This window comes from Citrobacter sp. MGH104, from assembly GCF_001034485.1.
GTDB lineage: Bacteria > Pseudomonadota > Gammaproteobacteria > Enterobacterales > Enterobacteriaceae > Citrobacter > Citrobacter freundii.
In genome coordinates this window covers 1,437,486-1,495,156 of sequence record NZ_KQ089818.1, presented here as the reverse complement: position 1 = coordinate 1,495,156, position 57,671 = coordinate 1,437,486, and the positions used below count along the sequence as shown (strand labels likewise).

56 protein-coding genes (2 of these 56 cut by a window edge) are annotated in these 57,671 nt (G+C 50.3%); 34 read left to right on the top strand and 22 right to left on the bottom strand.

What is annotated here, in order from left to right; genetic code table 11:
• The 7 genes from relA to SK34_RS06965 form a co-directional block, all read left to right on the top strand.
• On the top strand, positions 1-44 hold the end of the coding sequence (gene relA / locus SK34_RS06995) for a GTP diphosphokinase (protein ID WP_003034123.1). Its footprint begins 2,191 nt before the window's first position; the window shows 44 of its 2,235 coding nt (coding positions 2,192-2,235); its start codon lies off the left edge, out of view; its stop codon occupies positions 42-44.
• A gap of 123 nt (positions 45-167) precedes the next feature.
• The gene (mazG, locus tag SK34_RS06990) at positions 168-959 is read left to right on the top strand and encodes a nucleoside triphosphate pyrophosphohydrolase (RefSeq protein ID WP_003840346.1); all 792 of its coding nucleotides are present in this window, start codon (positions 168-170) and stop codon (positions 957-959) included.
• 224 nt (positions 960-1,183) lie between these two features.
• Positions 1,184-2,821, top strand: a complete 1,638-nt coding sequence (pyrG, locus tag SK34_RS06985) for a glutamine hydrolyzing CTP synthase (protein ID WP_048232704.1) — start codon at positions 1,184-1,186, stop codon at positions 2,819-2,821.
• 87 nt (positions 2,822-2,908) lie between these two features.
• Positions 2,909-4,207 (top strand): phosphopyruvate hydratase, encoded by a 1,299-nt coding sequence (gene eno, locus SK34_RS06980; protein WP_003034129.1) that lies wholly within the window; start codon positions 2,909-2,911, stop codon positions 4,205-4,207.
• 196 nt (positions 4,208-4,403) lie between these two features.
• Positions 4,404-4,718, top strand: coding sequence for a hypothetical protein (locus SK34_RS06975; RefSeq protein WP_048232702.1), 315 nt, complete (start codon positions 4,404-4,406; stop codon positions 4,716-4,718).
• A 12-nt stretch (positions 4,719-4,730) separates the two neighbouring features.
• Positions 4,731-5,516: a DUF4225 domain-containing protein gene (locus SK34_RS06970; protein WP_048232701.1), complete on the top strand. Its 786-nt coding sequence runs from the start codon at positions 4,731-4,733 to the stop codon at positions 5,514-5,516.
• 4 nt (positions 5,517-5,520) lie between these two features.
• On the top strand, positions 5,521-5,868 hold the full coding sequence (locus SK34_RS06965) for a hypothetical protein (RefSeq protein ID WP_016150908.1): 348 nt from the start codon (positions 5,521-5,523) through the stop codon (positions 5,866-5,868).
• A 650-nt stretch (positions 5,869-6,518) separates the two neighbouring features.
• Here the strand turns inward: SK34_RS06965 and SK34_RS06955 are convergent.
• The gene (locus SK34_RS06955) at positions 6,519-7,343 is read right to left on the bottom strand and encodes a MurR/RpiR family transcriptional regulator (RefSeq protein WP_003034131.1); all 825 of its coding nucleotides are present in this window, start codon (positions 7,341-7,343) and stop codon (positions 6,519-6,521) included.
• Between the two features lie 165 nt (positions 7,344-7,508).
• On the opposite strand from SK34_RS06955, the gene SK34_RS06950 reads away from it, so the two are divergent.
• The 3 genes from SK34_RS06950 to queE all read left to right on the top strand — a co-directional run bounded on the left by SK34_RS06950 (position 7,509) and on the right by queE (position 10,497).
• On the top strand, positions 7,509-9,065 hold the full coding sequence (locus tag SK34_RS06950) for a maltose/glucose-specific PTS transporter subunit IIC (RefSeq protein ID WP_003034134.1): 1,557 nt from the start codon (positions 7,509-7,511) through the stop codon (positions 9,063-9,065).
• Positions 9,065-9,754 (top strand): N-acetylmannosamine-6-phosphate 2-epimerase, encoded by a 690-nt coding sequence (locus SK34_RS06945; protein WP_003840340.1) that lies wholly within the window; start codon positions 9,065-9,067, stop codon positions 9,752-9,754. Before SK34_RS06950 ends, SK34_RS06945 begins: the two co-directional genes overlap by 1 nt.
• A 71-nt stretch (positions 9,755-9,825) precedes the next feature.
• Positions 9,826-10,497: a 7-carboxy-7-deazaguanine synthase QueE gene (gene queE / locus SK34_RS06940; protein WP_048232698.1), complete on the top strand. Its 672-nt coding sequence runs from the start codon at positions 9,826-9,828 to the stop codon at positions 10,495-10,497.
• A 91-nt stretch (positions 10,498-10,588) separates the two neighbouring features.
• Here queE and queD read toward each other — a convergent pair whose 3' ends face one another.
• Positions 10,589-10,951, bottom strand: coding sequence for a 6-carboxytetrahydropterin synthase QueD (gene queD, locus SK34_RS06935; RefSeq protein ID WP_003034142.1), 363 nt, complete (start codon positions 10,949-10,951; stop codon positions 10,589-10,591).
• A gap of 305 nt (positions 10,952-11,256) precedes the next feature.
• Here queD and cysJ point away from each other — a divergent pair, with 305 nt between their 5' ends.
• The 3 genes from cysJ to cysH all read left to right on the top strand — a co-directional run bounded on the left by cysJ (position 11,257) and on the right by cysH (position 15,586).
• Positions 11,257-13,056, top strand: a complete 1,800-nt coding sequence (cysJ, locus tag SK34_RS06930) for an NADPH-dependent assimilatory sulfite reductase flavoprotein subunit (protein WP_048232696.1) — start codon at positions 11,257-11,259, stop codon at positions 13,054-13,056.
• Positions 13,056-14,768: an assimilatory sulfite reductase (NADPH) hemoprotein subunit gene (gene cysI, locus SK34_RS06925; RefSeq protein WP_048232694.1), complete on the top strand. Its 1,713-nt coding sequence runs from the start codon at positions 13,056-13,058 to the stop codon at positions 14,766-14,768. The genes cysJ and cysI overlap by 1 nt, the downstream gene beginning before the upstream one ends.
• Before the next feature lie 83 nt (positions 14,769-14,851).
• Positions 14,852-15,586 carry a phosphoadenosine phosphosulfate reductase gene (gene cysH / locus SK34_RS06920; protein WP_048232693.1) on the top strand — a complete coding sequence of 245 codons (735 nt, stop codon included), beginning with the start codon at positions 14,852-14,854 and terminating at the stop codon, positions 15,584-15,586.
• Between the two features lie 44 nt (positions 15,587-15,630).
• On the opposite strand, the gene SK34_RS06915 is transcribed toward cysH, so the two are convergent.
• Positions 15,631-16,674, bottom strand: a complete 1,044-nt coding sequence (locus tag SK34_RS06915; RefSeq protein WP_032938348.1) for an aminopeptidase — start codon at positions 16,672-16,674, stop codon at positions 15,631-15,633.
• A gap of 254 nt (positions 16,675-16,928) precedes the next feature.
• Between SK34_RS06915 and cysD the strand changes: the two genes are divergently transcribed.
• The 12 genes from cysD (at position 16,929) to rpoS (ending at position 26,756) form a co-directional block, all read left to right on the top strand.
• On the top strand, positions 16,929-17,837 hold the full coding sequence (gene cysD, locus SK34_RS06910; protein WP_003034152.1) for a sulfate adenylyltransferase subunit CysD: 909 nt from the start codon (positions 16,929-16,931) through the stop codon (positions 17,835-17,837).
• 9 nt (positions 17,838-17,846) lie between these two features.
• Complete coding sequence (gene cysN, locus SK34_RS06905; RefSeq protein ID WP_003840331.1) at positions 17,847-19,274, top strand: sulfate adenylyltransferase subunit CysN; 1,428 nt, start codon at positions 17,847-17,849, stop codon at positions 19,272-19,274.
• Entirely contained in the window at positions 19,274-19,879 is a 606-nt protein-coding gene (cysC, locus tag SK34_RS06900; RefSeq protein ID WP_003034157.1) for an adenylyl-sulfate kinase, read from the top strand. The genes cysN and cysC overlap by 1 nt, the downstream gene beginning before the upstream one ends.
• Positions 19,880-19,926: 47 nt before the next feature.
• Positions 19,927-20,250, top strand: a complete 324-nt coding sequence (locus tag SK34_RS06895; protein WP_003034160.1) for a DUF3561 family protein — start codon at positions 19,927-19,929, stop codon at positions 20,248-20,250.
• A gap of 215 nt (positions 20,251-20,465) precedes the next feature.
• The gene (ftsB, locus tag SK34_RS06885; protein ID WP_003034163.1) at positions 20,466-20,777 is read left to right on the top strand and encodes a cell division protein FtsB; all 312 of its coding nucleotides are present in this window, start codon (positions 20,466-20,468) and stop codon (positions 20,775-20,777) included.
• An 18-nt stretch (positions 20,778-20,795) separates the two neighbouring features.
• Positions 20,796-21,491 carry a 2-C-methyl-D-erythritol 4-phosphate cytidylyltransferase gene (ispD, locus tag SK34_RS06880; RefSeq protein WP_003034165.1) on the top strand — a complete coding sequence of 232 codons (696 nt, stop codon included), beginning with the start codon at positions 20,796-20,798 and terminating at the stop codon, positions 21,489-21,491.
• Between the two features lie 55 nt (positions 21,492-21,546).
• The gene (gene ispF / locus SK34_RS06875) at positions 21,547-22,026 is read left to right on the top strand and encodes a 2-C-methyl-D-erythritol 2,4-cyclodiphosphate synthase (protein WP_003034167.1); all 480 of its coding nucleotides are present in this window, start codon (positions 21,547-21,549) and stop codon (positions 22,024-22,026) included.
• The gene (gene truD / locus SK34_RS06870) at positions 22,023-23,072 is read left to right on the top strand and encodes a tRNA pseudouridine(13) synthase TruD (protein ID WP_048232691.1); all 1,050 of its coding nucleotides are present in this window, start codon (positions 22,023-22,025) and stop codon (positions 23,070-23,072) included. The genes ispF and truD overlap by 4 nt, the downstream gene beginning before the upstream one ends.
• Positions 23,053-23,814, top strand: a complete 762-nt coding sequence (gene surE / locus SK34_RS06865) for a 5'/3'-nucleotidase SurE (protein WP_003825728.1) — start codon at positions 23,053-23,055, stop codon at positions 23,812-23,814. Before truD ends, surE begins: the two co-directional genes overlap by 20 nt.
• Positions 23,808-24,434: a protein-L-isoaspartate(D-aspartate) O-methyltransferase gene (locus SK34_RS06860; protein ID WP_003034172.1), complete on the top strand. Its 627-nt coding sequence runs from the start codon at positions 23,808-23,810 to the stop codon at positions 24,432-24,434. Before surE ends, SK34_RS06860 begins: the two co-directional genes overlap by 7 nt.
• 184 nt (positions 24,435-24,618) lie before the next feature.
• Positions 24,619-25,701 carry a murein hydrolase activator NlpD gene (nlpD, locus tag SK34_RS06855; RefSeq protein ID WP_223232897.1) on the top strand — a complete coding sequence of 361 codons (1,083 nt, stop codon included), beginning with the start codon at positions 24,619-24,621 and terminating at the stop codon, positions 25,699-25,701.
• 62 nt (positions 25,702-25,763) lie between these two features.
• The gene (rpoS, locus tag SK34_RS06850) at positions 25,764-26,756 is read left to right on the top strand and encodes an RNA polymerase sigma factor RpoS (RefSeq protein ID WP_000081498.1); all 993 of its coding nucleotides are present in this window, start codon (positions 25,764-25,766) and stop codon (positions 26,754-26,756) included.
• Positions 26,757-26,898: 142 nt separating this feature from the next.
• Here rpoS and SK34_RS06845 read toward each other — a convergent pair whose 3' ends face one another.
• Positions 26,899-27,303 carry a MarR family winged helix-turn-helix transcriptional regulator gene (locus SK34_RS06845; protein WP_003840322.1) on the bottom strand — a complete coding sequence of 135 codons (405 nt, stop codon included), beginning with the start codon at positions 27,301-27,303 and terminating at the stop codon, positions 26,899-26,901.
• Between the two features lie 158 nt (positions 27,304-27,461).
• Here SK34_RS06845 and SK34_RS06840 point away from each other — a divergent pair, with 158 nt between their 5' ends.
• The 4 genes from SK34_RS06840 (at position 27,462) to SK34_RS23530 (ending at position 30,123) form a co-directional block, all read left to right on the top strand.
• Positions 27,462-28,055, top strand: coding sequence for a non-oxidative hydroxyarylic acid decarboxylases subunit B (locus SK34_RS06840; RefSeq protein ID WP_003034196.1), 594 nt, complete (start codon positions 27,462-27,464; stop codon positions 28,053-28,055).
• On the top strand, positions 28,055-29,482 hold the full coding sequence (locus SK34_RS06835) for a non-oxidative hydroxyarylic acid decarboxylases subunit C (RefSeq protein WP_048232690.1): 1,428 nt from the start codon (positions 28,055-28,057) through the stop codon (positions 29,480-29,482). The genes SK34_RS06840 and SK34_RS06835 overlap by 1 nt, the downstream gene beginning before the upstream one ends.
• A gap of 10 nt (positions 29,483-29,492) precedes the next feature.
• Positions 29,493-29,729, top strand: a complete 237-nt coding sequence (locus SK34_RS06830) for a non-oxidative hydroxyarylic acid decarboxylases subunit D (RefSeq protein ID WP_003840317.1) — start codon at positions 29,493-29,495, stop codon at positions 29,727-29,729.
• Positions 29,730-29,970: 241 nt separating this feature from the next.
• Complete coding sequence (locus tag SK34_RS23530) at positions 29,971-30,123, top strand: Hok/Gef family protein (protein WP_003034202.1); 153 nt, start codon at positions 29,971-29,973, stop codon at positions 30,121-30,123.
• A gap of 109 nt (positions 30,124-30,232) precedes the next feature.
• Here the strand turns inward: SK34_RS23530 and mutS are convergent, their stop codons facing one another.
• Positions 30,233-32,794 (bottom strand): DNA mismatch repair protein MutS, encoded by a 2,562-nt coding sequence (mutS, locus tag SK34_RS06820; RefSeq protein ID WP_048232688.1) that lies wholly within the window; start codon positions 32,792-32,794, stop codon positions 30,233-30,235.
• Between the two features lie 152 nt (positions 32,795-32,946).
• Here mutS and SK34_RS06815 point away from each other — a divergent pair, with 152 nt between their 5' ends.
• Complete coding sequence (locus tag SK34_RS06815) at positions 32,947-33,090, top strand: hypothetical protein (protein WP_048232687.1); 144 nt, start codon at positions 32,947-32,949, stop codon at positions 33,088-33,090.
• An 82-nt stretch (positions 33,091-33,172) separates the two neighbouring features.
• On the opposite strand, the gene SK34_RS06810 is transcribed toward SK34_RS06815, so the two are convergent.
• The 15 genes from SK34_RS06810 to SK34_RS06740 all read right to left on the bottom strand — a co-directional run bounded on the left by SK34_RS06810 (position 33,173) and on the right by SK34_RS06740 (position 50,625).
• Positions 33,173-34,174: an AI-2E family transporter gene (locus SK34_RS06810; protein WP_048232685.1), complete on the bottom strand. Its 1,002-nt coding sequence runs from the start codon at positions 34,172-34,174 to the stop codon at positions 33,173-33,175.
• Between the two features lie 64 nt (positions 34,175-34,238).
• Positions 34,239-37,292, bottom strand: a complete 3,054-nt coding sequence (locus SK34_RS06805) for an efflux RND transporter permease subunit (protein WP_003034209.1) — start codon at positions 37,290-37,292, stop codon at positions 34,239-34,241.
• Positions 37,292-38,377: an efflux RND transporter periplasmic adaptor subunit gene (locus SK34_RS06800; RefSeq protein WP_003034211.1), complete on the bottom strand. Its 1,086-nt coding sequence runs from the start codon at positions 38,375-38,377 to the stop codon at positions 37,292-37,294. Before SK34_RS06800 ends, SK34_RS06805 begins: the two co-directional genes overlap by 1 nt.
• 526 nt (positions 38,378-38,903) lie before the next feature.
• The gene (locus tag SK34_RS06795; protein WP_003034214.1) at positions 38,904-39,383 is read right to left on the bottom strand and encodes a hypothetical protein; all 480 of its coding nucleotides are present in this window, start codon (positions 39,381-39,383) and stop codon (positions 38,904-38,906) included.
• Entirely contained in the window at positions 39,380-40,147 is a 768-nt protein-coding gene (locus SK34_RS06790) for a winged helix-turn-helix domain-containing protein (protein ID WP_003840308.1), read from the bottom strand. Before SK34_RS06790 ends, SK34_RS06795 begins: the two co-directional genes overlap by 4 nt.
• Positions 40,148-40,431: 284 nt before the next feature.
• Positions 40,432-41,406: a glycyl-radical enzyme activating protein gene (locus tag SK34_RS06785; RefSeq protein ID WP_003037447.1), complete on the bottom strand. Its 975-nt coding sequence runs from the start codon at positions 41,404-41,406 to the stop codon at positions 40,432-40,434.
• Positions 41,369-43,747 (bottom strand): choline trimethylamine-lyase, encoded by a 2,379-nt coding sequence (gene cutC, locus SK34_RS06780; RefSeq protein WP_003840305.1) that lies wholly within the window; start codon positions 43,745-43,747, stop codon positions 41,369-41,371. Before cutC ends, SK34_RS06785 begins: the two co-directional genes overlap by 38 nt.
• 13 nt (positions 43,748-43,760) lie before the next feature.
• Positions 43,761-44,090 (bottom strand): DMT family transporter, encoded by a 330-nt coding sequence (locus SK34_RS06775; protein WP_008322725.1) that lies wholly within the window; start codon positions 44,088-44,090, stop codon positions 43,761-43,763.
• Complete coding sequence (locus SK34_RS06770; protein ID WP_225623509.1) at positions 44,087-44,416, bottom strand: DMT family transporter; 330 nt, start codon at positions 44,414-44,416, stop codon at positions 44,087-44,089. The genes SK34_RS06775 and SK34_RS06770 overlap by 4 nt, the downstream gene beginning before the upstream one ends.
• Positions 44,417-45,182: 766 nt before the next feature.
• Positions 45,183-46,034 carry an iron/manganese ABC transporter permease subunit SitD gene (sitD, locus tag SK34_RS06765; RefSeq protein ID WP_048232684.1) on the bottom strand — a complete coding sequence of 284 codons (852 nt, stop codon included), beginning with the start codon at positions 46,032-46,034 and terminating at the stop codon, positions 45,183-45,185.
• The gene (gene sitC / locus SK34_RS06760; RefSeq protein ID WP_003037433.1) at positions 46,031-46,888 is read right to left on the bottom strand and encodes an iron/manganese ABC transporter permease subunit SitC; all 858 of its coding nucleotides are present in this window, start codon (positions 46,886-46,888) and stop codon (positions 46,031-46,033) included. The genes sitD and sitC overlap by 4 nt, the downstream gene beginning before the upstream one ends.
• A 2-nt stretch (positions 46,889-46,890) precedes the next feature.
• A complete protein-coding gene (sitB, locus tag SK34_RS06755; protein ID WP_003840297.1) occupies positions 46,891-47,706 on the bottom strand; it encodes an iron/manganese ABC transporter ATP-binding protein SitB in 816 nt (271 codons plus the stop codon).
• Complete coding sequence (locus SK34_RS06750) at positions 47,703-48,620, bottom strand: metal ABC transporter substrate-binding protein (RefSeq protein ID WP_044699709.1); 918 nt, start codon at positions 48,618-48,620, stop codon at positions 47,703-47,705. Before SK34_RS06750 ends, sitB begins: the two co-directional genes overlap by 4 nt.
• Positions 48,621-48,800: 180 nt before the next feature.
• Entirely contained in the window at positions 48,801-49,574 is a 774-nt protein-coding gene (locus SK34_RS06745; protein ID WP_003840292.1) for an SGNH/GDSL hydrolase family protein, read from the bottom strand.
• Between the two features lie 10 nt (positions 49,575-49,584).
• Complete coding sequence (locus SK34_RS06740) at positions 49,585-50,625, bottom strand: porin (RefSeq protein ID WP_016150891.1); 1,041 nt, start codon at positions 50,623-50,625, stop codon at positions 49,585-49,587.
• Positions 50,626-51,030: 405 nt separating this feature from the next.
• On the opposite strand from SK34_RS06740, the gene SK34_RS06735 reads away from it, so the two are divergent.
• Positions 51,031-52,401, top strand: coding sequence for a class-II fumarase/aspartase family protein (locus SK34_RS06735; protein ID WP_003840287.1), 1,371 nt, complete (start codon positions 51,031-51,033; stop codon positions 52,399-52,401).
• Between the two features lie 46 nt (positions 52,402-52,447).
• On the opposite strand, the gene SK34_RS06730 is transcribed toward SK34_RS06735, so the two are convergent.
• Positions 52,448-53,341, bottom strand: a complete 894-nt coding sequence (locus SK34_RS06730) for a MurR/RpiR family transcriptional regulator (protein WP_003840284.1) — start codon at positions 53,339-53,341, stop codon at positions 52,448-52,450.
• Between the two features lie 353 nt (positions 53,342-53,694).
• On the opposite strand from SK34_RS06730, the gene dcuC reads away from it, so the two are divergent.
• The 3 genes from dcuC to SK34_RS06715 all read left to right on the top strand — a co-directional run bounded on the left by dcuC (position 53,695) and on the right by SK34_RS06715 (position 57,238).
• On the top strand, positions 53,695-55,062 hold the full coding sequence (gene dcuC / locus SK34_RS06725; protein ID WP_003846583.1) for a C4-dicarboxylate transporter DcuC: 1,368 nt from the start codon (positions 53,695-53,697) through the stop codon (positions 55,060-55,062).
• Positions 55,063-55,114: 52 nt separating this feature from the next.
• Entirely contained in the window at positions 55,115-56,809 is a 1,695-nt protein-coding gene (locus SK34_RS06720; RefSeq protein ID WP_003840279.1) for an NAD-dependent malic enzyme, read from the top strand.
• Positions 56,810-56,893: 84 nt separating this feature from the next.
• The gene (locus tag SK34_RS06715; protein WP_048232681.1) at positions 56,894-57,238 is read left to right on the top strand and encodes a nitrous oxide-stimulated promoter family protein; all 345 of its coding nucleotides are present in this window, start codon (positions 56,894-56,896) and stop codon (positions 57,236-57,238) included.
• Positions 57,239-57,277: 39 nt separating this feature from the next.
• Here the strand turns inward: SK34_RS06715 and flhA are convergent, their stop codons facing one another.
• Positions 57,278-57,671 carry the final stretch of a formate hydrogenlyase transcriptional activator FlhA gene (flhA, locus tag SK34_RS06710; protein ID WP_048232680.1) on the bottom strand. The gene runs 1,685 nt beyond the window's last position, so the window shows 394 of its 2,079 coding nt (coding positions 1,686-2,079); its start codon lies off the right edge, out of view; its stop codon occupies positions 57,278-57,280.

Genomic DNA, 57,671 nt, shown 5'->3' with positions numbered 1-57,671 from the left:
AGGTACCGGATGTGATCGACGCACGTCGTCTGCACGGTAATTAATCATTATGTAGGCCGGATAACCTTGTAGGCCTGATAAGACGCGTTAGCGTTGCCATCAGGCATTGCTATGTTGCCGGATGTCGCCTTATCCGGCCTACCGTATTGAAATTTCAGGATATTCCAATGAATCAAATCGACCGACTGCTCGGTATTATGCAGCGCCTGCGCGACCCGGAGAACGGCTGTCCGTGGGACAAAGAGCAGACATTCGCCACTATTGCTCCTTATACCCTCGAAGAAACTTATGAAGTGCTGGACGCGATTGCGCGAGAAGACTTCGACGACCTGCGTGGAGAGTTGGGGGATCTGCTGTTCCAGGTGGTGTTTTACGCCCAGATGGCTCAGGAAGAAGGGCGCTTCAACTTTGATGATATTTGCGCTGCGATAAGCGATAAGCTTGAACGCCGCCACCCGCATGTTTTTGCTGACGTTTCTGCCAGTAACAGCACCGAGGTGCTTACCCGTTGGGAGCAAATCAAAACCGAAGAACGTGCTGAGAAGGCACAGCATTCCGCGCTCGACGATATTCCCCGTAGTTTACCGGCATTAATGCGCGCCCAAAAAATCCAGAAACGCTGCTCAAATGTTGGCTTCGACTGGAAAACATTAGGACCGGTTGTCGACAAGGTTTACGAAGAGATCGACGAAGTCATGTTTGAGGCGAAGCAGGCTGTTGTCGACCAGGCTAAACTGGAGGAGGAAATGGGCGATCTGCTGTTTGCCACGGTCAATATGGCCCGGCATTTAGGCACTAAAGCAGAGACTGCTTTGCAAAAAGCGAACGAGAAATTTGAGCGACGTTTTCGTGAGGTTGAGCGAATTGTGGCTGCTCGCGGTCTGGAAATGACTGGTGTTGATCTGGAAACTATGGAAGAAGTCTGGCAACAGGTAAAACGGCAGGAAATTGATCTCTAAGGGATTTCGTCGGTCAAGGGCGATTTGTGTGATTTTTTAAATAACAAGCGCTTGATTTACGTCAAAAACATTTACCCCAAAGGGGCTATTTTCTCACTCCCGATGTTAATGTGAGCCTGGTGAAGAGGAGGAATAATGAAAGTTTGTGGCGCTCGTCATGTTCGGGTATACTACTTTCCCGTCTTGGTAATTCCATCGTTTCACCCTAACTTCTCAGGTCCAGCATGACAACGAACTATATTTTTGTGACCGGCGGGGTCGTATCCTCTCTGGGAAAAGGCATTGCCGCAGCCTCCCTGGCAGCCATTCTTGAAGCCCGTGGCCTCAATGTAACCATGATGAAACTGGATCCGTACATCAACGTCGATCCAGGTACTATGAGCCCAATCCAACACGGGGAAGTGTTCGTTACCGAAGACGGCGCTGAAACCGACCTGGACCTGGGTCACTATGAGCGCTTCATTCGTACCAAAATGAGCCGCCGCAACAACTTCACTACGGGTCGTATCTACTCCGACGTTCTGCGTAAAGAACGCCGTGGCGACTACCTGGGCGCGACCGTTCAGGTTATCCCGCATATCACGAATGCCATTAAAGAGCGTGTTCTGGAAGGCGGTGAAGGTCATGATGTTGTTCTGGTTGAAATCGGCGGAACCGTTGGGGATATCGAATCTCTGCCGTTCCTTGAAGCGATTCGCCAGATGGCTGTAGAAATTGGCCGCGAGCACACGCTGTTTATGCATCTGACGCTGGTTCCGTACATGGCGGCGGCAGGTGAAGTCAAAACTAAACCGACTCAGCACTCTGTAAAAGAGCTGCTTTCTATCGGTATTCAGCCAGATATCCTGATTTGCCGCTCCGATCGCGCAGTTCCGGCTAATGAACGTGCAAAAATTGCATTGTTCTGTAACGTTCCGGAAAAAGCGGTGATTTCTCTGAAAGATGTCGATTCCATCTATAAAATTCCGGGCCTGTTGAAATCTCAGGGCCTTGACGATTATATTTGTAAACGATTCAGCTTGAACTGTCCGGAAGCTAATCTGTCAGAATGGGAACAGGTTATCTACGAAGAAGCTAATCCGGCAGGCGAAGTGACTATCGGTATGGTCGGCAAGTACATTGAACTGCCGGATGCCTATAAATCAGTTATCGAAGCGCTGAAGCATGGCGGTCTGAAGAATCGTGTCACCGTCAATATCAAGCTGATCGATTCACAAGATGTCGAAACGCGTGGCGTTGAGATCCTGAAAGGTCTTGATGCAATCCTGATCCCTGGCGGCTTCGGCTACCGTGGTGTTGAAGGTAAAATCGCGACGGCGCGCTTTGCGCGTGAGAACAATATTCCTTATCTGGGCATTTGCCTGGGTATGCAGGTTGCGTTGATTGAGTTTGCACGTAACGTAGTGGGTATGGACAACGCCAACTCCACGGAATTTGTGCCAGACTGTAAGTACCCGGTGGTGGCCCTGATTACCGAATGGCGCGATGAAGACGGCAACGTCGAAGTCCGTACCGAGAAGAGCGATCTGGGCGGCACTATGCGTCTTGGTGCGCAGCAGTGTCAGTTGAGCGACGATAGCCTGGTTCGTCAACTGTACGGCGCGCAGACAATTGTTGAACGCCACCGCCACCGTTACGAAGTCAACAATATGCTGTTGAAACAGATTGAAGCTGCGGGTCTGCGTATTGCAGGCCGTTCCGGTGATGATCAGTTGGTCGAGATCATTGAGGTACCGAATCATCCGTGGTTCGTGGCCTGTCAGTTCCACCCGGAATTTACTTCCACGCCACGTGATGGGCACCCGCTGTTTGCCGGCTTTGTGAAAGCCGCCAGTGAACATCAGAAGCGTCAGGCGAAGTAAGAAGTAAATAAGTTAGAACGGCAATGCACCCATCAGGGTGCATTGTTTGTCTGGAGTTTTAGTTTAACTTGTACTGAGGAAAATCTAATGTCCAAAATCGTTAAAATCATCGGTCGTGAAATCATCGACTCCCGTGGTAACCCGACTGTTGAAGCCGAAGTACACCTGGAAGGTGGTTTCGTTGGTATGGCAGCAGCTCCGTCAGGTGCTTCTACTGGTTCCCGCGAAGCACTGGAACTGCGCGATGGCGACAAATCCCGTTTCATGGGTAAAGGCGTACTGAAAGCTGTTGCAGCTGTTAACGGCCCAATTGCTCAGGCTCTGCTGGGTAAAGATGCTAAAGATCAGGCTGGCATCGACAAGATCATGATCGATCTGGACGGTACTGAAAACAAATCCAACTTCGGTGCAAACGCCATCCTGGCTGTGTCCCTGGCGAACGCCAAAGCAGCAGCTGCTGCTAAAGGCCTGCCGCTGTATGCACACATCGCTGAACTGAACGGTACTCCGGGTAAATACTCCATGCCGGTTCCGATGATGAACATCATCAACGGTGGTGAGCACGCTGACAACAACGTCGACATCCAGGAATTCATGATTCAGCCGGTTGGCGCTAAGACTCTGAAAGAAGCCGTTCGTATGGGTTCTGAAGTGTTCCACAACCTGGCTAAAGTTCTGAAAGCTAAAGGTATGAACACTGCAGTTGGTGACGAAGGTGGCTACGCGCCGAACCTGGGTTCCAACGCTGAAGCTCTGGCTGTAATCGCTGAAGCGGTTAAAGCAGCTGGCTACGAGCTGGGCAAAGACATCACTCTGGCGATGGACTGTGCAGCTTCTGAATTCTACAAAGACGGTAAATACGTTCTGGCTGGCGAAGGCAACAAAGCATTCACCTCCGAAGAATTCACTCACTTCCTGGAAGAACTGACCAAACAGTACCCGATCGTGTCCATCGAAGATGGTCTGGACGAGTCTGACTGGGACGGTTTCGCATACCAGACTAAAGTACTGGGCGACAAAATCCAACTGGTTGGTGACGATCTGTTCGTAACCAACACCAAGATCCTGAAAGAAGGCATCGAAAAAGGCATCGTTAACTCCATCCTGATCAAATTCAACCAGATCGGTTCTCTGACCGAAACTCTGGCTGCGATCAAAATGGCGAAAGACGCTGGCTACACCGCTGTCATCTCTCACCGTTCTGGCGAAACTGAAGATGCTACCATCGCTGACCTGGCTGTTGGTACCGCTGCGGGCCAGATCAAAACTGGTTCTATGAGCCGTTCTGACCGCGTTGCTAAGTACAACCAGCTGATTCGTATCGAAGAAGCTCTGGGTGAACAAGCGCCGTACAACGGTCGTAAAGAGATCAAAGGCCAGGCATAATCCTGTTCTTTAGCTCTTAACGTAAAAACCCGCCTCGGCGGGTTTTTTTATGTCTTTAATTTATTCTTAATTGAAAATTTTGATGAACGATTTGATCTTTATCACTTTGTTATTATTTCACTAAGAGTAATTTAATTATGTGATTATTTTTTGTATATGTTTTTATATTTATCATTAACAATAATAGAAATATTGAATGAATAGCGAATTGGAAGACATACTGGCGAAAGCGGGCATGAAAAAAAAGGATGCTGCTATCCTGATAAAGTTGGCAAAACTGAAAAATATCAGCTTAAGTCGGGCATTTTTTCTCTATGCCTGGAAATATTACGCCTGGTGTACGGCTTTGCTATTGGCTGTAATTTTCTCATCACTTTCTGAGGGTATAGATTTCTTCATAGTAAACATTCTCTTCTGTATTGGTGTAGGTCTCATTTCACTCTTCTTTACACCCTTTGTCATAAATTTAATCTGGAGCATTAAGGTTCAATATAAATTGCTTGGGAAATAACAGGAGGTTATTTTGAGTAGTTATGGATTAATGAATTTGCAACGAGAAAAAGAAAAGATTGATCGACTTGTCTATGATATCAGTTTTCAATATCTTAATGATCTAGATATACGTTCAAAATATATGTTAGAAGAACGTAGGGTTACATCATATTTTCTTGATGAATATCGTTATGGGAAATTAGATTTTGGCAGAGCGATGGATAGATCACGTGAATATCATATGTCTTTAACTAACCATCATATGAATTTAAGAATGGGGAGTGTTAAATTATATGCAATAGCTGAGCGTGAAAGAGAACGGCACTCTACGCTTACAATAACATTAAAGCGAGTTGGATTCATTAGTGGATCAATGCAAGTTATCGGTGGGTTTGGTTTATGTAAAGCAAGCCTTGGTGCTGCATGTAAAAGTTATGGGGTCCCTTTAATGATGCAGGGAAGTGAGAATGTTTGGGGAAATGGTTATTATTTACTATATCATGAAGACCCCAAAAGAATGCCTTTGAGGTATGCCTACCGCCAGGTAGCTAAACTTTTGGGGAGTGATGATAAGGGTGGTGATATTGCTTTTTCAACGGGAGATCTTGTTCTTTCATTTGGTTCAGCCTCAACGCTGACCTTGAGAACAGATTCGTGGAAATTATTCCGCTATATACAGGAAGATTATATCCGCAGTTGGAGAACCTTGGGGGCAGTCGGGGTGGCTAGTGAGTTAACCGGTGATGTAGTTAGTGGATTCACTATTTATCAACTTTTTGGTGGAGAAAGTACTAACTGGGCTGAATTGAGGGAATAAGGATATGATCTTCAAAGCATATGATCAGAATGATAAGTCTTTAACTGAAAGTATTAAACTTGCGGGTTTGAGTGAGTATAAAGCACAGAAACTTATTCGTTTTGCTAATGAAAACAAAGTGAATATACAAAAAGCCTATTTATTAACAGATGCAAGTATCATTAAGGTTGATATTATCATGGCTTTTGTTATGTCATTTTTTATATTTTCAATTGGACAAGAAGATTACACTGAGTTATTGGTGCTCTTTTTAATATTCGGGTTGTTGTTTTTTGTTATTGAGTTAACTTGTCGGCTTCATAAAAATTACCTTAAGGTTTGGAAAGTTTATATCAAGTTACGAGGAATCTAAGTGATTAATCTGGTGTTATTTTAAAGGGGAGTCAAGTGATGTTTTATATATTGCAATGACTTTAACTGATGATTGTTATGAATAATGATATAAAATCTATACTCGTGAATGCTGGAATGAAAGAAAAAAATGTTCGTTTCTTGCTTAAATTAGCGAGAAAGAAAAACATCAGCGTAAGCCGAGCTTTCTTTCTCTACGCCTGGAAATACTATGCCTGGGGTGGCGCGTTATTCTTCTCTATGCTTTTTCCTGCATCAATGGGAGGGTTTGAGCTATTTATAATGTGTATACTTTGTTGCCTCATCTTAGCCTTGATTTCAGTCTTCTTTAACCCTTTCTTTATCAATCTGGTTTGGAGTATCAAGTTACAGATCAAACTAATGGGTAAGCGGTAGAAAAACTAAACTCGATATACTTTCTGGTGAACAGGGGAGTCTTACCTTAAACAAGCGCAGCGTATGACCCGTTTTCGGAATCTGGGAAAATTATTGCTTATCTTCATACTGAGAACGCTAACAGTCCCCATTCACGAGATGTTACAGACCCTGCCAGATGAGGGTTACTTTGTCGGTATCCCCACTATTTTTATTCGTCATCCTGTTCTTTAGCTCTTAACGTAAAAACCCGCCTCGGCGGGTTTTTTTATGCTTTTAAAGCAGTAGAGGAAGTGTTGCGCTGGCGGTTTGCTGGCTCACATCACTATACTTTTCATCCAGCGCAATCAGCGACGTGGTGAGAAGTTCTACCAACAGCATCACACCCACCTTGGCGTTTAGCGCACCAGCACTCAACGGACCTTCTGGTTTGGCTGCGACCAGTTGAATATCGCTCAGCGAAGCCAGCGGACTGCGCGGCGTATTACTCAGCGCCAGTACGCGCACGCCTTGCTTACGCGCCAGTTTCACGACATGCAGCAGATCGCGCGTGGAGCCTGAACTGGAGATCGCTACCACGAGCGTATTTTTGCTAAGCGTAGTGGCATTCATGGCTGCGCGGTGCATGTCGCTGAACAGTTGCGCGGGTTTGCCGAGGCGCAGGAGTTTGTAATGTAAATATTCCCCCAGAATCGCGCTGGCCGCTACGCCATAAATCTGTACCGACTGAGCCTGATGTAGCGCCAGAGCGGCGGATTCCAGTAATGTCCTGTCGAGTAACTTTGCTGTGTCCTGCAGCGCTTGCACGGATTCATTGACCACATTGTCAATTTCATCCCCGCTGTGCTCTACCGGCTGTCCTTGCTGGAGATCGAGAGCCAGCGCCATTTTGAATTCGTTATAACCCTTACACCCAAGCGTGCGGCACAGACGTGTGACGCTCGCCTCGCTGGTGTCGCTTTCACGCGCCAGTTCGGTAATCGTCAGGTAGACAACTTTTGCCGGATCACTAAGCACAAACTCTCCCAGCTTCTGCTGTGTTCGGCTATATCCGTCAACGCCCTGGCGCAATCTCAGCAGCAGGTTTTCATTTTCTGACATGCAAAATCCTTAATGCGTTTCTCTGCTGATAGTGTGGCGGAAAGCAGGGGAGAGATGCCAGTCATTTTAAAAAAGTATGATCGGCTTCCTGGTTTTTGATGATAATTTTCATTTATAAAAGTAAATATGGTAAAAATTTTCATCATTAATCGGGGAGATGAAAAAATGATGCAAATGTTTAGCGGCGCCTCATCGGGCGCTTGGTTTGAAAAGGCACAGCGGTTCGGCAAATCGTTCATGCTGCCGATTGCGGTACTGCCCGCTGCGGGGCTGTTGTTAGGGATTGGCGGTGCGCTGTCGAATCCAAACACATTGACGGCGTATCCGTTTTTGGACGTTGACTGGTTACAGGCAATCTTCACGATCATGACCAGCGCAGGTTCTATTGTGTTTGCCAACCTGTCGGTGCTTTTTGCGGTGGGTGTGGCAGTAGGATTGGCGAAAACGGACAAAGGCACCGCCGGGCTTGCTGCATTGCTGGCATTTCTGGTGATGAACGCCACCATCAACGCTTTATTGACACTCAACGGAACGCTGGCGCACGAGAATCCCGGTGCCGTAGGCCAGGGGATGACGCTGGGTATTCAGACGCTGGAAACAGGCGTATTTGGTGGGGTGGTGATTGGGCTTGTCACCTGCGCGCTGCATAGCCGTTTCAATAAAGTCTCGCTGCCTCAGTTCCTTGGTTTCTTCAGCGGTTCGCGCTTTGTGCCGATTATTAGCTCCCTTGCCGCGATTGTAGTGGGTGCGGTCATGACGGTGGTTTGGCCGCATTTCCAGAAACTCATTTTTGGACTGGGTGGTCTGGTGGATGCGACCGGTTATCTGGGTACGCTGTTGTACGGCTTCATCCTGCGTATGCTTGGCCCACTGGGGTTACACCATATCTTTTATTTACCGTTCTGGACCACAGCGCTTGGCGGGAGTGAAATCGTCAACGGCCAGTTGGTTGAAGGCACGCAGCGTATTTTCTTCGCGCAACTTGCCGATCCGAATACGCAGCAGTTCTATGCGGGCACCTCGCGCTTTATGTCCGGGCGCTTTATCACCATGATGTTTGGCCTGCTTGGCGCATGTCTTGCGATGTACCATACTGCCAAACCAGAGAACAGAAAGCTTGTCGCCGGACTGCTGTTGTCTGCGGCCCTGACCTCTTTCCTGACGGGGATCACTGAGCCTATCGAGTTCTCCTTCCTGTTTGTCGCACCTGTGTTATACGTCATTCACGCCTTCTTCGATGGTCTGGCGTTTATGATGGCACATATTTTACATATCACTATCGGGCAAACCTTTTCGGGTGGGCTTATCGATTTCCTCCTCTTCGGTGTGCTACAGGGGGAAGCTAAAACCAACTGGATGTACGTCCCTATGGTGGGGATCCCGTGGTTCTTCCTTTACTACTTCACCTTCCGCTATTTGATTAACCGCTTTAACTGGTTGACGCCTGGTCGTGAAAACGCAGCACCGACTGAATCCGGCCTGCCGCAAAGTGAGCGTGCTGCGGCCGTGATTGCCGGACTGGGAGGTAAAGAGAATCTGGAAGAGGTGGACTGTTGCGCCACACGTCTGCGCGTGACGGTAAAAGAGAGTAGCAAGGTCGATGAAGCGGCGCTGAAAGCGACCGGAGCGCGTGGCGTAATTATTCGCGGCAACGGGGTTCAGGTGATTTATGGCCCGCATGTCACCATCATCAAAAACGAAGTCGAAGAGATCTTATCGTAATGAAAACTGTACTGGATTCCCTGAAAGGTAAATTAATCGTCTCCTGCCAGGCGCTGGAAAATGAGCCCCTGCACAGTCCGTTTATTATGTCGCGTATGGCGCTGGCGGCAGCGCAGGGAGGTGCTGTAGGTATTCGTGCGAACAGCGTGGTGGACATTCGCGCGATCAAAGAGAGCGTCTCCCTGCCGGTGATTGGGATTATCAAGCGCGATTATCCGGGTAGCGATGTGTTTATCACGGCCACCCTCAAGGAAGTGGATGAGCTAATGACCGTTGAGCCGGAGATTATTGCTCTGGATGCGACAGCGCGCCCGCGCCCAGGTGGACAAACGCTGGAAGAATTAGTTATGCAAATCCGCGCTCGCTACCCGTCTGTGCTGCTGATGGCGGATATCGCCACCATAGACGAGGCGGTGACAGCTGAGCGTCTGGGTTTTGACTGCGTGGGCACCACGCTCTACGGCTACACCGCTGACACTGCCGGGCATGTGCTGGCGGAAAACGACTGCGGTTTTTTACGTGAGGTATTGGCGGCGGTCAGCGTACCTGTCGTGGCAGAAGGAAACGTCGATACTCCGGAACGTGCCGCACGATGCCTGGAATTAGGTGCCCATACCGTGGTGGTTGGTGGCGCAATCACGCGTCCGCAGCAGATAACGGCACGCTTTGTCGCGGCGATCGCCTCGTAAAGCATCGATGGGGCATGATACTTTGGCGGGGATCTGCGATAATTATCGTTTATCCCCATATTGAGAGCGCTATGCAGTACCCGATTAACGAGATGTTCCAGACCCTGCAAGGTGAGGGTTACTTTACCGGCGTCCCCGCCATTTTTATTCGTTTACAGGGATGCCCGGTTGGCTGTGCCTGGTGCGATACCAAACACACCTGGGATAAGCTTGAGGATCGGGAAGTCTCCCTGTACAGCATCCTGGCCAAGACCAAAGAAAGCGACAAATGGGGGGCGGCGAGCAGTGAGGATCTGCTGGCAGTCATTTCGCGTCAGGGGTATACCGCCCGTCACGTGGTGATCACCGGCGGCGAGCCCTGCATTCATGACCTGATGCCGCTGACTGACCTGCTGGAAAAGAACGGCTTTAGCTGCCAGATTGAAACCAGTAGTACCCACGAAGTACGCTGTACGCCGAATACCTGGGTGACCGTATCGCCGAAGGTAAATATGCGTGGCGGTTATGATGTGCTGTCGCAGGCGCTGGAGCGCGCGAATGAAATCAAACATCCGGTTGGTCGCGTTCGCGATATTGAAGCGCTGGATGAACTGCTGGCGACGTTGAGCGACGACAAACCACGAATCATCGCCTTACAGCCAATCAGCCAGAAAGAAGATGCGACGCGTTTGTGTATTGATACCTGTATTGCGCGCAACTGGCGTCTGTCGATGCAAACCCATAAATATCTGAATATTGCCTGATAACTGTGCCGGGAGCGTTTCGCTTACCCGGCCAGAGTTTGTTGCTCGTCGCTGGCCGGATAAGACGCATTGCCATCCGGCAAGGCTACAATCACTCGCCGCGGTACACGCAGCCTGCTGTGCAGGTTTCTTTCACCATTACAGCACTTAGCAGAGGGACCACAGGTTTAATCTGATCCCAAATCCATTTGGCCAGCACTTCACTGGTTGGATTTTCTAAGCCAGGAATATCGTTCAAATAGTAGTGATCGAGTCTGTCGTAAGTCGGCTTAAACGCGGCTTTTAACTCAGCAAAATCCATGATCCAACCGGTATGCGGATCGACTTCACCGGTAATTTCAAGACGCACCATAAATGAGTGACCATGCAGGCGGCCACACTTATGCCCTTCCGGTACGTGCGGCAGGCGGTGAGCGGCTTCGAAGGTGAAATCTTTAAACAAGGTGGTGGACATTATTTACTCTCAAGAATGCGAAAAACCGCCGTAGGGTACCGTAAAGCACAATTTTTATCATTAGTTAAAAGGGCGCTAAGCATCAGAACGTCATATTTACGCTGTTAATGTTTAATAACTATTTATATATCATATAGTTATTAAATCGTTTTTGTCGTTAATGACTATAACTAAAACAGGTTAGTCCATTTGGTTATTTGTTATTTCTATCCCTTCTTTAATTGTTACTATCCCCGCCGTTAACCTTATCTTCAGTTTGGGTTTTATTGCTGAAATCCGCTTTGCTTACTGGAACATGACAACGCATGACGACACAGGCCCCACCTTCCGCTCTGCTACCGCTAAACCCGGAGCAACTGGCACGCCTTCAGGCAGCCACGACCGATTTCACTCCCGCACAGCTTGCGTGGGTTTCTGGCTATTTTTGGGGCGTGCTGAATCAGCAGCCTGGTAGCAATGCAGCGGCGCTTGCGCCTGTCGCTGAAATGCCAGGCATTACGCTTATCTCCGCCTCGCAAACCGGTAATGCGCGTCGTGTGGCGGAAGCCCTGCGCGATGATCTGATTGCCGCGAAGCTCAACGTCACTCTGATCAACGCTGGCGACTATAAATTCAAACAAATCGCCAATGAAAAACTGCTGATCGTGGTGGCGTCGACGCAAGGGGAAGGTGAACCGGCGGAAGAAGCCGTGGCGCTGCATAAGTTCCTGTTCTCGAAAAAAGCGCCGAAGCTCGATAACACCGCCTTTGCGGTGCTGGGCCTTGGCGATACCTCCTATGAATTCTTCTGCCAGGCCGGGAAAGACTTCGACAGCAAGCTGGCCGAGCTGGGCGGTGAGCGCCTGCTTGACCGCGTCGATGCCGACGTGGAATACCAGGCCGCCGCCGCTGAATGGCGCGCGCGTCTGGTCGAGGTACTGAAAGCCCGCGCGCCGGCGGCGCCATCGGTGCAGGCCGTGGCGGGCGGCGCGGTGAACGAGATTCACTCCAGCCCCTATACCAAAGAAGCGCCGCTGACGGCGTCGCTTGCGGTGAATCAGAAAATTACCGGCCGTAATTCGGAAAAAGATGTCCGCCATATCGAAATCGACCTTGGCGATTCCGGTCTGCGCTATCAGCCGGGCGACGCGCTGGGCGTGTGGTATCAGAACGACCCGGCGCTGGTCAAAGAGCTGGTTGAACTGCTGTGGCTGAAAGGTGATGAACCGGTGACGGTTGAAGGCAAAACCTTGTCGCTCGCTGAAGCGTTGCAGTGGCATTTCGAGCTGACGGTGAATACCGGCAATATCGTGGAGAACTATGCCACCTTAACCCGCAGCGAAACATTGCTGCCGTTAGTGGGTGACAAAGCACAGTTGCAGCATTATGCCGCCACCACGCCCATCGTCGATATGGTGCGCTTTTCCCCGGCGCAACTGGATGCTCAGGCGTTAGTTGATCTTCTGCGTCCGTTGACGCCGCGTTTGTACTCCATTGCATCTTCTCAGGCGGAAGTGGAAAGCGAAGTGCACGTCACCGTGGGCGTGGTGCGTTATGAGATAGAAGGTCGCGCCCGTGCTGGTGGTGCTTCCAGTTTCCTCGCCGACCGCGTGGAAGAAGAAGGTGAAGTTCGCGTGTTCATTGAACACAACGACAATTTCCGCCTGCCGTCAAACCCGCAGACGCCGGTAATTATGATTGGCCCGGGTACGGGAATTGCACCGTTCCGTGCTTTCATGCAGCAGCGTGCGGCTGATGGAGCCGAAGGCAAAAACTGGCTGTTTTTCGGTAACCCGCACTTTACCGAAGATTTCCTGTATCAGGTGGAATGGCAGCGTTACGTCAAAGAGGGCGTACTGAGCCGTATCGATCTCGCCTGGTCCCGCGATCAAAAAGAAAAAGTCTACGTACAAGATAAACTGCGCCAACAGGGCGCGGAACTGTGGCGCTGGATTAACGACGGTGCCCACATTTATGTCTGCGGCGATGCCAATCGTATGGCGAAAGACGTTGAGCAGGCGTTGTTGGAAGTGATTGCCGAATTCGGTGGTATGGATATCGAAGCGGCGGATGAATTTTTAAGTGAGCTGCGCATTGAGCGCCGTTATCAGCGAGATGTCTACTAATGAGCGAAAAACATCCAGGACCATTGGTGGTCGAAGGCAAACTGTCCGACGCTGAGCGTATGAAGCTGGAAAGCAACTATCTGCGCGGTACCATTGCCGAAGATTTAAACGACGGCCTGACCGGCGGGTTTAAAGGCGACAACTTCCTGCTGATCCGTTTTCACGGTATGTACCAGCAGGACGACCGCGATATCCGCGCCGAACGTGCCGAGCAAAAGCTGGAGCCGCGTCACGCGATGCTGCTGCGCTGTCGTCTGCCGGGTGGAGTGATCACCACCAAACAGTGGCAGGCGATCGACAAGTTCGCCCATGACAACACTATTTACGGCAGCATTCGTCTGACCAACCGTCAGACCTTCCAGTTTCACGGCATTCTGAAGAAGAACGTTAAGCCGGTACACCAGATGCTGCACTCCGTCGGCCTGGACGCACTGGCGACCGCCAACGATATGAACCGTAACGTGCTGTGTACCTCCAACCCGTATGAATCTGAGCTGCACGCCGAAGCCTACGAGTGGGCGAAAAAGATCTCCGAACATCTGCTGCCGCGCACCCGCGCCTATGCAGAGATCTGGCTTGATCAGGAAAAAGTTGCGACCACCGACGAGGAGCCGATCCTCGGTCAAACCTATCTGCCGCGTAAGTTTAAAACCACGGTGGTGATCCCACCGCAGAACGACATCGATCTGCATGCCAATGACATGAACTTCGTGGCGATTGCGGAAAACGGCAAATTGGTGGGCTTTAACCTGCTGGTGGGCGGCGGTTTGTCCATTGAGCATGGCAATAAGAAAACTTACGCCCGGACGGCAAGCGAATTTGGTTATCTGCCGCTTGAGCATACACTGGCTGTGGCGGAAGCGGTGGTGACGACTCAGCGTGACTGGGGTAACCGTACCGATCGTAAAAACGCCAAAACCAAATACACGCTGGAACGCGTTGGCGTTGAGACCTTCAAAGCGGAAGTCGAGCGCCGCGCGGGGATCAAGTTTGAGCCCATCCGCCCGTACGAGTTCACCGGTCGCGGCGATCGTATCGGCTGGGTGAAAGGGATCGACAATAAATGGCATCTGACGCTGTTTATTGAAAACGGCCGTATCCTGGATTATCCGGGCCGCCCGTTGAAAACCGGTCTGCTTGAGATCGCGAAGATCCACAAAGGTGAGTTCCGTATTACCGCGAACCAGAACCTGATCATTGCAGGTGTTCCTGAGAGTGAAAAGGCGAAGATCGAGAAGATTGCGCAGAAGAGTGGCTTAATGAATGCGGTCACTCCGCAGCGTGAAAACTCGATGGCCTGCGTGTCGTTCCCAACCTGTCCGCTGGCGATGGCGGAGGCCGAGCGCTTCCTGCCAACGTTTATCGACAACATCGACACGCTGATGGCGAAGCACAGCCTGAGTGATGAAAATATTGTCATGCGTGTGACTGGCTGCCCGAACGGTTGCGGCCGCGCGATGCTGGCGGAAGTTGGTCTGGTGGGGAAAGCGCCCGGACGTTACAACCTCCATTTAGGGGGCAACCGTATTGGAACTCGCATTCCCCGGATGTTTAAAGAGAACATCACCGGGCCGGAAATTCTGGCATCGCTGGATGAACTGATTGGGCGCTGGGCGAAAGAGCGCGAAGCGGGTGAAGGCTTCGGTGACTTTACGGTGCGTGCGGGCATTATTCGCCCGGTGCTCGATCCTGCCCGGGATTTCTGGGAATAATGTGAAATTGACTTATCGGGTCTACTGAATTGGTAGATCTGATAAGCGCAGCGCCATCAGGCAAGGCAAACAGTGAGGAACTTATGTCCAAACTCGATCTCAACGCGTTGAACGAACTGCCGAAAGTTGAACGCGTTATGGCGTTGGCGCAAACCAACGACCAACTGGAAAAATTGAGCGCCGAGGATCGCGTGGCGTGGGCGCTGGAAAACCTGCCTGGCGAATATGTACTGTCATCAAGTTTTGGTATTCAGGCGGCAGTGAGCCTGCACCTGGTAAATCAGGTTCGCCCGGATATCCCGGTGATCCTCACCGATACCGGTTATCTGTTCCCGGAAACCTACCAGTTTATTGACGAGTTAACGGACACGCTCAAGCTTAATCTGCAAGTCTACCGGGCGAAGGAAAGTGCGGCCTGGCAGGAAGCGCGCTATGGCAAACTGTGGGAGCAGGGCGTTGAGGGCATTGAAAAATACAATGACATCAACAAAGTCGAACCGATGAACCGGGCATTGCTGGAGCTGAACGCGCAGACCTGGTTTGCCGGTCTGCGCCGTGAGCAATCGGGCAGTCGTGCGCATTTACCGGTGCTGGCTATTCAGCGTGGTGTGTTTAAAGTTCTGCCGATCATCGACTGGGACAACCGTACGGTTTACCAGTATCTGCAAAAGCATGGTCTGAAGTACCATCCACTGTGGGATCAGGGCTATCTGTCAGTCGGCGATACCCATACCACCCGCAAATGGGAGCCGGGAATGGCGGAAGAAGAGACGCGGTTCTTTGGGCTGAAAAGAGAGTGCGGGCTGCACGAAGGCTAACTGTTAAAAGCCCGGTAACGTTTATTTATTACCGGGCTTCTTCTTCAGGATTTACCTGCTTTCGCCAGTTCTTTTACCAGCGGCAGCATAATGCGTACTACGTCGCGGCTACGGCGCTCTATCCGGCCCGGTAAGGCTTTATCGATATGCTGCTGGTTATCCAGTCGCACATCATGCCAGCTGTTGCCAGACGGGAACGAGGCGCTTTTGGCGCGCTGTTGGTAGCCATCTTTCTTGCCCAGGTTCCAGTTGGTCGCTTCAACGGAGAGCACAGCAATACCCGCGTCGTCGAAGACCTCCGCATCGTTACAACATCCTGTACCCTTCGGATAGTCTTTGTTCAGGCCTGGATTGGTGCTGGCTACAATGCCGCGACTATGCGCGATAGCCAGTGCCCGGTCGCGCGTTAGTTTTCGCACCGCTTCCGGGGTTTTCTTACCGCTGTTGAAATAGAGCTTATCACCGACAATCAGGTTATCGAGGTTGATAACCAGCAGCGTGTTTTTCTTCTCGGCGGCGCTCATTCGCTTCAGGATGTTCTCCGCGCCCAGTTTGCCTTCTTCCTCGCCGCTGGTGGCGATAAATCGGATGCCGTACTGCGTCGGCACGTCTTTGAGTTTTTCCGCCAGTTCCAGCATCACGCCAACACCTGCGGCGTTGTCGTCGATCCCTTGCAGGGTTAATCCACCCAGATTGGCATCTGAATCGGCATCGCTTTGTGCGGCGTAGGTGTCGAGGTGCGCCATAATAATAATCTGCTGCGGCGCTTTGCCTTCATGTGCTGCAATAACGGTGCTTCCCGTTACGTTATGCCAGTTTTTTCGGTTATCTTTGGCGGTATAAACATAACGGCTATTAAACGTCCGAATATCACTGCTGTAGCCCATCTGCTGAAATTGCTGACGTATATAATCAGCAGATAACATTTCAGCCGGAGATCCCGTCACGCGGCCCGGGAAAAACGTTGCGATATATCGAGCCTGGGTATTTGCGATATCGCCAGGTTTGGAGGATGTTGCCTGTGCAGGAAGGATAAAACACGCGCCGAGCGCCATGGCAGCAATAAGGTGGCGCGTTGCGGAAAACATAATGAGTCCTTAAATACCAAGCAGAAATTTTCAGCCGCTAGTATGAAACTGTGATCGAGGTAAAACAATTTCATTTGCTCCTAAATGCCCGAAATCCGGTAGCTTAAGCACTTTTTGATATTTGCTTTTCCGGATCGTTATTCCTTTGAGGAACTACTCATTCCAATTCGTAATTTCATTCGCCCTCTTGCCCTCCCTATAGTCAGGTTATCTGAGCATCGTTAGCAAAATAACGGCATTACATAGGAACGGTTATGGATCAAAAACGACTTACCCACCTGCGGCAACTGGAAGCGGAAAGCATCCATATCATTCGTGAGGTGGCCGCCGAGTTTTCTAATCCGGTGATGATGTATTCCATCGGCAAAGATTCCAGCGTAATGCTGCATCTGGCGCGTAAAGCGTTTTATCCTGGCACGCTGCCGTTCCCATTACTGCACGTTGATACCGGCTGGAAATTCAGCGAAATGTACGAGTTTCGTGACCGTACGGCGAAAGCCTACGGCTGCGAACTGCTGGTGCATAAAAACCCGGAAGGGGTGGCGATGGGCATCAACCCGTTCGTCCACGGCAGCGCCAAGCATACCGACATTATGAAAACCGAAGGGCTGAAGCAGGCGCTTAATAAATACGGTTTTGATGCCGCATTTGGCGGTGCTCGTCGTGACGAAGAGAAATCGCGTGCCAAAGAGCGTATTTACTCTTTCCGCGATCGTTTTCATCGCTGGGATCCTAAAAATCAGCGCCCGGAGCTGTGGCACAACTACAACGGACAAATTAACAAAGGCGAAAGTATTCGCGTCTTCCCGCTCTCCAACTGGACCGAACAGGATATCTGGCAGTACATCTGGCTGGAAAATATCGACATCGTGCCACTGTACCTGGCGGCGGAGCGTCCGGTGCTTGAACGCGATGGCATGTTGATGATGATTGATGACGACAGAATCGATCTGCAACCCGGGGAAGTGATTAAAAAACGCATGGTGCGTTTCCGTACGCTCGGCTGTTGGCCACTGACAGGCGCGGTGGAGTCGAATGCGCAGACGCTGCCGGAAATTATCGAAGAAATGCTGGTCTCAACCACCAGTGAACGTCAGGGCCGCGTGATTGACCGCGACCAGGCGGGCTCCATGGAGCTGAAGAAACGTCAGGGGTATTTCTAAGGAGCCGCCATGAATACGACACTTGCACAACAAATTGCTAATGAAGGCGGCGTTGAAGCCTGGATGGTTGCCCAGCAACACAAAAGTCTGCTGCGCTTTTTAACCTGCGGTAGCGTGGATGACGGGAAAAGCACCCTGATTGGTCGCTTGCTGCATGACACGCGTCAGATTTATGAAGACCAGCTTTCATCGCTGCACAATGACAGTAAACGTCACGGCACTCAGGGCGAAAAGCTTGATCTGGCGTTATTGGTTGACGGCTTGCAGGCCGAGCGCGAGCAGGGCATCACCATCGACGTGGCTTACCGTTATTTCTCTACCGAGAAGCGCAAATTTATTATTGCGGACACTCCCGGGCATGAACAGTACACCCGTAACATGGCGACCGGTGCGTCGACCTGCGACCTGGCGATCCTATTGATCGATGCGCGTAAAGGTGTGCTGGATCAGACTCGTCGTCACAGCTTTATCTCCACGCTGCTTGGGATCAAACACCTGGTGGTGGCGATCAACAAAATGGATCTGGTGGACTTTAGCGAAGAGACATTTAATCGCATTCGCGAAGACTATCTTACTTTTGCTGAACAACTTCCGGGCAACCTGGATATCCGGTTTGTGCCGCTCTCTGCGCTGGAAGGCGATAACGTGGCTTCGCAAAGCGCCAGTATGCCGTGGTACAGCGGTCCGACGCTGCTGGAAGTGCTGGAAACCGTTGAGATCCAGCGCAGTATTGATACTCAGCCGATGCGCTTCCCGGTGCAGTATGTGAACCGACCGAATCTGGATTTTCGTGGTTATGCCGGAACGCTGGCCTCCGGTAGCGTGAAGGTCGGGCAGCGCGTCAAAGTGCTGCCGTCCGGCGTTGAGTCCAGCGTAGCGCGGATCGTGACCTTTGATGGCGATTTACAGGAAGCGCATGCAGGTGAAGCGATCACCCTGGTGCTGAAAGATGAGATCGATATCAGCCGGGGCGACCTGTTACTTGATGCCGGTGAGGCGTTGCCGGCGGTTCAAAGCGCTGCCATTGATGTGGTTTGGATGGCGGAACAACCGCTGTCGCCTGGACAAAGCTACGACATCAAAGTCGCAGGCAAGAAGACCCGCGCACGCGTTGATAGCGTGCAATATCAGGTCGATATAAACAACCTGACCCAACGTGACGTTGAAGCGCTACCGCTAAACGGCATCGGTCTGGTTAATCTGACCTTTGATGAGCCGCTGGTGCTGGATACCTATCAGCAGAACCCGGTGACGGGCGGGCTGATAATTATTGACCGCCTGACCAACGTTACCGTTGGCGCGGGACTGGTGCGTGAGCCACTTGTTCAGGAGCACGCCGCGGCTTCTCAGTTCAGCGCGTTTGAGCTGGAGCTTAATGCACTGGTGCGTCGCCACTTCCCACACTGGGGTGCGCGCGATCTGCTGGGAGGAAAATAATGGCGCTGCATGACGAAAACGTCGTCTGGCATGCCCATCCTGTTACACCGCAACAGCGGGAACAACGCCACGGTCATCGTGGTGTTGTACTGTGGTTTACCGGGTTGTCTGGTTCCGGTAAATCCACGGTAGCAGGGGCGCTTGAAGAAGCGTTGCATAAGCTGGGGGTGAGTACTTATCTCTTGGATGGCGATAACGTGCGTCACGGTCTGTGCAGCGATCTTGGATTTAGTGATGCCGATCGTAAGGAGAATATTCGCCGGGTTGGTGAAGTGGCTAACCTGATGGTGGATGCGGGGCTTGTGGTGTTGACCGCCTTTATCTCACCGCATCGCGCTGAGCGCAAAATGGTTCGTGAGCGAGTTGGCGAAGGGCGTTTTATTGAAGTTTTTGTCGATACGCCATTAGCAACGTGTGAAGCACGCGATCCAAAAGGGCTGTATAAAAAAGCGCGGGCGGGTGAGTTACGCAATTTCACCGGAATTGATTCGGTATACGAAGCGCCTGAATCGCCAGAGATTCATCTTGATGGTGAACAATTGGTAACAAATTTGGTACCCCAATTATTAGACCTGCTGAGGCAGGAAGATATTATCAGATCCTGAGACACCCGAGCTCACATGCCCGGTCAGTCACGGTCACAGGATTAGATATGCGTAACAGCCATAACATTACTATTACAGAGTCAGATACCTTCGCCGCCGACGACGAAACCACCTGGTCACTACCGGGGGCCGTGGTCGGTTTTATCGCGTGGTTGTTGGCGCTGGGATTCCCGTGTCTGATGTATGGCCCTAATACACTGTTTTTCTTCATTTATACCTGGCCCTTTTTCCTCGCATTGCTGCCCGTGGCGATTGTCGCGGGTATTGCCTTACACTCGCTATTGAAGGGAAGGTTGCTGCTGAGCATTACCTGTACCCTGCTGGTGGTTGGGGCGATGTTTGGCGCCCTATTTTTATGGTTATTGGGTTAGGCAAACGCTTTTTTTTAACAATCGCCGACGTTGTTCACTCTCTGGTCATAATTCAAACCGTAACCAACAATGAGATTATGTTCTCCTTACACGGGGTATACGTAACAACGGGCAAATGTGGTACATTTGCCCGCGTTGTCGCGGCATTCCCGACCGTTGATGTAAAGTTGTCTGCGGAAGTTATGGGATATTAATGCCGTTTTTCAGGGGGCAGGATGGGTAAACTAACGCTGCTGTTGCTGGCTTTATTAGTCTGGCTGCAGTATTCGCTGTGGTTCGGTAAGAACGGCATACATGACTATAGTCGCGTCAACGATGATGTTGCTGCGCAGCAAGCTACAAACGCGAAACTTAAAGCGCGTAACGATCAGCTCTTTGCCGAAATTGACGATCTCAATGGCGGACAAGAGGCTATTGAGGAGCGTGCGCGTAACGAACTCAGTATGACTAAGCCGGGCGAAACTTTTTATCGTCTGGTGCCTGACGCGTCTAAACGCGCTCAGACTGCAGGGCAAAACAATCGATAAACCGTCCAGGGATTTAACATGGCAGCCACTTTATTGGACGTTTGCGCCGTGGTGCCGGCTGCCGGGTTTGGCCGCCGAATGCAAACAGAGTGTCCTAAGCAGTACCTCTCTATTGGCAATAAAACCATTCTTGAACACTCGGTTGATGCGCTGCTGGCTCATCCCCGGGTGACGCGAGTCGTCATCGCTATCAGCCCAGGCGACAGTCGCTTTGCCCAACTTCCACTTGCTGCGCACCCGCAAATTACGGTGGTGGATGGCGGCAACGAGCGTGCCGATTCTGTCCTTGCCGGTTTGCAAGCCGCAGGGGAGGCCCGTTGGGTGCTGGTGCATGACGCCGCGCGTCCGTGCCTGCACCAGGATGATTTGGCCCGTTTGCTGGCAATTAGCGAGTGCAGCCGTACCGGCGGGATCCTTGCCGCACCGGTACGTGACACAATGAAGCGCGCGGAGCCGGGGCGAACAGACATCGCCCATACGGTCGATCGTACCGATTTATGGCATGCGTTGACGCCGCAGTTTTTCCCGCGCGAGTTATTGCACGATTGCCTGACGCGTGCACTCAACGAAGGTGCAACTATTACAGACGAAGCTTCGGCGCTGGAATATTGCGGCTTTCATCCGCAGCTGGTCGAAGGGCGTGCTGACAACATCAAAGTCACCCGCCCGGAAGATCTGGCGCTGGCGGAATTTTATCTGACCCGAACTATCTAGATACATCATCCTTCAGGCTGCCTGGAGGACGCTGTGTATATCAGGAGAAGGCATAATGCGAATTGGACACGGTTTCGACGTACACGCTTTTGGAGGAGTTGGCCCAATTATCATTGGTGGTGTGCGCATCCCGTATGAAAAAGGATTGCTGGCGCATTCTGATGGTGACGTGGCGTTGCACGCGTTAACCGATGCTCTGCTGGGCGCGGCTGCGCTGGGGGATATCGGTAAGCTATTCCCGGACACCGACCCGGCCTTTAAAGGTGCAGATAGTCGTGAATTATTGCGTGAAGCCTGGCGGCGTATTCAAGCCAAAGGCTATACGCTTGGTAATGTGGATGTGACAATTATTGCTCAGGCGCCGAAGATGCTGCCGCACATTCCACAAATGCGTGTGTTTATTGCCGAAGACCTCGGCTGCCATATGGATGATGTTAACGTGAAAGCGACCACCACGGAAAAACTCGGTTTTACCGGGCGTGGGGAAGGGATTGCCTGTGAAGCGGTGGCGTTACTCATTAAGGCAACGAAATGACTGCGTTTGAAGCTCTGACGTATCTCCATGGCAAACCACAAGGCCATGGCGTTCTGAAAGCGAATCCGGAAGACTTTGTCGTCGTCGAAGATTTAGGCTTCGAACCCGATGGCGAAGGCGAGCACATTTTGGTGCGTATCCTGAAAAACGGTTGTAACACCCGTTTTGTGGCTGACGCACTGGCGAAATTCCTGAAAATTCATGCCCGCGAAGTGAGCTTTGCTGGCCAGAAAGACAAGCATGCGGTCACGGAACAGTGGCTGTGTGCGCGTGTGCCGGGCAATGCGATGCCTGATTTAAGCAAATTTGAGCTTGAAGGCTGTAAAGTGCTGGAGTACGCGCGCCACAAGCGTAAGCTGCGTTTAGGGGCGCTGAAAGGCAACGAATTTACGCTGGTGTTGCGTGAAGTGAGCGAGCGAAATGATGTTGAAGCGCGTTTGCAGGCAATTAACGAGCGCGGCGTACCGAACTATTTTGGCGCTCAGCGTTTTGGTATCGGCGGCAGCAACCTGCAAGGGGCGCTGCGCTGGGCGCAAAGCGATGCGCCGGTGCGCGATCGCAATAAACGCAGTTTTTGGTTGTCGGCGGCCCGTAGCGCGTTGTTTAATCAGATAGTCAGTGAACGCCTGAAAAAAACAGACTTTAATCAAGTTGTTGACGGCGATGCGCTACAATTATCGGGGCGCGGAAGCTGGTTTGTCGCCACACAGGAAGAACAAACTGAATTACAGCGTCGCGTCGATGAGAAAGAGTTGATGATTACAGCGGCATTGCCGGGCAGCGGTGAGTGGGGAACTCAACGCGACGCGCTGGCGTTTGAAGAAGCCGCTGTTGCTGATGAAACCGCGCTGCAGTCTCTGTTATTGCGCGAGAAAGTCGACGCGTCGCGTCGCGCTATGTTGCTGTATCCACAACAATTAAGCTGGAACTGGTGGGATGACGTAACCGTTGAGTTACGTTTCTGGCTACCGGCAGGTAGCTTCGCCACCAGTGTTGTAAGGGAACTTATTAACACAATGGGTGATTATGCGTATATTGCTGAGTAACGATGATGGGGTTCACGCACCCGGTATACAAACGCTGGCGAAAGCGCTGCGTGAGTTTGCTGACGTACAGGTGGTTGCCCCGGATCGTAACCGCAGTGGCGCGTCCAACTCGCTGACGCTGGAATCCTCACTTCGCACGTTCACCTATGATAACGGTGATATCGCCGTACAAATGGGTACACCTACCGATTGCGTCTATCTGGGCGTTAACGCATTAATGCGTCCGCGTCCGGACATTGTTGTGTCTGGTATTAACGCAGGTCCTAATCTCGGCGATGATGTTATCTATTCCGGTACCGTTGCGGCGGCGATGGAAGGTCGTCACCTGGGCTTCCCTGCGCTGGCTGTCTCACTTGATGGGCATAAACACTACGATACTGCTGCCGCAGTAACCTGCCGTATCTTACGGGCGCTGAGTCGTGAACCGCTGCGCACCGGGCGCATTTTGAATATCAACGTGCCGGATTTACCGCTGGATCAGATTAAAGGTATCCGCGTCACCCGCTGCGGTAGTCGCCATCCTGCGGATCAGGTGATACCACAGCAGGACCCGCGCGGTAATACGCTGTACTGGATCGGGCCACCGGGCGAAAAGTGCGACGCCGGACCGGATACTGATTTTGCCGCCGTCGATGAAGGCTATGTTTCCATCACGCCGCTGCATGTCGATTTAACCGCATACGGCGCGCATGAAGTTGTTTCTGACTGGTTAGACAGCGTGGGAGCCGACACGCAATGGTAAGCAGACGCGTACACACTCTTCTTGAACAATTACGTGCGCAGGGCATCAGAGATGAGCTTGTTCTCGATGCACTTGCCGCCGTGCCGCGTGAAAAATTCATTGATGAGGCGTTTGAACATAAGGCCTGGGACAATATTGCCCTGCCGATTGGTCAGGGGCAGACGATTTCGCAGCCCTATATGGTTGCACGGATGACCGAGCTGCTGGAGTTAACGCCACAGTCTCGGGTGCTGGAAATTGGTACCGGCTCTGGCTACCAAACGGCGATTCTGGCGCACCTGGTGCACCATGTGTGCTCTGTTGAGCGCATTAAAGGTTTGCAGTGGCAGGCGCGTCGTCGACTTAAACAGCTTGATTTACATAATGTTTCTACCCGTCATGGTGATGGATGGCAAGGCTGGCAAGCGCGAGCCCCGTTTGACGCTATCATTGTTACGGCAGCGCCGCCTGAGATCCCAACCGCATTGATGATGCAGTTGGATGAAGGCGGCATTCTCGTCTTACCCGTGGGTGACGAGCACCAGTTTCTGAAACGGGTGCGTCGTCGGGGAGGCGAATTTATTATCGATACCGTGGAGGCCGTACGCTTCGTTCCCTTAGTAAAAGGGGAGCTTGCGTAGATACAGGCTCTGAATACCTGGAGTTTTCCTGGATATTCTGGAATTAGTAAGCGTATCGTGGTCACGTTTCCAGTGCCCAGTCCGATGCCTTGCACGGTGATTACGTCACTGGTTTTAACCAAATTTTCCTGGGGGATAAATGAGCGCGGGAAGCCACAAATTTACCGTTCGCCGTATTGCGGCATTGTCACTGGTTTCATTATGGCTGGCAGGTTGTTCAAATACCTCGAATCCACCTGCACCGGTCAGTTCCGTTGATGGCGGTGCATCAACGAACACCAATTCCGGTATGCTGATTACGCCTCCACCAAAAATGGGCTCGACGTCGACAGTACAGCAAACGCCGCAGATCCAGCCGGTGCAGCGTCCGACCACACAGTCAACACAGATCCAGCCTGTTGCGGAACAACCTGTGCAAATGGAAAACGGTCGTATTGTGTACAACCGTAAGTATGGGAACATTCCGAAAGGTAGCTATACGGGCGGCAGTACCTATACTGTTAAGAAAGGCGATACCCTTTTCTATATTGCCTGGATTACCGGGAACGATTTCCGTGATCTCGCACAACGCAATAACGTTCCGGCCCCGTATGGCCTGAATGTCGGTCAAACTCTGCAAGTGGGCAATGCGTCTGGCGCACCGATTACCGGTGGAAATGCCATCACCCAGGCGGATGCAGCACAGCAAGGAGTTGTGACCAACCCTGCACAAAATTCCACCGTTGCTGTTGCTTCGAAACCAACAATTACGTATTCTGAGGATTCAGGTGAACAAAGTGCTAATAAAATGTTGCCGAACAACAAGCCTGCTGGGACTGTGGTCACAGCGCCTGTAACGGCTCCGGCAGTTAGCGCAACCGAATCAACTGCAAGCTCAACGTCAACCAGCTCGCCAATCTCTACCTGGCGCTGGCCGACCGACGGCAAAGTGATCGAAAACTTTGCGGCTACCGAAGGTGGCAATAAAGGGATCGACATTGCAGGCAGCAAGGGACAGGCTATTGTCGCGACCGCAGATGGACGCGTCGTCTATGCCGGTAACGCGCTGCGTGGTTACGGTAATCTTATTATCATCAAACATAACGATGATTACCTGAGTGCCTACGCCCATAACGATACAATGCTGGTCCGGGAACAACAAGAAATCAAGGCGGGGCAGAAAATAGCTACCATGGGTAGTACCGGAACCAGTTCAACACGCTTGCATTTTGAAATTCGTTACAAGGGGAAATCCGTAAACCCGCTGCGTTATTTACCGCAGCGATAATTCGGCGGAACCAGGCTTTCACGTGCTAGTTCCGTTAGGGATCACGGGTAGGAGCCACCTTTATGAGTCAGAATACGCTGAAAGTTCATGATTTAAATGAAGATGCGGAATTTGATGAGAACGGAGTAGAGGCTTTTGATGAAAAAGCCTTGAGTGAAGAGGAACCCAGTGATAACGACCTGGCTGAAGAAGAGCTGTTATCGCAGGGGGCCACACAGCGTGTGTTGGACGCGACTCAGCTTTACCTTGGTGAGATTGGTTATTCACCACTGTTAACAGCCGAAGAAGAAGTTTATTTTGCGCGTCGCGCACTGCGTGGGGATGTCGCATCCCGCCGTCGCATGATTGAAAGTAACCTGCGTCTGGTGGTGAAAATTGCTCGTCGTTATGGCAATCGTGGTCTGGCATTGCTGGACCTGATTGAAGAGGGCAATCTGGGACTGATCCGTGCAGTCGAGAAGTTTGACCCGGAACGCGGGTTCCGCTTCTCAACATACGCAACCTGGTGGATCCGCCAGACGATCGAACGGGCGATTATGAACCAAACCCGTACGATCCGACTGCCAATTCACATTGTAAAAGAGCTGAACGTCTATCTGCGTACCGCGCGTGAGTTGTCGCATAAACTGGACCACGAACCGAGCGCAGAAGAGATTGCTGAACAACTGGACAAACCGGTTGATGACGTCAGCCGTATGCTCCGACTCAACGAGCGTATTACCTCGGTAGACACCCCGCTGGGTGGCGATTCCGAAAAAGCGTTGCTGGATATTCTGGCCGATGAAAAGGAAAACGGCCCGGAAGACACCACGCAAGACGATGATATGAAACAGAGCATCGTCAAATGGCTGTTCGAACTGAACGCCAAACAGCGTGAGGTACTGGCACGTCGCTTTGGTCTGCTGGGGTATGAAGCTGCGACACTGGAAGATGTGGGCCGCGAAATTGGCCTCACCCGTGAACGTGTTCGCCAGATTCAGGTTGAAGGTCTGCGTCGTCTGCGTGAAATCCTGCAGACTCAGGGACTGAATATCGAAGCGCTGTTCCGCGAGTAAGCACAAGTTCTATCAAGAAAGGCCAGTCTCATTGAGACTGGCCTTTTTCTATGTTTGTTGCCTGATGGCACTGCGTTTATCAGGCCTATGGGGAGCCGGACTTTGTAGGCCGGATAAGACATTTATGTCGCCATCCGGCAGATTAGTTCATCATCTTACGCACCAGACGTGTGAACTGCTCACGTTCTTCATCAGATAATCGCCCCAGAAACTCATCATCCACGCTATCGCCTAACGGGGTTGCGCTGGTCAGTAATGCTTCTCCTTGCGCGGTCAAATAAACAAATCGCCGACGCTTATCCGCCGGGTCGTGTTCCCGTCTGACCAACTCCCGTTTTTCCATCCGGCTCAGCATTTCCGCAAGCGTTGCCTTGGTACAGACTGCGGCTTCGGTCAGGGCGACCTGCTCAATGCCGGGATGCTCGGCAATGGCGCGCATCACCGCATACTGCGGTTTGGTCAGATCCGGTAATTCATGTTGCCAGCGAGCCGTATGTTGCTGAAAAAGCTGACGTAAAAGGTGAAAGGCTGTGTTTCTTAACGGCATGAGAGCTCCGGAATATCTGTCAGTCTCTATCTTAACGGGTAACGCGTCATAGTTTAACCATTGCTGCTTTAGCAATCTGTGCGAGGTGCTCTTGTCCGGAATGCATCGAGGGAGTATTTTAATCAAAATGTTCGTACACGAACAAAATTGAGGGCGAAATGAGACTGATTGTAGGAATGACCGGGGCGACCGGCGCACCGCTTGGTGTGTCGCTATTGCTGGCGCTGCGGGAAATGCCGGGGGTAGAAACCCATCTGGTGCTGTCAAAGTGGGCCAAAACCACTATTGAACTGGAGACGCCGTACAGCGTCCGTGATGTGTCGGCGTTGGCCGATTATTGCCACAACCCGGCGGACCAGTCGGCGACCATATCCTCAGGATCGTTTCGTACTGACGGCATGATCATTATCCCCTGCAGTATGAAAACGCTGGCCGGTATTCGAGCAGGCTACGCGGAAGGACTGGTGGGGCGCGCTGCTGATGTGGTGCTGAAAGAAGGGCGCAAGCTGGTTCTGGTTCCGCGTGAAATGCCGCTCAGCACTATTCATCTGGAAAACATGCTCGCACTTTCCCGCATGGGCGTGGCGATGGTCCCGCCGATGCCCGCGTTTTACAACCACCCGCAAACGGTCGATGACATCACTCAGCATATCGTTGCGCGTGTGCTCGATCAGTTTGGTCTGGAGCATCCAAACGCCCGTCGCTGGCAGGGTTTACGGCAGGCGCAGAATTTTTCACAGGAGAATGAATAATGGCATTTGATGATTTGCGCAGCTTTTTACAAGCGCTGGACGACCAGGGACAATTGCTGAAAATCAGTGAAGAAGTCAACGCTGAGCCGGATCTGGCTGCGGCGGCTAACGCGACCGGACGTATTGGTGATGGTGCGCCTGCGCTGTGGTTTGACAATATTCGCGGTTTTACCGATGCCCGCGTGGCGATGAATACCATCGGCTCATGGCAGAATCATGCCATTTCATTAGGCCTGCCGCCCAATACGCCGGTGAAAAAACAAATTGATGAGTTTATTCGCCGTTGGGATAAATTTCCGGTTACGCCGGAGCGTCGTGCCAACCCGGCGTGGGCTGAAAACTGTGTTGATGGTGAGGAGATCAACCTGTTTGATATTCTGCCGCTGTTTCGTCTGAACGATGGTGACGGCGGTTTCTATCTTGATAAAGCCTGCGTGGTGTCGCGCGATCCGCTGGATCCGGACAACTTCGGCAAACAGAACGTCGGCATTTATCGTATGGAAGTGAAGGGCAAACGCAAGCTTGGCCTGCAGCCGGTGCCGATGCATGATATCGCGCTGCATCTGCATAAAGCTGAAGAGCGCGGTGAAGATCTGCCGATTGCCATCACGCTGGGTAACGATCCTATCATCACCCTGATGGGGGCCACGCCGCTGAAGTACGATCAGTCGGAATACGAAATGGCGGGAGCGCTGCGTGAAAGCCCGTACCCGATCGCTCCCGCACCGCTCACCGGTTTTGACGTGCCTTGGGGTTCGGAAGTGATCCTCGAAGGGGTCATTGAAAGCCGTAAGCGTGAAATCGAAGGGCCGTTTGGCGAGTTTACTGGGCACTATTCCGGTGGACGTAATATGACGGTCGTACGTATCGATAAAGTCTCTTATCGCACCAAACCGATTTTTGAATCGCTATATCTGGGGATGCCGTGGACGGAGATTGACTACCTGATGGGGCCGGCAACCTGCGTACCGCTGTATCAACAGCTGAAAGCCGAGTTCCCGGAAGTGCAGGCGGTGAATGCCATGTACACCCACGGTTTGCTGGCGATTATCTCCACCAAAAAACGCTACGGCGGCTTTGCCCGCGCGGTGGGGCTGCGCGCAATGACCACGCCGCATGGCCTGGGTTACGTGAAAATGGTGATTATGGTTGATGAGGATGTTGACCCGTTCAATCTGCCGCAGGTGATGTGGGCGCTGTCTTCGAAAGTTAATCCGGCGGGCGATCTGGTGCAACTGCCGAATATGTCGGTGCTGGAGCTTGATCCGGGTTCCAGTCCGGCGGGGATTACCGACAAGTTAATTATTGATGCTACCACGCCGGTCGCGCCGGATAACCGTGGGCACTACAGCCAGCCGGTATGTGATTTACCGGAAACGAAAGCCTGGGCAGAAAAACTGACCGCCATGCTGGCCAACCGTAAATAAGGAGTAGCAGATGATTTGTCCACGTTGTGCCGATGAACATATTGAAGTGATGGCAAACTCGCCGGTAAAAGGTGTCTGGACGGTATATCAGTGCCAGCATTGTCTGTACACCTGGCGTAATACCGAACCGCTACGTCGTACCAGCCGCGAGCACTACCCGGAGGCGTTTCGTATGACGCAAAAAGATATGGATGATGCGCCAATGGTGCCGAGCATCCCGCCGCTGCTGGCGGAAGGTAAGCGCTAATACTGAAGGCCTGGGATTCCGGGTCTTTTTTTGCGAGCAGACTCGTAACGTATTGATAAATTGATTTATTACAGCGGCATCGGGAATAGAATAGCGGCGGGTGCTTGAGGCTTTCTGGGCTTTGAGCATTGGCAAGGTCCCGGAAAGACAAAAGCCCCAGGAGATAGTTCTATCAACCTGAGGCTAACGTACAAACCTAGACCCTTTGGATGTTAGTCTCTTCTTTGCAGGGAGGCAAGACATGCTGACAAAATATGCCCTTGTGGCAATTGTAGTGCTGTGTTTCACGGCGCTGGGATTCACGTTAATGGTGCGAGATTCGTTGTGCGAGTTAAGTATTAAAGAACGTGGTATGGAGTTTAAAGCTGTTCTCGCTTACGAACCGAAGAAGTAGCAACAACGCGGGGGAAACCCCGCGTCTTGATGGTCTGGTTTCGTCCTCTTGCACCCATTCTCGCGTTGCCGTAGGCCCGATAAGCAAAGCGCCATCGGGCATTACAACGTTACACCAGACTTTTCAACCGGTAGATCCACTCCAGCGCCTGGCGAGGCGTTAGTGAATCCGGGTCGAGGTTTTCCAGCGCTTCAACGGCGGGCGAGGTTTCTTCAGGCACTGAAAGCAGCGACATCTGTGTTCCATCGACCTGGGTCGCAGCAACGTTTGGCGCAATGCTTTCCAGTTCGCGCAGTTTTTGCCGCGCGCGTTTAATAACCTCTTTCGGCACGCCAGCCAGGGCTGCTACTGCCAGACCATAGCTCTTGCTCGCTGCACCATCCTGTACGCTGTGCATGAAGGCGATGGTATCGCCGTGCTCTAACGCATCCAGATGCACATTCGCGACGCCCTCCATTTTTTCCGGTAACTGAGTCAGTTCGAAGTAGTGGGTGGCAAACAACGTTAATGCTTTGATTTTATTGGCTAGGTTTTCCGCGCACGCCCATGCCAGCGACAGGCCGTCGTAGGTGGAGGTGCCGCGTCCAATCTCATCCATCAGTACCAGGCTGTTCTCGGTGGCGTTATGCAGAATGTTGGCGGTTTCGGTCATTTCTACCATAAAGGTAGAACGACCGGATGCCAGATCATCCGCCGCGCCCACGCGGGTAAAGATCCGATCGATCGGGCCTATTTCCACTTTCTGCGCCGGAACGTAGCTGCCGATGTAGGCCAACAGCGCAATCAACGCGGTCTGGCGCATATAGGTACTTTTACCCCCCATATTCGGACCGGTGATGATCAGCATCCGTCGCTGAGGCGAGAGGTTAAGCGGGTTGGCGATAAACGGCTCGGTTAGCACCTGTTCAACCACCGGATGACGTCCCTCAGTAATACGAATGCCGGGTTTATCGGTGAAGGTCGGGCAGGTGTAATTCAGGGTATAAGCGCGTTCTGCAAGGTTGACCAGTACGTCCAGCTCCGCCAGCGCGCTGGCGCTCTGTTGCAAATCAGCCAGATGCGGCAACAGCATGTCGAACAGCTCATCGTACAGCTGTTTTTCCAGCGCCAGTGCTTTGCCTTTTGACGTCAGAACTTTGTCTTCGTACTCTTTCAGTTCCGGAATAATGTAGCGTTCGGCGTTTTTCAGCGTCTGGCGACGCACATAGTTAATCGGCGCCAGATGGCTCTGCCCGCGACTGATCTGAATGTAGTAGCCATGAACGGCGTTAAACCCAACCTTCAGCGTATCCAGACCGGTGCGCTCGCGCTCACGGATTTCCAGTCTGTCCAGATAGTCAGTTGCGCCATCAGCCAGCGCTCGCCACTCGTCCAGTTCTTCGTTATAGCCCGGGGCGATGACGCCACCGTCGCGAACCAGCACTGGCGGAGCTTCCACAACGGCGCGTTCCAGCAGTTCGCGCAGCTCTGCAAACTCACTCATTTTCTCGCGCAGCATCTGCACGGGGGCACTGTCTACACTTTCCAGTTGCGCGCGCAGTTCCGGTAATTGCTGGAAGGCATGACGCATACGGGCCAGATCCCGCGGACGCGCAGTACGCAGGGCCAAACGCGCCAGGATACGTTCCAGATCGCCGACCTGACGCAGCACGGGTTGCAATTCACTGGTGGAATCCTGTAGCGCGCCGATAGTCTGTTGACGCTCGGTAAGGACTTTGGTGTCACGGACCGGCATATGCAGCCAGCGCTTGAGCATACGGCTGCCCATCGGCGTCACGGTGCAGTCGAGTACTGAAGCCAGCGTGTTTTCAACGCCACCCGCCAGGTTCTGGGTAATTTCCAGATTGCGGCGCGTGGCGGCATCCATAATGATGCTGTCCTGTTGACGTTCCATGGTGATGGAACGAATATGCGGCAGCGAGGTGCGCTGGGTATCTTTTACGTATTGCAGCAGACAGCCAGCAGCACATAATCCGCGCGGGGCGTTTTCCACGCCAAAACCAATCAGATCCCGCGTGCCAAACTGCAAGTTCAGCTGCTGGCGAGCAGTATCGATTTCAAATTCCCAAAGTGGGCGACGACGTAATCCGCGACGCCCCTCAATCAGTGAGGTTTCAGCGAAATCTTCGGCATACAGCAGTTCAGCGGGATTGGTGCGCTGCAATTCTGCGGCCATGGTCTCGCGGTCGGCCGGTTCGCTGACGCGAAAACGCCCAGAGCTGATATCCAGCGTGGCGTAGCCGTAACCTTTACTGTCTTGCCAGATAGCGGCCAGCAGGTTGTCCTGGCGTTCCTGCAGCAGCGCTTCATCACTGATGGTGCCAGGCGTGACGATACGCACCACTTTGCGCTCAACCGGACCTTTACTGGTTGCCGGATCGCCAATCTGCTCACAAATAGCGACAGATTCACCCTGATTAACCAGCTTGGCGAGGTAGTTCTCGACCGCATGGTGAGGAATGCCCGCCATCGGGATAGGCTCGCCTGCTGATGCGCCGCGTTTGGTCAGGGAGATATCAAGCAGCTGAGACGCGCGTTTTGCATCGTCATAAAACAGTTCGTAAAAGTCGCCCATGCGGTAAAACAACAGTATCTCCGGATGCTGAGCCTTCAGCTTGAGATACTGCTGCATCATCGGCGTGTGAGAGTCTAGGTTTTCTATTGTACTCATTGGAGTGTGATGTCCATATTTCTTAATTTTTAATGAGTTAGTGAATTTTATGGTTATCATTAGGTTTCACGTTGTCTCATCGAATATCATGAAATCCTACAGTTAACAGTAGGATTTCATGACGGTATGAGGTGCATGATAACGGAGTCTTTATGGCAGGAAAACAAGAGGGAAAGCCACTTTCGTTTAAAGCGGTAAAAATGATGAAGCCTGGTGGCAAAGATGAAGCTGACGTAGGCGAAAATCATGGTTTACGTCTCTCATCTGGTGCCACCAGGATGAAGTCTTTTTTCTAACGTTACGCGAGTCCCCGACTGGTAAACTTATTCAGTTTAAAATTGGTAACTTTCCACAACTTCTCTCGTCTGCATATATACGTCATTCCAGTTCACGTAATGCTTGCCACACTTTTTTCAGTAAAAAGGTGAGTGGAATGGCCAGTATAGCTCCAGTTATGCCAAGTAGTGCCTGCCAGATCAGGAATGCCAGTAGTTGAACCGTCAGTGGTAAATTCAACCGTTTGCCGAGCATAAGTGGTTCCATCACTGAACTCAGGGAAAGGTTTAGCACCACGAAAAATCCAGCGACCAACAGGCCGGCCTGTATATCGAAAAAGATCATCGTCTGAAGGACCGGCGGAATCGCGGCAAGTAAGGAGCCGAGCACCGGGACATAATTGAAAATAAACATCAGCATGCCCCAGAGAAAAGCAAACTTTAAACCCAGTAGCCAGGCGGCGGCCCAGACAACCAGGCCACCGAGCAGTCCCGTCAGCGTTTTTACGCGTGCATAAACGATCACGCTTTGTATGCCTTCCAGCAGCGCACGGATCACACCCGAACGATGTTGAGTGGTGCGCAGAGTGGTTTTTAACACTGGCAGTTCGTACAACATAAATAGCAGCATAAGAAATACCATCAGCCACCAGGACAACATGCCCGGAATCAGCGACAGCTGGCTGGTTATCAGACGAAGTATGGCACTGGTATCGATGAAACTAAGCACCAGATTGGTGGAAAGGAAAATACCCGCCTCGCTCAGAAAAAATGTCAGAGCATGAAGCTGGGTGGCGATCTGAACCGATGCCAGGCGACTGAGCTGAATTAACCCCGGTGCTGAGGCGCTGAGCGAGCTGATGATAATAACGATCAGTAACAGCAGAGCCACAATCACTGATAGCGAAGTAAGGAGTCGAGGGAGTCCGTGTTTCTCCAGGCGTTCGATCAGTGGATCAAGCATCACGGCGAGAAACAGCGCCAGGAGGACCTGATTAACCAGTGGTGCTGCCATGTGCAATCCAGCCAATAGTATGGTCAAACATGTCAGCAAAAGTAGCCCCTGAATAAGGGGCGTTAATGATTTTAACCCGCTCTGATGCATTGACGTCTGTTCTCCTGTAAACGACAAGCAGCCTGTCGATTTTTAACATTTACCCCGTGATGTTTCATGGTGTCTCCGGACGGTGCAGGCAGTCATAGAGGACCGGCAGAACCATTAAGGTAAGGATTGTCGCAAAACCCAGACCAAACATAACAACCACGGCCATGCCCTGAAAAAAGACATCCCTCAGCAGCGGCGCGAAACCCAGTACAGTGGTGAAGGTTGTGAGCAGAACAGGACGTAAACGTGAAGTGGCGGCGGATATAAGCGCTTCATGTTGCGGCTTCACCTGTTTCTGATGCTCAATCTCCTCAACCAGGACAATCCCGTTACGGATCAACATTCCACTCAGACTCAGCAAACCTATCAGGGCCATAAAGCCAAACGGAATGTCGATAAGTAAAAACCCTGTTGTGACGCCAATTAATGCCAGCGGCACGGTAAGCCAGATGGCGAAAGCATTTTTCAGCGAACTAAACATCAACACGGTAATGGTGAACATCACCAGATAACCTAACGGCAGGGTAGAGAACAGGCCTTGCTGTGCCTCGCTTGAACTTTCCGCATCTCCTCCCCACGTAATGTTGTAACCGTGCGGCAACGGAATCTGTTCAATCTGTGGGCGAACGCGTGCCAGAATATCGGCGGAAGTGGCATTGCTCAGTGGGTCAGGGTTGGTCATGATGGTCATAACCCTGCTGCGATCGCGACGCAGAATCAGTGGATTTTCCCACTGTAATATGAACCCATCGACCACGTTACTGAGCGGAATGTAGCGTTGCTGATTTTGGCTCCAGACCTGGACATTATTAAGATGATTAATGTCATGCCGCTCGTTTTCGGGCGGACGCACCACTATCGGCATCATATCCGTGCCTTCGCGATATAGCCCGATGCGACTGCCGGAAAAATTCATTTCCAACGCGTCATCTACTTCTTTTTTATCCACACCTAACTCTTGACCGAGCACTGGATTATATTGTGGGCGAATGACTTTACTGCGGTTTTGCCAGTCGTTACTTACACTACTGGTATCGCGATTGTCGGCCAGAATAGTACTTACTTTGCTGGCAATCTGGCGCATGATATCGGGCGCTGTCCCTCTGATGCGTACCTCAATACTGCTACTGCCCGCAGGGCCAAACATCACGCGATTGGTACTGGCATTGACCTGCGGGTAATCCTGCGCGATAACGGTATCCAACTGGCTCGTCAGTACCCCAATATTGCGCTCATTGTCCATTCTTACCATGATTTGTGCGTAATTGCTGTACTGGCGCTGACCGTTGTAAGTCAGGATAAACCGCATGCTGCCATGACCTATCGTTGACACCGTGGAAACCACGCCCGGGCGACCGTCAATTATTTTTTCAATATCACTAGCCATCTTTTCCGTGGAGGTGATGTCCGAACCATAAGGTAGCCACAGATCCACAAAAAAAATCGGTGTACTGGCTGAAGGAAAGAAATTTTGTCGTACCGAGCCAAAGCCCCAGATTGCCAACGCCAGCAGTACTGCCATGACTGAAAGTGTGGCTGTTTTGTGTGCCAACAGTGTATTCAGGATACGCTGATAGAGTCGGTAAAAACTGCCACTATAGGGAGCGAATTCTGATGGCTGCTTAAGAGGGGATTCGGTTTTAAATAGCCACCATTTAACCAGTGCTGGCGTAATGGTTAGGGCCGTGAACCAGCTCAGCATCAGTGAAATTAACAATACCTGAAACAGCGATTTACAGTATTCGCCCGTTGAGTCCTGTGACAGGCCAATAGGAGCAAATGCCAGGATAGCAATAATTGTGGCTCCCAACAGCGGAAGTGCGGATCGCCGAATAATTAAGTTTAGCGCTTTTACCCCTGACACGCCCTGCTGACGCGAAATGAGTAATCCCTCCACAACCACTATCGCATTATCTACCAGCATACTCAGCGCGATTATCAGCGCCCCCAGGGAGATGCGCTGAAGCTCAAGTCCCCACAGATACATAATAAACAACGTGCCCAGCACATTGAGCGCTAATGACAGGGCTATAATAATGCCGCTGCTCAGCCCCATGAATATCACCAATATTCCGATGACTATCGTTAGCGCCATTAGAAAATTAGTAAGAAAGCCATTTACTGAAGATGCCACTTCAGCAGACTGGTCGTAAAATACACCGATCTGTATACCGGCGGGTTTTTCCTCAGACATCTGTAGTAACTTAGATTTCAGCGCTTGTCCCACGTCAATCACATTCACGCCGGGTATAAATGATACCCCCATCATCACGGCGGGTTGACCGTTGGCGTGATAAATGCTGGAGGGCGAATCAGCGAGACCGCGCGTGAGTGTGGCTATATCTTTCAGGCGTGTGCTGGCGCTGTCACCCGCTGGGCTAACAAGTAGATGGCCCAGTTCATCAAGATTTTCGAATTCGCCAGTGGAATGTATACGGATTGATTCTGTACCAGATTTTATCACCCCAGCGTTTGACACAACATTCAGTCGACTCAGCGCAGCGGATAGCTGAGCCGGCGTGATGCCGCGCGCAGCCATTTTTATCAGTGACACCTCTACATTGATCTGTGACGTTATGATTCCTCCGGTCATGACCTTGCCTACGCCAGGCACCAGTACCAGCTCACGTCGCAGCTGTTCGGCATATTGTGCAAGCTCTTTATTGCTGAAATTGTCACCGGAAATTGAGAAGAAAAATCCAAAAACATCGCCAAAATCATCGTTTACGAAAGGCTGCATGACACCAGGCGGAAATACGCGTCCTGCATCACCTACCCGACGACGTAATTCGTCCCAGATTTGGGGTAATTTATCCGAGTGGTAGTGCGAAGCGATGTTCACTGTGATTTGCGACATCCCGTTGGATGAAATCGAACTGATGTTATCCAGATAGGGCAGTTGCTGCAGGGCTTTTTCCAGTGGCAGTGTTACTTCTTCTTCTACTTGCTCGGCGGATGCCCCTGGATAGAGGGTAACAACCACGGCGCTTTTAATAGCAAACTCTGGATCTTCAAGACGACCGATGTTAAGTAGTGCAAAAATACCGCCGATACCTAGTAACAGAATGAGCAGCCAGACACGGACGGGATTATTAATAAACTGTCGGGAGATATCCATTACAGTCCCCCTTCACGTGTCCAGATACGGACCTGCTGCTGAGCATGTATTTCATTCACCCCGGCAGCGACCACCCGTTCACCGTTTGTTAGACCGTGGGTTATTACGATACCGCCCTCGGTGAGTTCACCAGTGGTTACACTGCGTTCTTCCAGCGTAAGCTGCTCGCCGCTGCCCTTTACCACCCAGACGTGGGGGTGATTGAGTGGGCTGTTGTCCGGGTTAAACACAGCTTCAACTGGCACGACCAGCTTTTCACGCAAGGTACTGACTGGCAGTTTTGACAGATCGATGGTGACCGTACCACTGACCCCAGCAACAGCAGGGAAGTCAGACGGTCGTGGCATGGTTAAAATCATCTTCCAGGTGAGCGTGTTATTGTTGCTGCTAGCCGAGTGCTCTTTGTAATCAGCCTGAAACTGGCGGCCAGGCAGTGCAGTGATTTGCACCAGTGGTCGATAGGTCACATTGCGAATGTCCATTGCGGTAAACAGGTTTTCCGGTACGCTGAATGCCACATCGAGCATGTCGGTGCGAGCCAGAGTGGCGATAGTTTGTCCGGCTGTCGCAACCTGATGGCTTCGAGCATTTACACTGACAGCGATACCGGAGAACGGGGCGGTGAGTATCATTTGGTTCAGTTCTTCACGAGCGATCTGTAGCGCCGCGTTTGCAGCATCTCTTTTGGCACGTTGTACATCCATCTCATCACGTGAGACGGCATGGCGCGCAGACAATGCCTGGAAGCGTTCAAACTGTCGCTGTGCGAGGTCGGCGGTGGTCTGCCGTTCTTTTACCCGTTGCCGGGCTTCATCGCTAGAGAGCCGGGCGATCACTTGTCCTTTCGCCACTGGAGTTCCCTGGCGGATATCAAGCCATTCAATACGGCCCGAGCGTTCAAAAGATAGTGCGGTGGAATCACTGTACTCAATTCTTGCGGGGAGAATACGTTGACGGGCCTTTTCAGACTTTCCCACCTCCACAACTTTAATTGTGCGAGGCTGAATGGGTAAATCTATTTCTTTCTGCTCGCACGCTGTAATTAAAAAAACGGCAAAGATAATCAGGGGTAAATAACGAGCCAATTTTATATCCTCAGCGATAATGATGTAATTAATTTTGTAGGGTTATATATGTGAGCGAATGAAAGCAGAATGCCAGCCAGAGGCTGACACAATGCAGACTCAGTTTGGTTGGTATATAACTTCCTTTAGTTTTTCCGCTAGTTACATGCATTCTTGTCGTACAAGAAGAAACAGATACAACACGGTCCTTACTCCGGAGGAGTGGACAAGTTAATTCAAATTCTTATTGGTAAAATTTCATTCGCGCCTTCAATATCACTGTGTATATAACAATGTTATATTTAGATGAAACCGGATCTCTGATAAATTGTGAATTCCAATCTCACTAATACTTAACAGATTCTTTAATATGTGATTTTTAATTAATACCGTATCCGCAACCGTAATGAGGGGTAGCCACTGGTACATGGTATGGTAAATTCAGGATGTTGTTTAATACTGCTGTGATTTAATATTAAAACAAAGGAAGTGATTTAATGTCATTACAGGTTTAATTATTTAACTCTGCAGTCACGCTTTTATTGTTTTAATATTCAACACAAGTGAGAACCCAGGCATCCGGATTACCGATAAGCCAGGCGTGGTTATCAATTCTTTCTCGCTCAAAAATCAGGGTTGCGTCATCACCGCTGACTTCTGCCAGTAAGATTTGAAAAATATCATCCTCAACATGATCTGCCGGTAATCTGCGAATGCCGTCATTCTGGTACTGGAGAGTATGGTTATCTATCTGATGACCATCCCGCAGAAGAATTTTACGGCTCACGCTTTGTGTTACATCGCCTCCCACAACCTTACCATTAAATGAAATAAAACCCGTATTATCTTCATATAATTGAATGGTTTGCTTAACATAGAAATCATATACCACTGAATTTCTTGTTATACGATAGCGTGACTGATTCGTACATTTGAAGTTACTGATTCCATGGGCATAGTTAAATGAAACACCCAGGCAGACAGCAATCAGGACAAGACCCATGCACACTATCCATTTAATTTTCATGATTGCTTCCAGTTGTGGTAGTAGACGTTGTCACACGCGATAATTTGATTATTTTTTCCTGCTGTGCAAAGCGAAAAAAGGGTGCGCCCGGCGCTTTGCGCGGTAAAGGAGTCATTGCTGTCAAATATCACCTTTTGTTCAGGGCCGCAGGTGGCGGCATTGTCCTTAAGAATGGCAGCAATATTCTTCCTGGCTTTCTCCCGATCTCGCTCACTCAGATTTTTCATATACACCACCTCGCACCCGGTCGCCAGACTGTCTTTATACAACGGGTAGTGACTGGTACTGACCGATGAGACGGTATTAAAAAAAACGATCGCACCGCAAATGAATAATGTCAGAACGATAATCATCGTGAGGTACGCATTTTTTAAAGAAAACAGTTTCCCGGTACGTTGAGAAGTGACCTGTTCAGGTATACTGAGCGGCACTGTCTGGGTTAACTGAAGTGTGATGTCAGGATTTAGCCTGAACCCCATCTTCGGTACAGTAATTATCAGTTCTTCACAGCCGAATGCAGATAATGCGCGACGTAAGATACTGATATACTGATTAAGGCTGCTATTGGACGCCTGTAAACCATAATCGTCCCAGACCATAGTTAATAATTTCTCACGTGATAGTATCCCTTCTGACGCCCTTAATAGGGTTTCCAGCAAGCGGCTGGCCGTTAGGGTGAGTTTTACCGTTTCCTTTGTGGCGCAATGGGTTAGCGATCCATCCTCTGGATTAAACTTTATTTTCTCCGCAATTAAAAAAATCATATTGGCAATTACCAGATACCTGCGTTATTACAGAAAATTATAACACAGATATCCGGGTGATTATGCGCTAAATTGCCTCCCGTATATTGGTTACATTTATGAAAACTCTCATCAATGTAACTGGTAATTATTAACGAATTTAACAGTTGCTAATGAATTTAGCCCGAAGTAGTAATATTCTCAGTTATTAGCTTATAAGCAAAATCACTACAGATAACAGACAGTTTGCTGAAAAAATGAGTAATGTTGTTAAGCCAAAGTTGTGCAATTGCGGCACAGTTCTTTTAACCCACCAGGCTGGTTGAAAGCGTAGCGGAGATTCCTCTGTCTTTTGCAATCTGAAGGAATGTTGCGCCATTACTTTCTGTACCCTTCCTGATAATAGTACTGGCCGGGTAATCGCGTCCCAGCAGTGAGTATTTTTGTACGCCGTAAGCATGGTAAGGCAATAAATCAATACCCTGAAAAGATGTCTTTCCGGCAGTAAGATTGCTGATAAGCAGGAGCATATTATTTATTTCATGTGATGAATCGTTAACGCCGGGAATTACTGGGATCCTCAGGCGTACTGGAGTATTCAACGTCAGTAATTTTTCAAGATTGCGTAAAATACGGATATTACTGACCCCGGTAAATCGTTGATGAAGTGTGTCATCCGCCAGCTTGAGATCATAGAGCACCAGATCAGCCACAGTGCTGACTTTCTCAACCGCTGACCAGGGGGCGAACCCTGCCGTTTCCACCGCGGTATGGATACCCTCCCGGCGTAAGTTTTGTAGTACCTGGACTGCAAAATCCGGTTGAAGCATCACTTCACCGCCGCTGAGCGTAACGCCTCCTCCTGATAACTGATAATAAGCTACATCTTTTACGACCTCTTGATGTACCTCATCAACTGACATCTGACGTCCGACAATCTTAAGCGCCTGGGACGGGCAAGCTTCTTCACAAAGACGGCAGCCATCACACGACATACTGGGATCAATAACGTGATTCTTATTACTCCACTGATGAATACCTTTCTGGCAGGCATCAACGCAGGCCCCGCAGTGCTGGCAACTACTGGCACGCCACAGCACGTCATTATCCTGACGCAATCCTTCGGGATTCGCGCACCAAATACAGCTCATCTGACATCCTTTAAGGAATACGACGCTGCGAATACCCGGGCCATCATGTAACGAGAAGCGCTGAATATTAAAGACGCGGCCTGTTAGCGGCTCAGCATTCATGTTGAACGGTACGGCTAATGATTTCATCCTGCACCTCACGGCTGAGTTCAACAAAAAATGCGCTATATCCGGCCACACGAATCATCAAATTCGGATACTCCTCCGGACGTGCCTGCGCGCGCTTCAGCTCTTCATTATCGACGTAGCTAAACTGCATTTGCCCATTACCAAGCATACTGGCGGTGCGAAGCAGGTTAATCAGTTGATTAATGCCTTCATCGCTTTCCAACATACCGTGCATTAGTTTGAGGTTATGCACCATGCCGATTTCCATCTCTTCAACGTTTATCCTGCTCACCGAGTTAATCACTGCCGTCGGGCCATTGATATCGGTTTGCTGCGATGGGCTTATTCCGTCGGCCAGAGGTTTATGAGCCAGTCTGCCGCCAGGTAACGCACCGGTTGCCAGTCCGAACGGCGTATTATTTGAAATAGATAGCGTGCCATGCGTGAAGCGGCCATAAAGCATGTGATAGCGGCGATGCTCTTGCTCAGTGTAATGAATAAGGGAACGCGCCAGTTCGTCAACTTCTGCAATATCATTGCCGTATTTCGGTGCTCGCAGGCAGCGCTGGCGAAGCGCTTCATGCCCAACAAAATTGGCTTTCAACACTTCATCCAGCTCAGACAAAGTGACCTGCTCTTGCTCATACACCACTTTTTTAATGGCCATCAACCCGTTCGCTAAATCAGCCAGACCTGTCCAGATAAGCCCGGGGCCGTTGTTTAACCACGCTCCGCCCGCGGTAACATCGCGACCTTTTTCCAGGCATCCCTCAATCAGGCAGGAAATAAGCGGTTTTGGGGCATACTGTCTGTGCAACTTCTGAATGATGAGTGTGGCTTGGGCCGCTTTAGCCGTAATAGCCGCCAGTTGCTGTTTTACTGCCGCTTCAAAATCGTTGTAACTGGTCATCTCTGTCAGTTCGCCGGTCTGAGGACCGATACGCTCACCCTGTGGCCCATAACCATTACTAAACGCCAGTTCCAGTGGCCGAGTAAACGTGGTATAGCCTACAGATGTCCATTGATACATTTTTCCGGACTTTTGAGGCTCAACACAGCCCATCAGGCAATAATCACGAGCATCTTCATAATCAAATCCCTTGCGCAGCATCATTTTGATATGCGCGTCATCGAAATGGCAGGCCGGAAAACCCGTTCCCCCGCGGATAACTTCCACAATTTCCCGCAGATAGTGCCACGGCGACTGGTTATGTATCCTTACAGCCAGGCTGGGTTGATAAATTTTCAATTTCCGTGAGCAGGCCATAATCATCATTGTCAGCTGATTAGTGGCATCGCCGCCCTCACGTTTTTGCCCGCCAACAACCATATTGATAAATGGTTGATATCCAGCGAAATATTTTGCTGTAGACTCACTACAGATCCACAAACTCTCTGCCATTTTAATCATCCAGCAACACAGTAATTCTTCTGCGTGGGCATGAGTCAATGTCCCTTCTGCCAGGTCACGCTCCAGTAATGGCCAGAGATACTGATCGACGCGTCCCAGTGAAATACCGGTCTGGTTTTCTTCAAGACAAAACAGAGACTGTACAATCCACAGGGACTGAAGCGCCTCATAAAAATTACGCGGCGCGTGTTCAGGTACACGGCGACAAATGTCAGCGAGACGGTTCAATTCTACTCTGCGTTGAGGATCGGTTTGTTCATCAGCCAGTTGTGCGGCGTAGTCGCTGTAACGATGGGCGTAATGGATCACCGCATCGCAGGTCTCTTTCGTTGCCAGATAAAATTGGTGGCGTTCCATATCTTCTGCGCAGGTTAAACTTAGCTGTTCAATTGCGTGAATAGCCCTGTCACGCAAACCGCCCATACCTTCTGTCAGTAATAACGTGTCGTAACCCGGACAGGTATCACCTCCGCCATTCTGGGTTTTAATGGTTACGTCGCAGACGCCGTATTCATTGCACCATTCCCAGAGGCCTGCATGACGGAGTTGAGTTTCCGCGATTTCATCCAGCGAGCGACCGCGCCAAAAAGGGAAGATTTCTTCTCTGAGAATACGCTTTGCGCTGTCACTTATCTGATAGGGATCCTGTTTACGCTCTTTTACGGTATCCAGTTCTTCAGCTACCCAGCGCCAGCTGAGCTCAGGTGATACTTCTCCACCGCGCGGACCGCCTGCCGGGTGGCTGATAATAAGCTCATTCTCGGCAATCCATAAAGGTGCCCGTTCGCAGGCGCGCCGAAAGGCAAGTGCCCGTAACATAATCAGATCCAGCCCGGGGTTGTTTTTATAGACCTCTGTAACCGCCTGTGCCCTTGAAACAGAGATAAACGGCTTTGCGCTGAAATATTGGGCTTTCAGGGCGTCAATACGATCGGTAAGTTGCTTTTCCATTTAATAACTCCTTTTATGCAAATCCCATCAGCAGCGTGCCACTCAGGATCAGTGCAATACCTGCTTTTTCAAATATGCTGGTATGCATGTCGTAATAAATACTACTTATCACAGTAATTAATACTGTGCCCATACCACACCAGATTGCGTAAGCGATACCTGGTGTCATTAATTTCATTGCTTGCCCCAGGGCATAAAAACAAACTACGTAACTTAACGCACAAAATATGGTTGGGGCGAGTCTCCGAAAATGTCGGGTTTTGGGTAGCATGGCAGTACCAAAAACTTCAGTAAGAATGGCAATAAATAACCATGTTGTACTCATGAGTATTATTTGAATCATGTGTTTTCCATCGTTTTATATTTTGCGGAAAAATTAATAACAATAACTCCGGCGACGATTAACCACATGCCCAGTAAGTGGCCGCCACTTATTGAATAGCCGAAATTTAACACGCCAATTATATTTACTGCGACGATACCCACACCAGACCAGATCGCATAAGCAACGCCAAGGTGCATTCTGCGAAATACATAAGTTAGGATATAATAGCAAAGCCCATACCCTATTATGGATAAAATAGAAGGAAGGATGCGAGTAAATCCTTCAGAAAGGACCAGCATAGTTGTTGCAAATATTTCGAACAAAATAGCCAGAGCAAGTTTCATGTATGTCTTTCTTAACGTCATATTAACTTTCCTGATTAATGAGCCTGGTTACAGGTCGGATTGGATGACGGATATGAAACAGTATTTTTATTTTTCTAGCTATATGATTCGAAAAAATTGGCGATTATAGTTTTTTATTCTTTGTTTATTTGCTTGTGAAGCGTTAAATTTCATCTTTTAATGATATGGGACGAGTACCTCTCAGTATTGCTTTTATGCCTGATATCATTTCCCGAAGTGCAGGCTAAATAATGATGTTGATGTAATTTAACCTTTGAGATTAATGTCTGCCCAGGCAGGTCAAAGAGCGTACGTGAATGCTTAGAGTGTATATACGGTTCAGTTATGGGGTGTTTGGTGCGGCGAAGGATTTTGGAGCCATAACCCGCACTAGTATGGCTTAATAAAAAATTATTAATTATTTTCTGGGGTGTGATATGAGCTTTGCCGATGTTGTATGGATTTATCTATAAACCTGCAGATTATATTTCTTCAGTGAGTGGAGAAATAATGATCATAAAATTAGATAGTTAATTAAAAACTGGTTAATGAGTCGATTTCTTTATCTTTAACAGATGAACTTCAAGTATCAACGCCACACCCTAATTTACCATTGTGGTGTGGCCGGTGAAGTTTGTATCAAATTACTCTTTCATTTCGTGGTTGATCTTTTTTATCTTATGGAATAACGATAATACCCGTCAGGATGTGGAAACGAGGCTCTAGAGGCATAAACATCATTAGCTGACATATTATGAAGCATTATTTATACATCATGCACCTGAAGTTGATTCTCTAAACGCCGATCGCGCAGGGTTGCATAAATAAAAGTAATCACAAACAGCAGTGAAAATAGTACGACGATGGTGGGGGCCGGTGCACTGTCGATGAAAAAAGACAGGTACACGCCCATAAACGAGGTAACGACCGACATAATCACCGCCAGCCACAAGGCGTGGGAAAATTTCCGCGTCATTAAAATCGCAATGGCGCCAGGCGCAATCAGTAAGGAGATCGACAAAATAATCCCTACTGATTTTAGCGTGGCGACAATCGTCAGGGCGATCATGCACAGCAGGCCGTAATGTAGCAGTGCAGTGTTAAGCCCACTGGCCTTTGCCTGATGCGGATCGAACGCATGCAGTAGCAGATCTTTCCACTTAAGCCCAATAATAAGCGCTATCCCCAAAGCGATCGCCGTTGTTTGCATGATATCGGTCAGTGATATACCGAGCATATCGCCGAACAGAATATGATCCAGATGCACTTCCGACTGAATGGAAACATACAGCACCAGTCCCGCACCGAACATCCCGGAGAAAACAATGCCCATGATGGTGTCGCGCTTAATGCGGCTGTTATCGTCGAGGTATCCGGTTGCTATCGCGCAGAACAATCCAGCGACAAATGCGCCAATTGCCAGCGGGATGCCTGCGATATAAGCCAGAACGATCCCTGGAAAAACCGCATGGCTCATGGCATCGCCCATCAGCGCCCAGCCTTTGAGTACTAAAAATACCGACAGCAGCGCGCAGGGCACGGCGACAATGGTGGAGATAACCAGCGCATTGACCATAAAGCTAAACTGAAAGGGTTCTAATAGCGTTGTTAAGATCATACTGACTCCTTGTTCACCAGCCGGGCGCGTCGGCGATTCGCCAGCAGACCGTGTTTTGGTGCGAAGACAAATGCCAGCAGGAACAGCAATGTTTGCAGAACGACGATAATTCCGCCGGTTGCGCCGTCCAGCCAGTAGCTCAGCCATGCGCCGAAAAAGCTGGTCAGGCTGCCGATAGCTACGGCGATGGTGAGCAGGCGTGGAAAACGATCGGTCAGCAGCCAGGCCGTCGCTCCGGGCGTAACCACCAGGCAAATCACCAGAAATGCACCGACGGTTTGCAGGGCGGCTACCGTTGAAACGGAGAGCAGCGTAAAAAACAACAGCTTCAACCGGCCCGGATTCAAACCGATAGAGCGCGCGTGGTTTTCATCAAAAAAGACCACCATCAGATCTTTCCACTTCAAAAACAGGATAGTCAGCGAGATAACCCCGATGATGGCCAGTTGCAGAATATCTTCCGGCGCAATTGCCAGGATATTACCGAGAATAATGGTCTGGATGTTCACCGACATCGGATTGAGCGACACCATAAACAGCCCGATACCGAAGAAAGACGAAAAAATCAGCCCGATAATCGCATCTTCCTTCAGGCGTGAACGTTGATTGAGAAACAGCATACTGCCCGCTGCCAGCCCACCGGAAAGAAATGCGCCAAGCGCGAAGGGAAGCCCTAGCATATAAGCGCCTGCCACGCCCGGAACAATAGAGTGCGACAGCGCATCGCCGATCAGCGACCAGCCTTTGAGCATCAAATAGCAGGAGAGAAACGCGCACAGGCCGCCGACCATCGCCGAGACCCACATGGCGTTGAGCATATACTGGTAACTAAACGGCTCTGTCAGCCAGTTCATGATTATTCCCCCTCGCTTGCCGCACGTCGCGAAATAAACGGGCGTTCATCGTCGGTAATCACGTGTTGTTCGCCGCCGCTCAGCGCAACGTGACGCAGTACGCCGCTGAATGCCAGCTCGAGATTCTCGGGGGTAAAGGTGGTATCGGTTGGTCCACTTGCCAGCACCGTGCCCTTAATCATCACCGTGTAATCACAAAACTCGGTGACGGATCCCAGATTATGGGTAGAGACCAGCATGGTTCGACCTTCATCACGCAGTTCACGCAGCAGGTCGATGATCCGGGCCTCGGTTTTTACATCCACGCCGGTGAAGGGTTCATCCAGTAAAATAACCTGTCCGTCCTGTGCAATGGCCCTTGCCAGAAAAACTCGCTTTTTCTGCCCACCGGACAGTTCACCTATCTGACGATGGCGATAGTCCAGCATATCAACCCGCGCCAGCGCCGCATCCACGCAGGCGTGGTCGATCTGTTTTGGTCGACGCAGCCAGCCCATATGGCCAAAGCGTCCCATCATCACCACATCTTCCACCAGTACCGGAAACGACCAGTCCACCTCTTCTGACTGAGGGACATAGGCGATCAGATTCTGTTTGAGCGCCTTATTTACCGGCTGTTGCAGAATTGAGATTTCCCCTTGCGCCAGGCGGACAAAACCCATCAGCGCTTTAAAAAGCGTTGATTTTCCCGACCCGTTTACGCCGACCAGAGCGGCAATTGAGCCGCCCGGAACCTGAAAAGTGGCGTCCCGCAATGCGGTATGACCGTTGCGATACGTCACCGTAACCTGATTTACGGTAATCGCAGAGTGACTCATGGTTGGCTCTCCAGACCTTTGTTGATGCCGTTAACAATGGTTTGCGTGGTGACGCGCAGTAAATCCAGATAGGTCGGCACCGGACCATCGGCAGCGCTGAGCGAATCGACATACAGCACGCCGCCGTAATACGCGCCAGACTCACGGGCAACCTGACGCGCTGGTTTGTCGGACACGGTGCTTTCGCTAAATACCGTTGGGATATGATGCTCTCTGATCGCATCGATTACCTTGCGTACCTGCTTCGGCGTACCTTGCTGATCGGCATTGATCGGCCACAGATACAGCTCTTTCAGGCCGTTATCACGTGCCAGGTAGGAGAATGCGCCTTCACTGGTGACCAGCCAGCGTTTATCAGCAGGGAGCTTTACCAGTTCTGTATGCAGTGGCGCCAGGGTCTGCTGGATTTTCGCTTTATAATTCTGTGCATTTTTCTGGTAAGTGGCGGCATTGTCTGGATCGTATTTCATCAGCGCATCGCGAATGTTATCCACGTAGATGAGTGCGTTCTCCGCTGACATCCAGGCATGCGGGTTCGGTTTGCCGTTGTACGGCCCTTCGCTGATACCCATTGGCTGGACGCCGTTTGAGACCATCACTTCTGGTACGCCGGACAAATTTTGGTAGAAGCGGGCAAACCATAGTTCGAGGTTAAGACCGTTGGAGAGAATAAGCTGTGCGCCTTGCGCTCGTTTAATATCACCTGGGGTTGGTTGATATTCGTGAATTTCTGCGCCAGGTTTGGTGATGGAACTGACCTCTGCTGCATCTCCCGCCACATTGCTCGCCATATCGGCAATCACCGTAAAGGTGGTTACTACCTTAAATTTTTCTTTCGCCCAGGCGGGTGACAGCGTCAGCGCCGTTAACGCACTGGCAAGGAGAAATGACTTGAGATGGGGCAGATGCGGCATAGTATCCCTCAAAACAAAATGGTTAATTTATCATCGAATATAGCCTTTGCTATGTTATATAGCACATGGCATAAATAAATGAAAATAATTCTTATTTGCGTAGGGCGCTAAGGAATGGATGAGGATAATGCGTTTACGCCGACACGATTGTCGGCGTGTGGGGGAAGACTAACCCGATGATTATGGCTTCTGGAACTCAGTGACGGTTTCCCAGGCCACTTGCTGCAAGGCTTTGGCGTCGCCAGGGCTCATGTCTGTATCAATAGGAAGCGCACCGCCGACCGGAGACTGGTTATACAGAGTAGCGAAAAATACACAGGCGGCGAGATACGTTCCAGAAATCGAAGGGTGTACACCATCTTGATAATACAGGTTAATTTCTGGGTGCGTTTTACGTGCTTTCTCGAAAGCCAGGCCTACCGGAGCCACATATCCCCCCGTTTTTTGCGCAATCGAGAGATAAGCATCTGCCAGTTTTTGGCTATCTTCGGGTTTGTCTTTTTTCGGCCAGGTCATGAAATAGACGACTTTTGCACCGGCTTTATGCGCCATTTCGGCCATTTGGGTTGCAGAGTCCACGAAGTTTTGCCGGGTACTTTCTTTCTTTGAAATCGTTTCTGTTGAGTTTCCCTGCAGGACGACGACATCCCATTTCTGTAGCGTGTTCTGATAGCGCATATTCTCAATTTGCCAGCCTAAATGACCGCTGGAAATCGTGATCCCCCGATATTTATAGCCTTTGGCGTGATCAGGCAGTAAGGACTGCGTCAAATCCCGCAGGCGGGTATTAATATTATTGTTATAGAAAGTGAAAGAGTTACCATAAAGCGCGACAATTTTATTCTCACCATCCATTTTCGCATGTGCGGAAGGCGCTAATAACGTATCCGCGTGAACACAGATACTACTTAATGCGAAAGTCGTCGCTGCGGCAAGTAATGTTATTTTTTTCATTTTTTATCTCTTAGAAATCATAACGGAGCCCAACGATAAGCGCATCATCATTGGTCTTTTTGTTCTTACTTGCGAACTCTTTATCGTAAGTAAATGATAACCACGTGTCTTTAGCCAATGTTAATTGCGCTTCAGCACGCCAGTCTTCTTTTTCAGCAATATCTTTACCATCTTCATTTAAAAAGCTATATCCGGTAAGAACCTTGACGGTGCCAAAGTTGTAGGAAATGAGCGAATCCATCCCCTTGTAATTATTATCGCTTTTGTTATCGCGAGAGATAGACGTACGTAATGCGGTTACTGCGACTTCATAGGCTTTATAACTGAGTTGTAATCCTCCCATGATTTGATCGTTTTGATTACGTCCATCGGTGGTCACTACGCCGTCCTGTCGTTTATAACGGCTGGCCGCTATCGCAGGTGTAATCCTAAAGTCGCCAAATTTGAAAGACTTGCGATAGCTGGCCATCGCGCCGTAATCCAGAGCTTCGTTATCACTGTTGCCGTTACCGGAGACCCATGCCAGCTGAATCTCATTGCCGGCAAATTTAGCGTTCCACTGAACGGTGCCGTCCTGTCGGTTGAACTGGTACGAATCATCAATGGTTGTAATGCCATAGCTGTAGATATTAGGGGTGAAATTTTTGTATTTATCGGTCATTTTCATTACCTGATACAACGGGTTTTTGGTTCTCCCGGTGATCAGTTCACCCCATGTTTTATTTGACAGGCCGACATAGGAATATCGGGCCTCCATATCGCTTTCACCGGTATTGTTATCATTTTTTTCGGTACGCACCTGCCATTCCAGGCGCCCCACGATTTTGGTCTCTGGCAGAATATCCAAATCTCGCGTGAGATAAATACCTATACGTCCACCCAAATCGCTTCGGCTTTCACTGCCAGCAAATGAATTCTGACCACTCGCGATTTTACCCTCAACGCGGCCATAGATGTCCAGCGTATTTCCATCTTTATTATACACATTTAAGGCGAACGCCGAGGAACTCATACCCATTAGTAATATTAGTGAATAATTTTTTAGCTTCATATCATCCCTCAAACCAGCATTGATTTCCTGACCATAAATAAAGTTTACAGCGGGATAATTGTTCGTGAAAAAGGAATGGTAGTGATATGGGAATCATTTTTTCTCGTGATAAAATGTGATTATTCACGCATAAATATCTTTGTTTTTACTATTGTATTAATGGTTCTAATATTTAATTATGGGGCTTTTAAAATGTTACGGCTCTACAATATATGATCATGAAAATTACTGTGAAGTACGTCTCATTACTACTGGGTAGAAAAGCTGAAAATGGGAATGTTGTATTCTCATGATTACTATTGAGGTGGGAATACTATTTTCCCCTATAATTTGGCAGACAAATCCCGCAAAATTGATTAATCAAATTTTCTATTATCACGCATTCACTAGCCGGAGAGGCGCTGTATGTACGGGAAGCAAACAACGGTATTTGATTCTGACCTTTATTCATCATTGTTCACTCAGGATAAAATGCGGGAAATATGGTCTGACGACAATCTGCTGCGTTGTTGGTTGCGTTTTGAGGCGGCGGTCGCTCGAGTGCAAAGTGAGTTGGGAATTATTCCTGAACAAGCAGCCGTTGAAATTGAACAAACCTGTCGGGAAATACAGATAGACTGGCCAGCCTTGGCGCAGGAAACACAAACGGTCGGCATGGCGATAAAGCCGCTGATCGATCAGATCTCCGCCAGCGGAACACCGCTGGTCAGTCAGTTTCTGCATTGGGGATGCACCACTCAGGATTTACTCGACTCAGGCATGGCGATGAGATTGCAGCAAACGCTGCGGCTATTGCGTGAGCAATTGCTTGATGTTGGCGAAGCCATGAAAGCGATGGCGTTACGACACGCGCGTACGGTAATGGTTGCGCGTACCAATTCGGTGGATGCCTCTGCAACGACGTGGGGGCTTCATGTTTGCAGTTATCTGGCGGAGATAAACCGCCACCTGACACGACTACAGCAGCTGTATCCGCGTGCCGTAACCGGACTTTTTGGCGGTGCGGTGGGGAATCTGGCTTCTGTAGGTAAGCAGGGAATGGAAACGCGCCAGCGGCTGATGTTAGCGTTGGGTCTGAACGTGCCCTGCGGGATTAATAATGCCAGCCAGGATGCGGTTGTTGAGGTTGTGCAGTTTTTTGCTCTTGTTCACGGCACGCTGTGTCGTCTGGCCAACGATGTCGAAACCATGGGACGCACGCCGATTGCAGAAGTACTCGAAGGAGAGGGCGGTGGCGGATCCAGCACCATGCCACACAAAGTTAATCCACGCGCCAGTAATATGGTGCAAACGTTGGCAAGAATGGGGTGGATGTATGCTTCCGGCGCGCCAGCAATGCTGGATCAACAGGATGTACGAGCTGCCTCAATGCGGGTATTAAACTGGACGATCCTCCCGGAGGCCTCTAATGCGTTATCGACCAGCCTGACACGCGCAAAGAATCTGCTTTCGCATCTCATTGTTAATGAAGATAAGATGCGCGCTAATTTTGACTGCTCAAAGCACTTTATTATGTCTGAGTCGCTGACGATGAAGCTTGCCGCCAAAATTGGCAGAGAGTCCGCCTATAACCTGGTGAAAAATCTGCTGAAGCATGCAACCGGCGAGTACAGCTTCATGGAGATCGTACAGGCTAGCCCGGAAATCCGCGCGTCATTATCTGGGGCGGAAATTGCTGCCGCCTGCGAGCCGCTGTCATATATCGGGGCTAACGACGCGTTAATCGCTGAGACTATCGCTGAGTTCGATCGCGTGAAAACCGCAGATATTGCCTGATTCGTCATGTCGCCGGGAGGGATAGCTCTCCTGGCGGTTGGTGGCACTAAGTATTGTGGGACGATGCCGAAAATGTTTCGAAAAAGACGAATAATTCTTCCAGTTGGGCAAAATTCCCCTCGCTATCTCCTTTCTCATAAGCCAGATGTAGAATGAGTTCGATAAAAAAGAAGCCAAGAATACGGCTTTGAAAAATGGAATGTACGTCGCTTGGGAGAACAAACTGCAGATCGCAGAACTTACCGTAAGGGTTCGCCTCTGAGTTGGTCACCAACACTACGGCGGCATTCTTTTTTCTGAACCATCTTGCAATATTGAGGGCGACCCGGTTAAATCGATAGTAAGAGAAAACAATCAGGACATCTCCTTCCTCAATGTTGACGAGACATTTGGGGAGTTCGCTGATGTCCGTCGGTAACAGGGAGATGTTACTGCGGAAGTACTTTAGCAGTGTACAAAAATGCGTTGCCATGGCATGAGACGATGAAGGGCCGACGACATAAATATGACGTTTGTTGTTCAGCACCAGATCGATAAATGCATTAAGGCTCTCAATATCGATATTATTTTTAAATTGATTAAATAATTCTGATACTTTGTAGGTGAAATCGGTAACGATACTTTCAGTGGTAATCCCAGGATTGTTACGCAGTTTGATGTTTTTCTCAAACGGTGCGGATATTTTATTTTTTGACAGCGTGATGTCTAATGCCTTGCGGAAAGCAGCATAACCCGTAAACCCCATTTTATTTAAAAATCGGCCAATAGTTGCTTTGCTTACCATCGCATTTTGCGAGAGATCAACAATGCCATGGTAAGGCAGTTCATTGAAGTGTTTATTAATGTACTCATTAAGTCGGCACTCAGATTCAGTTAGATCACCCATATTAAGAGTAAGTAAGTTATACTCATCCAGACTTAATGTGTTTTTATTATACATGGATAACACCCGATTGCTGTTGAATATCAACGTTGTTATAGGGTAATACGCTTTCGACGTCAATCATTGAATGAATATCCTGGAAACCCGCATCCAGCTCTTCCTGGAAGATATGACCATACTCATATAAGTTGCGATCTTACTCACAAAAAGGGGTGGGAAAATATCTTTCCCGTATTTTATAACCACACAACCCATTACAATTAAATCTCAATATTTGAGTGTGTAATACGATAAATTTACGTACATATTATAACTGCTTATATATGGAGACGCTTTTTTACTATCCTACATAAGCAATGATGATATGACGGGTAACCCTACCAAATTTGTATGGCATAGGAATTGTTATTATGACAGCGTTTATTATAGCAATAGTGATAACAGTTATTGCAGCATGGTTAATTGTAAAAAACTATCAGCCGCAAACTGTTTTATTACTCGCTGGACTGGCATTATTGACCATTACCGTATTGTTTTATCCTGAAAACAGCATTCTCTATGATAAAGCGAAATCCACGGGGTCAACCTGGCTGGACATCTTTAGCTTTGCCAAAGAATCGCTGACCACACAAATTGCGGGTATTGGTCTTATCATCATGGCGGCGGGTGGATTTGCCAGCTATATGGATCACATCAAAGCGTCGAATGCGATGGTGAATATGTGCATTCGTCCGCTACAGGTGATTAAAGCGCCTTACCTGATCCTCGCGTTGGGGTACATCTGCGCACAGCTTCTGCACGTGGCAATTTCAAGTGCGGCGGGGCTGGCGATGTTGCTGCTGGTGACATTCTTCCCGGTACTGGTTCGTCTTGGGGTCAGTAAAGCTTCTGCAGCCGCGATGATCGGTCTGTGCGCATTTATGGATCTAGGGCCTGCGGTTGGTACTGCGAATCTGGCGGCCAAGCATGCTGGCATGGAAAGCGCTATCTACTTCGCTCATTACCAGATGCCGGTGGCGGTGGTGGTGATGTTGGCCGTTGCTGTAGTGATTTACTTCACCGCGAAGTATTTCGACAAAAAGGATGGCTTCATATCAGGCGAGCAAAGCGTCGCGCAAGCAGAAGAAGAGGGCCGCAAGGCACCCGCTATTTACGCGTTGTTACCGGTCCTGCCTGTAGCACTGGTGCTGGTCTTTAGCCCTTTGGTGATCAAATCCATCAAAATTGACGTGGTCACGGCAATGATCCTTGGCGCGGTCGTCGCGTTTTTCTTCGAACTGGTGGCTACCCGAGATTTCAAAAACTGCTGTAAAGGGTTACAGGTCTTTTTCAAAGGCATGGGCAGCATGTTTACCAGTATTGTTTCCTTGTTGGTGTGTGCGGATATCTATGCCCAGGGGCTGCAGAAAATTGGCGCGGTGGACTACCTGTTGCAGTCAGTGCAAAACGCAGGCCTGGGTTTTACCAGTATGACGCTGGTGATGACCGCGCTGGTGGGCGTCACCGCCGTCCTGACAGGCTCTGGCGTAGCCGCCTTTTTCTCTTTCTCCGGCCTGGCTCCCTCCATTGCGGCAAAATTTGGTGAGAGCGCTGTCAATATGATTCTGCCAATGCAGTTGATGGCGGGAATGGGGCGCTCAATGTCTCCTGTGGCTGGCATCATTATTGCGGTAAGCAAAGCAGGGGAATGTTCACCGTTTATGATCGTCAGAAGAACGCTGCTTCCAGCGCTGGCCGGTATCGCGGCGATGCTGGTTGCCAACTATGTCCTGATTTGAATCCCGAGAGCCTGTTAATGCAGGCTCTTATTTTTTTATCTGGTTGTAATTTATGGATGGCAACGTGACAAACGATGTTTTATACGTCCCGTTTACGGGGAAGTTACTGCTTGAGTCTCCGTTATTGAACAAGGGAAGTAGCTTCACGCAGCAAGAAAGACATGACTTTAATCTGAGTGGACTACTGCCTTGCGCCATTGAGAATATTGATGAACAAGCCGAGCGGGCGTATCAACAATATCTTGAGGCTGAATCCCACAACGCTCGACATATTTATCTGCGTAATATTCAGGATACCAACGAAACGTTATTTTATTACCTGCTGAAAAAGCATCTGCCGGAGATGCTGCCCATCGTTTATACCCCGGTAGTCGGGGCCGCTTGCGAAAAATTCTCCTGGATATATCGTCGTGCGCGTGGCGTCTTTATTTCATGGCCCGATCGCGATCGTATTGACGATATTTTGCATGATATTCCACGGCACAATATCAAGGTCATCGTCGTTACAGATGGCGAACGCATTCTGGGACTGGGTGACCAGGGCGTAGGCGGTATGGGGATCCCTATCGGAAAACTGTCGCTCTATACCGTATGTGGCGGGGTAAATCCGGCTAATACGCTCCCCATTCTACTGGATGTCGGGACGAACAATACGCGACTGCTGGACGATCCGCGCTATATCGGCTGGCGTCATCCGCGTATCACCGGTGAAGACTACTTCGCATTTATTGGCATGTTTATTGCGGCCGTAAAACGGCGCTGGCCTGACGTTTTGCTGCAGTTTGAAGACTTCGCTCAACATACCGCAGTGCCTCTGCTGGAGCGTTATCGCGATGATCTGTGCTGCTTTAATGATGACATTCAGGGCACTGCGTCGGTAGCTCTGGCGACCTTACTTGCCGCATGTCGTGGCAGCGGCCGCGATTTCTGCAAGCAACCGATCGTGATTGTGGGAGCGGGCGCAGCCGGATGTGGCATAGCCCGGCATATCATTGCCTGTCGCATCAGTGAAGGGATGAGCCAGTCTGAAGCCAGACGGACAATTTTTATGGTGGATCGCGACGGTCTGGTGATGACCACCAATCATGCTTTAGCGGATTTCCAGCAACCGCTGGCACAACCTCCCGAGGCCTTATCTGACTGGCAGTATGAGGGGCAGGCGCCGTCATTACTGGAGGTGATTCATAATGTCAAACCCACGGTGATGCTGGGTGTGTCGGGCCAGGCCGGATTGTTCTCGCAGGAGGTGATTAGCACGATGTATCAATACTGCGATCACCCGATTGTTATGCCGCTGTCGAATCCCACCTCGAGAATGGAAGCGCGGCCAGAAGATATTGTTCGCTGGACCAGGGGACAGGCCATCATCGCGACCGGCAGCCCCTGTGATGCAGTTGAATTTAATGGGCGCTCCATTCCGGTTGCGCAATGTAATAACGTGTATGTTTTCCCGGCTATCGGTCTGGGGGCTATCGCCAGTGGTGCGACGCGCATAACAGACGCTATGCTGATGGCGGCAAGCTGCGCACTGGCCGATGCTTCTCCGCTGGTTCGTAACGGGGAAGGCGCTCTGTTGCCGGAGATTGGGACAATCTGCGACGTGACTCGCAGCATTGCTTTTGAGGTCGGTAAGGCGGCACAGCAGTCCGGTGTGGCAGAGAAGATAAGCGACGAGGTGTTGCTGCAGAGCATCAACGATAATTTTTGGCTACCGCACTACCGTCCTTATAAACGCCGGGCAATTTAGTCATTCTTCCTGGAATTGTTAACGGCTATTGGTTGCCTCTATGGTTAAGGTGTATTATTTATGCAACTTAATTGTGGAGGCATTATGTCCGGCAAACGTATTGCACGTGAAAAAATGACGATCCAGAGAATGATCTCGCTGTATGAAAGCCAGTGTCCGCAGGCTTCAGACGAGCCGGGGCATTACGATGCGTTGTTTGCCTATGCGCAAAAACGCCTCAATAAGTGCGTCTTTGGTGAGGAAAAACCGGCCTGCAAGCAGTGTCCGGTGCACTGCTATCAACCTGCTAAACGCGAAGAGATGAAGCAAATTATGCGTTGGGCTGGGCCAAGAATGCTCTGGCGTCATCCGATTCTGACCGTGCGTCATCTGATTGATGACAAACGCCCTGTCCCGGAATTGCCAGAGAAATACCAGCGTAAGAAGTAATTCAGATGCCCGATAAGCGTGGCGCTATCGGGCGAACCGTTAAACCAGCGCATCCTTATCAATGCCCAGGCGTTTCATGCGCGAGAGTAGCGTTGTGCGTTTCAATCCCAGTCTTTGCGCCGCGCCTTTAGGACCGGCAACCACGCCGTTGGTCTCTTTCAGAACGCGCATGATCAACTGGTATTCATCTTCGCCGTCCTGTGCGACTTCGGTTGCCACCGGAGGCGTAGACGGCATCAACGCGGCAATATCCGGCAGGGACAGTTGCAGTACGTTGCCTCGGGTAAGCAGAACCGCACGTTCTACCACGTTTTCCAGCTCGCGCACGTTGCCCGGCCACTCCATGCTGCTCAGCGTACGCAGCGCCTCGGCGGGAATGCTGTCGATATTGCGCCCCATCCGGCGAGCAATTTTAAAGGTAAAGGCTTTTACC

Coding starts and splice junctions, on each gene's coding strand:
- mazG (WP_003840346.1), top strand. CDS start 168: ATGAATCAAATCGACCGACTGCTCGGTATTATGCAGCGCCTGCGCGAC.
- pyrG (WP_048232704.1), top strand. CDS start 1,184: ATGACAACGAACTATATTTTTGTGACCGGCGGGGTCGTATCCTCTCTG.
- eno (WP_003034129.1), top strand. CDS start 2,909: ATGTCCAAAATCGTTAAAATCATCGGTCGTGAAATCATCGACTCCCGT.
- SK34_RS06975 (WP_048232702.1), top strand. CDS start 4,404: ATGAATAGCGAATTGGAAGACATACTGGCGAAAGCGGGCATGAAAAAA.
- SK34_RS06965 (WP_016150908.1), top strand. CDS start 5,521: ATGATCTTCAAAGCATATGATCAGAATGATAAGTCTTTAACTGAAAGT.
- SK34_RS06955 (WP_003034131.1), bottom strand. CDS start 7,343: ATGTCAGAAAATGAAAACCTGCTGCTGAGATTGCGCCAGGGCGTTGAC.
- SK34_RS06950 (WP_003034134.1), top strand. CDS start 7,509: ATGATGCAAATGTTTAGCGGCGCCTCATCGGGCGCTTGGTTTGAAAAG.
- SK34_RS06945 (WP_003840340.1), top strand. CDS start 9,065: ATGAAAACTGTACTGGATTCCCTGAAAGGTAAATTAATCGTCTCCTGC.
- queE (WP_048232698.1), top strand. CDS start 9,826: ATGCAGTACCCGATTAACGAGATGTTCCAGACCCTGCAAGGTGAGGGT.
- queD (WP_003034142.1), bottom strand. CDS start 10,951: ATGTCCACCACCTTGTTTAAAGATTTCACCTTCGAAGCCGCTCACCGC.
- cysJ (WP_048232696.1), top strand. CDS start 11,257: ATGACGACACAGGCCCCACCTTCCGCTCTGCTACCGCTAAACCCGGAG.
- cysI (WP_048232694.1), top strand. CDS start 13,056: ATGAGCGAAAAACATCCAGGACCATTGGTGGTCGAAGGCAAACTGTCC.
- cysH (WP_048232693.1), top strand. CDS start 14,852: ATGTCCAAACTCGATCTCAACGCGTTGAACGAACTGCCGAAAGTTGAA.
- SK34_RS06915 (WP_032938348.1), bottom strand. CDS start 16,674: ATGTTTTCCGCAACGCGCCACCTTATTGCTGCCATGGCGCTCGGCGCG.
- cysD (WP_003034152.1), top strand. CDS start 16,929: ATGGATCAAAAACGACTTACCCACCTGCGGCAACTGGAAGCGGAAAGC.
- cysN (WP_003840331.1), top strand. CDS start 17,847: ATGAATACGACACTTGCACAACAAATTGCTAATGAAGGCGGCGTTGAA.
- cysC (WP_003034157.1), top strand. CDS start 19,274: ATGGCGCTGCATGACGAAAACGTCGTCTGGCATGCCCATCCTGTTACA.
- SK34_RS06895 (WP_003034160.1), top strand. CDS start 19,927: ATGCGTAACAGCCATAACATTACTATTACAGAGTCAGATACCTTCGCC.
- ftsB (WP_003034163.1), top strand. CDS start 20,466: ATGGGTAAACTAACGCTGCTGTTGCTGGCTTTATTAGTCTGGCTGCAG.
- ispD (WP_003034165.1), top strand. CDS start 20,796: ATGGCAGCCACTTTATTGGACGTTTGCGCCGTGGTGCCGGCTGCCGGG.
- ispF (WP_003034167.1), top strand. CDS start 21,547: ATGCGAATTGGACACGGTTTCGACGTACACGCTTTTGGAGGAGTTGGC.
- truD (WP_048232691.1), top strand. CDS start 22,023: ATGACTGCGTTTGAAGCTCTGACGTATCTCCATGGCAAACCACAAGGC.
- surE (WP_003825728.1), top strand. CDS start 23,053: ATGCGTATATTGCTGAGTAACGATGATGGGGTTCACGCACCCGGTATA.
- SK34_RS06860 (WP_003034172.1), top strand. CDS start 23,808: ATGGTAAGCAGACGCGTACACACTCTTCTTGAACAATTACGTGCGCAG.
- rpoS (WP_000081498.1), top strand. CDS start 25,764: ATGAGTCAGAATACGCTGAAAGTTCATGATTTAAATGAAGATGCGGAA.
- SK34_RS06845 (WP_003840322.1), bottom strand. CDS start 27,303: ATGCCGTTAAGAAACACAGCCTTTCACCTTTTACGTCAGCTTTTTCAG.
- SK34_RS06840 (WP_003034196.1), top strand. CDS start 27,462: ATGAGACTGATTGTAGGAATGACCGGGGCGACCGGCGCACCGCTTGGT.
- SK34_RS06835 (WP_048232690.1), top strand. CDS start 28,055: ATGGCATTTGATGATTTGCGCAGCTTTTTACAAGCGCTGGACGACCAG.
- SK34_RS06830 (WP_003840317.1), top strand. CDS start 29,493: ATGATTTGTCCACGTTGTGCCGATGAACATATTGAAGTGATGGCAAAC.
- SK34_RS23530 (WP_003034202.1), top strand. CDS start 29,971: ATGCTGACAAAATATGCCCTTGTGGCAATTGTAGTGCTGTGTTTCACG.
- mutS (WP_048232688.1), bottom strand. CDS start 32,794: ATGAGTACAATAGAAAACCTAGACTCTCACACGCCGATGATGCAGCAG.
- SK34_RS06815 (WP_048232687.1), top strand. CDS start 32,947: ATGGCAGGAAAACAAGAGGGAAAGCCACTTTCGTTTAAAGCGGTAAAA.
- SK34_RS06810 (WP_048232685.1), bottom strand. CDS start 34,174: ATGCATCAGAGCGGGTTAAAATCATTAACGCCCCTTATTCAGGGGCTA.
- SK34_RS06805 (WP_003034209.1), bottom strand. CDS start 37,292: ATGGATATCTCCCGACAGTTTATTAATAATCCCGTCCGTGTCTGGCTG.
- SK34_RS06795 (WP_003034214.1), bottom strand. CDS start 39,383: ATGAAAATTAAATGGATAGTGTGCATGGGTCTTGTCCTGATTGCTGTC.
- SK34_RS06790 (WP_003840308.1), bottom strand. CDS start 40,147: ATGATTTTTTTAATTGCGGAGAAAATAAAGTTTAATCCAGAGGATGGA.
- SK34_RS06785 (WP_003037447.1), bottom strand. CDS start 41,406: ATGAAATCATTAGCCGTACCGTTCAACATGAATGCTGAGCCGCTAACA.
- cutC (WP_003840305.1), bottom strand. CDS start 43,747: ATGGAAAAGCAACTTACCGATCGTATTGACGCCCTGAAAGCCCAATAT.
- SK34_RS06775 (WP_008322725.1), bottom strand. CDS start 44,090: ATGATTCAAATAATACTCATGAGTACAACATGGTTATTTATTGCCATT.
- SK34_RS06770 (WP_225623509.1), bottom strand. CDS start 44,416: ATGAAACTTGCTCTGGCTATTTTGTTCGAAATATTTGCAACAACTATG.
- sitD (WP_048232684.1), bottom strand. CDS start 46,034: ATGATCTTAACAACGCTATTAGAACCCTTTCAGTTTAGCTTTATGGTC.
- sitC (WP_003037433.1), bottom strand. CDS start 46,888: ATGAACTGGCTGACAGAGCCGTTTAGTTACCAGTATATGCTCAACGCC.
- sitB (WP_003840297.1), bottom strand. CDS start 47,706: ATGAGTCACTCTGCGATTACCGTAAATCAGGTTACGGTGACGTATCGC.
- SK34_RS06750 (WP_044699709.1), bottom strand. CDS start 48,620: ATGCCGCATCTGCCCCATCTCAAGTCATTTCTCCTTGCCAGTGCGTTA.
- SK34_RS06745 (WP_003840292.1), bottom strand. CDS start 49,574: ATGAAAAAAATAACATTACTTGCCGCAGCGACGACTTTCGCATTAAGT.
- SK34_RS06740 (WP_016150891.1), bottom strand. CDS start 50,625: ATGAAGCTAAAAAATTATTCACTAATATTACTAATGGGTATGAGTTCC.
- SK34_RS06735 (WP_003840287.1), top strand. CDS start 51,031: ATGTACGGGAAGCAAACAACGGTATTTGATTCTGACCTTTATTCATCA.
- SK34_RS06730 (WP_003840284.1), bottom strand. CDS start 53,341: ATGTATAATAAAAACACATTAAGTCTGGATGAGTATAACTTACTTACT.
- dcuC (WP_003846583.1), top strand. CDS start 53,695: ATGACAGCGTTTATTATAGCAATAGTGATAACAGTTATTGCAGCATGG.
- SK34_RS06720 (WP_003840279.1), top strand. CDS start 55,115: ATGGATGGCAACGTGACAAACGATGTTTTATACGTCCCGTTTACGGGG.
- SK34_RS06715 (WP_048232681.1), top strand. CDS start 56,894: ATGTCCGGCAAACGTATTGCACGTGAAAAAATGACGATCCAGAGAATG.